This window comes from Nonomuraea sp. NPDC049158, from assembly GCF_040648335.1.
Classification (GTDB): domain Bacteria; phylum Actinomycetota; class Actinomycetes; order Streptosporangiales; family Streptosporangiaceae; genus Nonomuraea.
Map to the genome: position 1 here is coordinate 1 of NZ_JBEZDM010000060.1, position 46,041 is coordinate 46,041.

Annotated in this window: 43 protein-coding genes; 23 read left to right on the forward strand and 20 right to left on the reverse strand. The window is 69.8% G+C overall.

Features of this window, described 5'->3' with window-relative positions; translation table 11 throughout:
• Positions 1 to 377: 377 nt before the first annotated feature.
• The 3 genes from AB0B61_RS54550 to AB0B61_RS54560 form a co-directional block, all read right to left on the reverse strand.
• Complete coding sequence (locus tag AB0B61_RS54550) at positions 378 to 1,067, reverse strand: hypothetical protein (protein WP_358449726.1); 690 nt, start codon at positions 1,065 to 1,067, stop codon at positions 378 to 380.
• Between the two features lie 544 nt (positions 1,068 to 1,611).
• Positions 1,612 to 2,148: a hypothetical protein gene (locus tag AB0B61_RS54555; protein ID WP_358449728.1), complete on the reverse strand. Its 537-nt coding sequence runs from the start codon at positions 2,146 to 2,148 to the stop codon at positions 1,612 to 1,614.
• Positions 2,149 to 2,222: 74 nt separating this feature from the next.
• The gene (locus tag AB0B61_RS54560; protein ID WP_358449730.1) at positions 2,223 to 3,470 is read right to left on the reverse strand and encodes a hypothetical protein; all 1,248 of its coding nucleotides are present in this window, start codon (positions 3,468 to 3,470) and stop codon (positions 2,223 to 2,225) included.
• Positions 3,471 to 3,918: 448 nt separating this feature from the next.
• Between AB0B61_RS54560 and AB0B61_RS54565 the strand changes: the two genes are divergently transcribed.
• The 13 genes from AB0B61_RS54565 (at position 3,919) to AB0B61_RS54625 (ending at position 13,531) form a co-directional block, all read left to right on the forward strand.
• On the forward strand, positions 3,919 to 4,086 hold the full coding sequence (locus AB0B61_RS54565) for a hypothetical protein (RefSeq protein WP_358339796.1): 168 nt from the start codon (positions 3,919 to 3,921) through the stop codon (positions 4,084 to 4,086).
• Between the two features lie 22 nt (positions 4,087 to 4,108).
• Positions 4,109 to 4,438 carry a WhiB family transcriptional regulator gene (locus tag AB0B61_RS54570; RefSeq protein WP_358449732.1) on the forward strand — a complete coding sequence of 110 codons (330 nt, stop codon included), beginning with the start codon at positions 4,109 to 4,111 and terminating at the stop codon, positions 4,436 to 4,438.
• A complete protein-coding gene (locus AB0B61_RS54575; RefSeq protein WP_358449734.1) occupies positions 4,438 to 4,821 on the forward strand; it encodes an RRQRL motif-containing zinc-binding protein in 384 nt (127 codons plus the stop codon). Before AB0B61_RS54570 ends, AB0B61_RS54575 begins: the two co-directional genes overlap by 1 nt.
• The gene (locus AB0B61_RS54580; protein ID WP_358449736.1) at positions 4,818 to 5,825 is read left to right on the forward strand and encodes a DUF2637 domain-containing protein; all 1,008 of its coding nucleotides are present in this window, start codon (positions 4,818 to 4,820) and stop codon (positions 5,823 to 5,825) included. Before AB0B61_RS54575 ends, AB0B61_RS54580 begins: the two co-directional genes overlap by 4 nt.
• Positions 5,825 to 6,229 (forward strand): hypothetical protein, encoded by a 405-nt coding sequence (locus AB0B61_RS54585; RefSeq protein ID WP_358449738.1) that lies wholly within the window; start codon positions 5,825 to 5,827, stop codon positions 6,227 to 6,229. The genes AB0B61_RS54580 and AB0B61_RS54585 overlap by 1 nt, the downstream gene beginning before the upstream one ends.
• The gene (locus tag AB0B61_RS54590; RefSeq protein ID WP_358449740.1) at positions 6,226 to 8,490 is read left to right on the forward strand and encodes a cell division protein FtsK; all 2,265 of its coding nucleotides are present in this window, start codon (positions 6,226 to 6,228) and stop codon (positions 8,488 to 8,490) included. Before AB0B61_RS54585 ends, AB0B61_RS54590 begins: the two co-directional genes overlap by 4 nt.
• A 140-nt stretch (positions 8,491 to 8,630) precedes the next feature.
• Complete coding sequence (locus AB0B61_RS54595; protein ID WP_358449742.1) at positions 8,631 to 8,849, forward strand: hypothetical protein; 219 nt, start codon at positions 8,631 to 8,633, stop codon at positions 8,847 to 8,849.
• A gap of 26 nt (positions 8,850 to 8,875) precedes the next feature.
• The gene (locus AB0B61_RS54600; RefSeq protein WP_358449744.1) at positions 8,876 to 9,322 is read left to right on the forward strand and encodes a single-stranded DNA-binding protein; all 447 of its coding nucleotides are present in this window, start codon (positions 8,876 to 8,878) and stop codon (positions 9,320 to 9,322) included.
• 98 nt (positions 9,323 to 9,420) lie between these two features.
• Complete coding sequence (locus tag AB0B61_RS54605; protein WP_358449746.1) at positions 9,421 to 9,627, forward strand: hypothetical protein; 207 nt, start codon at positions 9,421 to 9,423, stop codon at positions 9,625 to 9,627.
• Positions 9,614 to 10,540 (forward strand): bifunctional DNA primase/polymerase, encoded by a 927-nt coding sequence (locus AB0B61_RS54610; protein WP_358449748.1) that lies wholly within the window; start codon positions 9,614 to 9,616, stop codon positions 10,538 to 10,540. Before AB0B61_RS54605 ends, AB0B61_RS54610 begins: the two co-directional genes overlap by 14 nt.
• A gap of 23 nt (positions 10,541 to 10,563) precedes the next feature.
• Entirely contained in the window at positions 10,564 to 11,742 is a 1,179-nt protein-coding gene (locus tag AB0B61_RS54615) for a DUF3631 domain-containing protein (protein WP_358449750.1), read from the forward strand.
• A gap of 173 nt (positions 11,743 to 11,915) precedes the next feature.
• Entirely contained in the window at positions 11,916 to 12,113 is a 198-nt protein-coding gene (locus AB0B61_RS54620) for a helix-turn-helix domain-containing protein (protein ID WP_358449752.1), read from the forward strand.
• A complete protein-coding gene (locus tag AB0B61_RS54625; RefSeq protein WP_358449754.1) occupies positions 12,113 to 13,531 on the forward strand; it encodes an integrase in 1,419 nt (472 codons plus the stop codon). The genes AB0B61_RS54620 and AB0B61_RS54625 overlap by 1 nt, the downstream gene beginning before the upstream one ends.
• Before the next feature lie 854 nt (positions 13,532 to 14,385).
• Here AB0B61_RS54625 and AB0B61_RS54630 read toward each other — a convergent pair.
• A complete protein-coding gene (locus tag AB0B61_RS54630) occupies positions 14,386 to 16,083 on the reverse strand; it encodes a hypothetical protein (protein ID WP_358449756.1) in 1,698 nt (565 codons plus the stop codon).
• Between the two features lie 588 nt (positions 16,084 to 16,671).
• Here AB0B61_RS54630 and AB0B61_RS54635 point away from each other — a divergent pair.
• Positions 16,672 to 17,454, forward strand: a complete 783-nt coding sequence (locus tag AB0B61_RS54635) for a transposase family protein (RefSeq protein WP_358449806.1) — start codon at positions 16,672 to 16,674, stop codon at positions 17,452 to 17,454.
• A gap of 283 nt (positions 17,455 to 17,737) precedes the next feature.
• Here AB0B61_RS54635 and AB0B61_RS54640 read toward each other — a convergent pair whose 3' ends face one another.
• Genes AB0B61_RS54640 through AB0B61_RS54650 form a run of 3 tightly spaced genes read right to left on the reverse strand, consistent with a single transcriptional unit; the run spans position 17,738 to position 20,987 of the window.
• On the reverse strand, positions 17,738 to 18,433 hold the full coding sequence (locus AB0B61_RS54640) for a GntR family transcriptional regulator (protein WP_358449758.1): 696 nt from the start codon (positions 18,431 to 18,433) through the stop codon (positions 17,738 to 17,740).
• Positions 18,430 to 19,545 carry a CoA transferase gene (locus AB0B61_RS54645; protein ID WP_358449760.1) on the reverse strand — a complete coding sequence of 372 codons (1,116 nt, stop codon included), beginning with the start codon at positions 19,543 to 19,545 and terminating at the stop codon, positions 18,430 to 18,432. The genes AB0B61_RS54640 and AB0B61_RS54645 overlap by 4 nt, the downstream gene beginning before the upstream one ends.
• Positions 19,542 to 20,987 (reverse strand): aldehyde dehydrogenase family protein, encoded by a 1,446-nt coding sequence (locus AB0B61_RS54650; RefSeq protein ID WP_358449762.1) that lies wholly within the window; start codon positions 20,985 to 20,987, stop codon positions 19,542 to 19,544. Before AB0B61_RS54650 ends, AB0B61_RS54645 begins: the two co-directional genes overlap by 4 nt.
• Before the next feature lie 66 nt (positions 20,988 to 21,053).
• On the opposite strand from AB0B61_RS54650, the gene AB0B61_RS54655 reads away from it, so the two are divergent.
• Positions 21,054 to 22,214: an acyl-CoA dehydrogenase family protein gene (locus AB0B61_RS54655; protein WP_358449764.1), complete on the forward strand. Its 1,161-nt coding sequence runs from the start codon at positions 21,054 to 21,056 to the stop codon at positions 22,212 to 22,214.
• Between the two features lie 16 nt (positions 22,215 to 22,230).
• Here the strand turns inward: AB0B61_RS54655 and AB0B61_RS54660 are convergent, their stop codons facing one another.
• From AB0B61_RS54660 to AB0B61_RS54700, 9 genes are read right to left on the reverse strand one after another with little or no spacing between them, the layout of a single operon-like run.
• Entirely contained in the window at positions 22,231 to 23,295 is a 1,065-nt protein-coding gene (locus tag AB0B61_RS54660) for a C45 family peptidase (RefSeq protein ID WP_358449766.1), read from the reverse strand.
• Positions 23,292 to 23,909 (reverse strand): FMN-binding negative transcriptional regulator, encoded by a 618-nt coding sequence (locus AB0B61_RS54665; RefSeq protein ID WP_358449768.1) that lies wholly within the window; start codon positions 23,907 to 23,909, stop codon positions 23,292 to 23,294. The genes AB0B61_RS54660 and AB0B61_RS54665 overlap by 4 nt, the downstream gene beginning before the upstream one ends.
• A 5-nt stretch (positions 23,910 to 23,914) precedes the next feature.
• A complete protein-coding gene (locus AB0B61_RS54670; protein ID WP_358449770.1) occupies positions 23,915 to 24,883 on the reverse strand; it encodes a P1 family peptidase in 969 nt (322 codons plus the stop codon).
• The gene (locus AB0B61_RS54675) at positions 24,880 to 25,617 is read right to left on the reverse strand and encodes an ATP-binding cassette domain-containing protein (protein ID WP_358449772.1); all 738 of its coding nucleotides are present in this window, start codon (positions 25,615 to 25,617) and stop codon (positions 24,880 to 24,882) included. Before AB0B61_RS54675 ends, AB0B61_RS54670 begins: the two co-directional genes overlap by 4 nt.
• Entirely contained in the window at positions 25,614 to 26,591 is a 978-nt protein-coding gene (locus AB0B61_RS54680; protein WP_358449774.1) for an ABC transporter ATP-binding protein, read from the reverse strand. Before AB0B61_RS54680 ends, AB0B61_RS54675 begins: the two co-directional genes overlap by 4 nt.
• Positions 26,588 to 27,469, reverse strand: a complete 882-nt coding sequence (locus AB0B61_RS54685; RefSeq protein WP_358449776.1) for an ABC transporter permease — start codon at positions 27,467 to 27,469, stop codon at positions 26,588 to 26,590. Before AB0B61_RS54685 ends, AB0B61_RS54680 begins: the two co-directional genes overlap by 4 nt.
• A gap of 16 nt (positions 27,470 to 27,485) precedes the next feature.
• Positions 27,486 to 28,394: an ABC transporter permease gene (locus AB0B61_RS54690; RefSeq protein WP_358449778.1), complete on the reverse strand. Its 909-nt coding sequence runs from the start codon at positions 28,392 to 28,394 to the stop codon at positions 27,486 to 27,488.
• Between the two features lie 2 nt (positions 28,395 to 28,396).
• Positions 28,397 to 30,016, reverse strand: a complete 1,620-nt coding sequence (locus AB0B61_RS54695) for an ABC transporter substrate-binding protein (protein ID WP_358449780.1) — start codon at positions 30,014 to 30,016, stop codon at positions 28,397 to 28,399.
• 12 nt (positions 30,017 to 30,028) lie between these two features.
• A complete protein-coding gene (locus AB0B61_RS54700; protein ID WP_358449782.1) occupies positions 30,029 to 31,972 on the reverse strand; it encodes a primary-amine oxidase in 1,944 nt (647 codons plus the stop codon).
• A gap of 96 nt (positions 31,973 to 32,068) precedes the next feature.
• Between AB0B61_RS54700 and AB0B61_RS54705 the strand changes: the two genes are divergently transcribed.
• On the forward strand, positions 32,069 to 33,091 hold the full coding sequence (locus AB0B61_RS54705; protein ID WP_358449784.1) for a LacI family DNA-binding transcriptional regulator: 1,023 nt from the start codon (positions 32,069 to 32,071) through the stop codon (positions 33,089 to 33,091).
• On the opposite strand, the gene AB0B61_RS54710 is transcribed toward AB0B61_RS54705, so the two are convergent.
• The gene (locus AB0B61_RS54710) at positions 33,086 to 33,730 is read right to left on the reverse strand and encodes a response regulator transcription factor (protein WP_358449786.1); all 645 of its coding nucleotides are present in this window, start codon (positions 33,728 to 33,730) and stop codon (positions 33,086 to 33,088) included. The genes AB0B61_RS54705 and AB0B61_RS54710 overlap by 6 nt on opposite strands.
• Before the next feature lie 158 nt (positions 33,731 to 33,888).
• Positions 33,889 to 35,091 carry a histidine kinase gene (locus AB0B61_RS54715; protein WP_358449788.1) on the reverse strand — a complete coding sequence of 401 codons (1,203 nt, stop codon included), beginning with the start codon at positions 35,089 to 35,091 and terminating at the stop codon, positions 33,889 to 33,891.
• A 131-nt stretch (positions 35,092 to 35,222) separates the two neighbouring features.
• Here AB0B61_RS54715 and AB0B61_RS54720 point away from each other — a divergent pair, with 131 nt between their 5' ends.
• The gene (locus AB0B61_RS54720; RefSeq protein ID WP_358449790.1) at positions 35,223 to 36,281 is read left to right on the forward strand and encodes a hypothetical protein; all 1,059 of its coding nucleotides are present in this window, start codon (positions 35,223 to 35,225) and stop codon (positions 36,279 to 36,281) included.
• A gap of 43 nt (positions 36,282 to 36,324) precedes the next feature.
• Here AB0B61_RS54720 and AB0B61_RS54725 read toward each other — a convergent pair whose 3' ends face one another.
• A complete protein-coding gene (locus AB0B61_RS54725) occupies positions 36,325 to 37,107 on the reverse strand; it encodes a FadR/GntR family transcriptional regulator (RefSeq protein WP_358449792.1) in 783 nt (260 codons plus the stop codon).
• A gap of 95 nt (positions 37,108 to 37,202) precedes the next feature.
• Here AB0B61_RS54725 and AB0B61_RS54730 point away from each other — a divergent pair, with 95 nt between their 5' ends.
• From AB0B61_RS54730 to pucD, 6 genes are read left to right on the forward strand one after another with little or no spacing between them, the layout of a single operon-like run.
• A complete protein-coding gene (locus AB0B61_RS54730) occupies positions 37,203 to 38,228 on the forward strand; it encodes an LLM class flavin-dependent oxidoreductase (RefSeq protein ID WP_358449794.1) in 1,026 nt (341 codons plus the stop codon).
• The gene (locus AB0B61_RS54735; protein WP_358449796.1) at positions 38,225 to 39,388 is read left to right on the forward strand and encodes a peptidase dimerization domain-containing protein; all 1,164 of its coding nucleotides are present in this window, start codon (positions 38,225 to 38,227) and stop codon (positions 39,386 to 39,388) included. The genes AB0B61_RS54730 and AB0B61_RS54735 overlap by 4 nt, the downstream gene beginning before the upstream one ends.
• A 3-nt stretch (positions 39,389 to 39,391) precedes the next feature.
• Positions 39,392 to 40,684: an MFS transporter gene (locus AB0B61_RS54740; RefSeq protein WP_358449798.1), complete on the forward strand. Its 1,293-nt coding sequence runs from the start codon at positions 39,392 to 39,394 to the stop codon at positions 40,682 to 40,684.
• Positions 40,681 to 41,538 (forward strand): FAD binding domain-containing protein, encoded by an 858-nt coding sequence (locus AB0B61_RS54745; protein WP_358449800.1) that lies wholly within the window; start codon positions 40,681 to 40,683, stop codon positions 41,536 to 41,538. Before AB0B61_RS54740 ends, AB0B61_RS54745 begins: the two co-directional genes overlap by 4 nt.
• 3 nt (positions 41,539 to 41,541) lie before the next feature.
• Positions 41,542 to 42,006 (forward strand): (2Fe-2S)-binding protein, encoded by a 465-nt coding sequence (locus AB0B61_RS54750; protein ID WP_357952680.1) that lies wholly within the window; start codon positions 41,542 to 41,544, stop codon positions 42,004 to 42,006.
• A complete protein-coding gene (gene pucD, locus AB0B61_RS54755; protein WP_358449802.1) occupies positions 42,003 to 44,288 on the forward strand; it encodes a xanthine dehydrogenase subunit D in 2,286 nt (761 codons plus the stop codon). The genes AB0B61_RS54750 and pucD overlap by 4 nt, the downstream gene beginning before the upstream one ends.
• Positions 44,289 to 44,403: 115 nt before the next feature.
• Here the strand turns inward: pucD and AB0B61_RS54760 are convergent.
• A partial coding sequence (locus tag AB0B61_RS54760) for a glycoside hydrolase family 3 C-terminal domain-containing protein (protein ID WP_358449804.1) occupies positions 44,404 to 46,041 on the reverse strand: 1,638 nt, incomplete at its 5' end.

A 46,041-nucleotide genomic window follows, 5' to 3' on the forward strand; every position in this document is an offset into this window, starting at 1 on the left:
GACCAACATCGCCTCCGCCGCCGACTACTACCGCAGCCACCCAGCCGATGGCATGCACCTACTCGGTCTCACGACCTGAGAACGCTTCGGCCCTGCCCCTTTGGGGACTCGGCTAATCACGGCCCTGGCACAGGACTAACCCGCCCACGTGACGAGTCGACCTGTAGGCCGGGTCTTGTGCCTGCCCCGCTTTGAACTGGGCTGATGTACTGGACATACCGCTTGACCTGCTGCTGAGATCTCGCCAGTTCTCAGCGCTTCTGAGCAGCTCTCGCGCTGATGTGCCCCCGATGTGCCCTGATAGTTCCGCCATCGACAATTAGGCGTCAGAGGCCCTGCTCTTCAGTCTGACGATTAAGTGTCAATCTCGACCACATCTAGCCGTCCGCAAGCCATCGGCGGCGGCGTAGCGAAGTCTCTCTGGATACAAGTACAGGATCAGACACTTCTATGGCGTCCCGGATTCTCGCCAGCGATGACTTGTTGGACAGGCCGACCTTTTTGAAGGAGATGCGTATCTCCCATTCAGAAGCATCTAAATTTTCGCCTGCGACAGTTAGCTTGATCCGAAACGCCCCCTCCCCCAAATAATCGCGCCCATCATAACGCTGAGGCCACCCAGCCAAACCCATGCCAAGATCCGGCCAAGGAGTGACCAAATTCCTCTTTGCCGCTCGCTTCTTTTCAACATGAGCGACGTCTATTCGACGTTGCATCCCAGCCGGAAGATCAAGTTCTCCCGTCCTGACCTCCGACCATGAGAGTTCCCGAAGGGCAAGTGTGTTCTCAGGCAATACGGATCCCTCCTCAGGCTCCACTTTGGAGACAATCACCCGAACTTTTCTTGCCGTCTCTCGCCCTGGCCTGTTAGTAGCTCGGAGTCTTATCCAGACGCTACCCCAAGGGGGGCTCTCGTGAACGGCGATGTCCTCAGACGTTCGATCGAATTCAAGAGTCACTATCGGACGTAGCTTTGCCCGCTGCCATCCGGGGAGGAAAAGTGCTACTACCACCGCCGCGACAGTACCGACAGCACTGAGCAGGGCCGAAATTGTGTCAATGCTCATTTTTCCTCCCGGTTGATCACACATCGTAGTCGTTGGACTACTGTACACACGCTCAAACGAAGACACATAGGCATAATTAATCTCAGACGTCATCCCGTCTGCCGTCGACCCGTCGCGAGATAGAGCGGGCCGGTGACGGAGGTGCAAGCCCGGCTTGACGCGTGCCGAGCGTGTGCACAGACCTGCACGGCTGGGCTTGCGGCGGAGGAGGCGGTCTGCTGGGCTCGCCTGGGTCGACGGCAGACGGGATGGACAAGCCCAGCCACCCCACCGCCCGCGCGTTTCGCCAGCGTCCATCCCGGAGCCGGAGTGCCCCCGCCGGAGGCGTTCACCACGTGTGGCCGCGCGGCGGCTGGCCCAGATCAGCCCGACATTTTCCTCCGTGTGCTGTCGCCTGGCGGCCCCTATTCGCTGTCCGCGCCAGACGACCGGGCTACCCAGCCCGTCCCGGAGCGGGAGCGCCAGCGGGAGTGAAGGGCGGGCGCCCGAGTCGTCGGCGCGTGCGGCCCGCGTGCGGGCCGCCTTGAGTATGAGAAGAAAGTTCTCACAGGGAATTGGATCGCCGGATGCGACAGCCGGAGCGGAGGGATCGCAGCAGTTCGCAAAACTCTTCGGTCTCAGGTTCGTCCGGGAAGCGCTGCTCAAGTACAGCATCTAGCTCCCCGGCGACCATGAGAAGAGAAGGAATGGATTTCCTGCCGGACTCCGTTGCTTCCCGCCCCAGCGAGATGGCTTCTTCGAGGTTCCCGTCTCGCGCAGCCGCTACACCTAGAGTGAGTTTGGCTTCAGCCATACGCATTGGAGCGCGGATGGTTCCGTCTGGTGCTACTGAGCTTGCCAGTACTTCATTCGCATGCATGACGGCAAGAGAGTCTTCGCCTGCGAGCCGATAAGCATCCATGGCGTAGAAGTCCCACTTGGCGGGATCTACAATGAAATGATTGTCGGTGCGCCCGGGGACGGGGAATCCATCGAGCACGGGTTGTTGGGAGCCGGCGAAGGAGCCGGAGGGAATGACGGGCGGCGTCGACAGAGCGCGAGTCATGCACCATGATCGCCCGACGGCGACCACGAACGTCAAGGTCGCAGACGCAACTCGTCACGAGTGACTGGTCCGTCGAACCGGCAGAAGTGATCGGTCGGACACAGCCTCAATTAGGCGCCGAGTGACGGGTACTTCTCGGCAACCAGGGTGTTGAACGCCTGAACCGAGGCTTCGCACTCGTAGCCCACGAGATCGGTTCTGAGGTCTCGGATGTATCGCAGGTAGCGCTCGGACTTGAGTGGCCCGGCCAGATTGATGGCTTCAAGCGCGACCATGGCGGCCCTCGCCGGCTGTCCCATGTGGCCGTAGCTCGCCGCCTGCACCAGGCGGTCGAAGGCGAGCGTCCGCACGTACATCGGGTCGCAGAGATCGACGGCCTGGCCTACGAACTCCATGGCCTGTGACGGGATCCTGAGGTCGCGGTAACAGTGCGCTCCCTCGCTGGCGAGTTCCGCCGCGTCGAAGTATCGAGACCACGGCGGGTCGTCGTCCACGCTGCGCTTGCTGAAGAACTTCTCTGCCTGGAGCAGGGCGCGGGCGCACTGAGCCTCGTCGCCGTTGCCTGCGTGGGCTCGCGCTTCCATCGCGTAGAACAACGCCATGGGTGTGGCGGTGGCTATGTCCTTGCAGCCTTCCTGGGCGGCGCGGGCGAGTTGGATGGCCTGGTTGTACCGGCCGAGGTAGTTCGCTTGATGGCTCATGTCGGCGAGCAGCAGGCCGCCCATCATGCGGTCGCCCGAAGCCTGTGCGAGGCGCAATCCCTGGAGGAAGTACCGCTGCGCGAGGCCGTGCCGTCCGAGGTCATATGCCGTCCAGGCGACCAACTCGGTGATCTCCGCAGCCGCCTCGTACAGCGAGCGTCCTACGGGTTCGCTGAACTTGCCATCGAGCATTGGTACGACTTCGCGGTTGTAGTACTGGATAAGAGCAGTTCGGGCGTGCCCTCCGCCGAACTGGAAACCCATGTTGGCGAAAATTTCGGTGGTCGCACGGATTGCGTGCACGTCCCACTCGCCAACGGATGGCCGAGCATTCTCTCTTTCCTGGAGAGGCTCAGGACGCGACAACAACCACGCGATAAGGGACTCTCCCCAAGCGTCCGGTACGACGACGGATTGCAGGGCAACAGGATCGTCGGCTAGGTCTCGTCGAGTAAGGCCCAGCAGCAGACTTCCGACCTCAGAGATGCCACCACCATGGGCGAGTGTGGCCTCAAGCGTCTCCGGGGTGACGACGCCGGCCAGGCCGACATCGTCCAGCGAGAACGTCACGCCAGCCTTCCGGCTGAGGGCCTCGGCGATGAACCGTGCAGTGGCCGGCCGAGGCTTCACGCCATCGAGCCAGCGTTTGACGTCCACATGTGTACAACTCACGCTTATGCCGTCTTCGTCGGCAATTTGTCGTACTCGTGAGGCAAGTCCCGAATTTGAGCAATCTGCGCGCCGCATAGCTTGTGCCAGCGCCACATTGGGCATTCGGGACACTTTCACCTCCGCATTTCCGAGCCTTTGTAATCATGGCGTGGACGGGGCCTCCGTGGCTCGAATTCCATAAATCTGCGTTGCGCGTTTCTCCAGGTCGGGGGCCAGATCACCCCCGTAAAGCACCCCCTGCGCTTTCAGTCCCGGGGGCGATCACGGTGTTGCCGGAGCGCGCCGCGAGGAAGGCTTGAGTCAGCAGGAACGAGCGAGGCGAGGCCCGCAGGAACCCAAGACAGTCGGTGCCTAGGACTTGACTCTCCGTAACTGTACATGTTCTATGTCTCCTAGAACCTGCTCGCATGTTCTCGAACCGAGAGGGCTCAACATGCTTGTCCGTCCGCGAAAGGTGCTCCCCACCGTCCTCACGATCTGCGCCGCCCTCTACGCCCTGAAGGACCCCGAGGGCGCGGCGACCGTGGTCAAGGCGGCGGCGCACCTGGTCATGAGCGCTTCCGAGTCGTTCGCACGGTTCGTCCAGACCGTCAGCAACTAACCGCAGGAAGAGAGACCCACCAGTGGCACACAACACCAACCGCCCGATCCACCCGGCGCGCATGTCGCTCGCCGAAGTCGAAGCCACCTGGCGAGTGGACGGCGAAACGCCGCTTCCCGAATGCACTTACGACCCCGAACTGCACACCGGCCTGCGGCTCACGATCGAGAGCACCGAGGAGCGCGCCGCCCGCGAGGCCGTCGCCCGCGAGGTCTGCGGTACCTGCCCGGCCCTGCTGTTCTGCGCGCTCTACGCACTGGAGACGCGCCCGGCCACGGGCATCTGGGCGGGTCAGACGCCTGCAGAGATAGCCGCGCACGCCGCCGAGGTGGAAGACCTGGAGGTGGCCTGATGACGAGCCGTATCCGCTCCCGCTTCTGGGATCCGACCGGCGACCGGTACAGCATCCCCACCTACCCGTGGAAGATGGCCCCGCCGCACCTGCGCACCCTTCGTCAGCTCACCGCCGAAGGGCTGCGCCCTGGCGGCCAGGGAGTTCAGGCCCAAGTGCTGTGGTGCTCCCGCCGCTACGGTGCACCCGGCGTCCGCGCCGCCTACCTGTACGACGTGCGGTTGGCCCTGCCCAAGCGCACCGCGACCCTCCGCCAGCGTGTCGCCCTGTCGAAGGCGAACGCCACCCGCCGTACCTGCCCGGAGTGCCTGACGGACGTCGGATACGTGCTGCCGCGCCACCTCGGCACCTGCCTCGACTGTGCGGAGGAGGTAGCCGCATGAGCGCCTGCACCACCGCACCGCGCCCCCTCACCGAGGGCGAGCGGACAGCCGTATCCGTCACCGCCGCCGTTACCGGCGCGCTCGGCCTGCTCGGGTTCATCAACAGCTTCGAGCGCGTCGCTCGCGCCGCCGGCCCCTCATTCGGCTGGTTCGCCTGGACGGTCCCGCTCGGCATCGACCTAGGCATCGCCGTGTTCTCGGCACTCGATATCGTGCTGGCCCGTCTCGGCATGCGGGTGAGTTGGCTGCGGTTCATCCCGTGGGCGCTGACCGGCGCGACGGTCTACCTCAACGTGGCCGCCTACCTCAGCGCCCCGGGTTCTACCGACTGGTTCGCGGTAGTCGCCCACGCGCTTCTCCCGCTGCTGTGGGTCATCGCCATAGAGGTCGGTGCCCACGTCATCCGCAAGCGCGCCGACCTGGCCAAGCCCGACCACATGGACGGAATCCGGCGCTCACGCTGGCTGCTGGCCCCGATGGCGACCGTCGCGCTCTGGCGCCGCATGGTGCTGTGGGAGATCTGCAGCTACCCCGAGGCCCTCGGCCGCGAGCGTGAACACATCCTGGCCAAGACAGAGCTACAGGACCGGTACGGCCTGCTCTGGCGCTGGAAGGCCACCCGCCGCGAGCGAGCCCTGTACTACCTCGGCGAACTCACGCCCAAGAACATCCCGGTGAAGGCGGAAGCCGTACGTATCGATCAGGCGAACGTCCCCCCGGCCTTGCCGCCCGCGCCGCGCAAGCGCCCCACCTCCAACCGCCCCCGCGCCAAGAAGACCCCGCCGCCGACGCCGAACGTGGGCGACCTCGTCCCCCTCGGACGACGCGTCGCCGCTGATCTCAAGGCACAAGGCGAGCCCCTGACCCGTGACCGCCTTCGAGACGCCATCCGCCGCCAAGGACAAAGCATCTCGACCGACCGTGCCGGAGCGCTCCTGTCCCACCTGAAGACGGAAGGCCCCGCGGACCAGACGCCGTCCGTACGCGAAGACGAGGCCGCCTGATGACCCTGAGCATCACTGACACACACATGACCTCGGACGACTGCCCGAACGTGGCCGAACTTAGCGGCCGCCGCTGGAGCGTCACCGGCTACCCCGGACGCACCTTCGACCGCAACCAAGCCATCACCGCCATGCTGCTGGCCGAACTACTGACTCAGCGCCCGTTCCCGGAGGACCGTACCGAGCTGCTCGCCGCCAGTTGGCGGGCCGAACTCGGCATCACCGAAGCGGACGGACCGCACACCCCGACCGCCATCGAAAAGCCCGCAGACCGACCGGACGACCAGCGGTCCGACCGCGCATCGTCCCTGACCGCCACATGGGGCGCGGCCTCATCCGCCAAGACAACGACCGCGCCCCAGGACCCCGCGACCAGCAAGTCAAACGAGGTGCACACATCATGACCCACCAGCAGGACAACCCCAACCACGAGGACGACAAGGACCCGGACCGGTCCGCCGCCCCGGACCACGAGAACGGCAAGGACGCCGACATCGTCCACCTGGACGCCGCCCGCGCGGGACGTCAGCCACACAGTCCCGCCGACCGGTCCGAGCAGGACACCGAGGACGGCCCCGCGAACGCGGCCGGACCGGTCCTGGAAGGCGCGGTCGTCCGCGTCGACCAATCCGGTCCGACCGCAGCGGACTGGCGGACCGCGCTGGAGGCCAAGGCGCGCACCCGACAGCCGATCGTCCCGCTGTGGCTACGCTCTCGCACCGAGGCCGTCGAGACCGTCAAATGGATCGGCCTCCACTACCTGCACGTGGCCGGGTACCAGGCCTGCCGCGTGCCGCTGTACGGCGGACGTTTGACCGCACGCGCCCCGCGCGGGTTCCTGCGCCTGGTGGGCGGCGTCATCAAATGGACCTTCGACCTGGAAGGCGAGCCGGTACGACTGGCCGCCGTCCAGAAGGCCGACCCCGAGGCGTACCTGAAGCTCAGCAGACAACGTGACTCCCGCGTACGACTACGCACCCTGATCTCCATCACCGCCCTCGTCACGCTGCTAATCGCAGGCCTCATCGTGACCGATCAGACGAACCCCGTGCAGTGGATGGCGCTCGCAGTCGCCATCGCCACACTCGGCATCCTCGGCAAACCCGCCGACCGCCCGCTGATCAACCGCGCAGTCGTGTCATCCACGGTGGAGAAGCTGACCAGCGACATCGTCATCCGCTCCCTGACCGTGCTCGGCATCGCCGGCATCAACCAGGCCATCGCCAAGAACCCCAAGGACGCCATCCGGTTCGTCGCCCCGATCACCCGCGACGGCCCCGGCTGGCGAGCGGACATCGACCTGCCGTACGGCGTGACCGTGGCCGACGTAATGGACAAGCGCGACCGCATGGCCTCGGCGCTACGCCGCCCGCTGGGCTGCATCTGGCCCGAGGGCGACTCGACCATCCACGAGGGACGGCTGATCCTGTGGGTGGGAGACAAGGACCTGTCCAAGACCGTCATCAAGTCCCCGCTGCTCAAGGCCAGCTCGCATGACGTCTTCAAGGGCATCCCGTTCGGCTGCGACCCGCGAGGCCGCGCCATCGTCGTACCACTCGTTGAGCAGAACATCCTGATCGGCTCGCAGCCTGGCCAGGGCAAGACCGCCTCGGTACGGGTGCTGGCTTCCGGCGCGGCCCTCGACCCGACCGCCGAACTGTGGATCCACGAGCTCAAGGGCACCGGCGACCTCGACCCGCACGAGCAGAACTGCCACCGCTATGTCTCCGGCATCGAGGACGAGGCCATCGGCTACGCCGCCAACTCTCTGGCGCTGCTCCGCAAGGAGGTGATGCGCCGCGCCGCCGCCCTCAAGGCCCTGCCGCCCGATCTGTGCCCGGACAAGAAGGTCACCCGACAGATCGCCGACAAACGCTCACTGGGCTTGCATCCACTGGTTGCCATCTTCGACGAATGCCAGAATCTGTTCGCCCACGCCGAGTACGGCGACAAGGCGGGCGAGGACGCCGAGTTCATCATCAAGCTCGGCCGCGCCCTCGGCGTGATCCTCGTGCTGGCCACCCAGCGCCCGGACAAGGACAGCCTGCCCACCGGCATCAGCGCCAACGTCACCATCCGCTTCTGCCTGCGAGTCGCCGGCCAGCTCGAAAACGACATGATCCTTGGCACCTCCGCCTACAAGAACGGCATCCGCGCCACGGTGTTCCAGCCCAAGGTGGACGCCGGTATCGGCTACCTGCTCGGCGCAACCCCAATGCCCAAGGTGGTACGCACCGCCTACCTGGACACGCCCGCCACGCAACGCATCGCCGACCGCGCCCACGCGCTACGGGCCAGCACGGGAGCACTGAGCGGGCACGCCCTCGGCGAGACGCCCGAGCAGCACGCGCCCACCTTCGACCTGCTCGCCGACATCCTCGCCGTGGTCCCGCCGTCCGAGACCAAGGTATGGAACGAGGCAATCGTGGATCGCCTCGCCGAACTGCGGCCCGACATCTACGGCCCGTGGGCGCGCCTGGAGGGCGGCGCGAAGACGGCCCAGCTCACCACCGCGCTCAAGCCGTACGCCATCAAGACCATGCAGGTCTGGGGCACGCCCGAGAGCGGCGGCAAGGGCGCGAACCGCATCGGCGTAGCCAGAGACGACATTACCACCGCTATTACACACCGTGATCGCGGTAGAGGGTCCAGCGCCGCTTCCTAAGGCCCTGATCGCCTCTAGACCTAGAGGCAGACCCCTCTAGGTCTAGAGGCCCGCCTAGAGCCCAAACCGGCACCCGACCTGCGATCTAGCGCCTAGACCCTGACATGCGAAAACTCTGGAAAACGGCCCTGGAGACCCACATGGCCACTGCCATCACTCTTCTAGCAGTCTGCCTACCGTCAATCACTCTCAGTTACATCATCATCTGCCTGGCGTGGCCCTGGGGCCGCTGCATCCGATGCCGCCCCGGCGGCAAGAACCGCACCTGCCGCGCCTGTAACGGCACCGGCATGCGGCCCCGCCTCGGCTGGCAGCTCTACGTCTACCTCCGCCGCCTGTACCGCGACGGCACCCACTGACCCAGTCCCAAGGAAGGAAACCCGCCATGTCCGGCGAGACCACCATCACCATCATCGGCAACCTGACCAACGACCCCGAACTCCACTTCACCCAGACTGGTACGGCCGTCGCCACCTTCACCATCGCCTCAAGCCCGCGCACCTACAACAAGCAGCTTGAGCAGTGGGAAGACAGCGAGGCCCTGTTCATGCGCTGCTCGGCCTGGCGCGACCTCGGCAAGCACGTCTGCGAATCCCTCACCCGAGGTATCCGCGTCATCGCCTCTGGACAGCTCCGGATGCGCACCTACGAAGCCCACGAGGGCGAACACCGCACCGTCTTCGAGATGACCGTGGACGAGATCGGCCCGTCCCTGCGCTTTGCCACCGCCAAACCCGCCAGAGCGGCCCGCAAAGCCCCTACCAGCCACCACGGCACCGCGCCAGACGCATGGGCCACCACCGCAGCAACGGGCGACAAGCCGCCGTTCTAGCCACGCCCACGCATCACCGAGATACGGCCTCGGCGACCAGCCGCCAAGCACAACCGCCGAGGCCACCCACCCCGAGCACGAGGAAAGGCACTGCCAGCATGGCATCGACCAGCACCCGTTCCCACCGCTATACCCGAACGACCGCACCGCGCCCGCACCTGGAAGACCTCAACCACCTCGGCCGGGGTCGGCTCACGCTCGACAAGCACGCCGCCACCCCATTGGACGCACTCATGCACGTCCCTGCCGAGGGCTACCGCCTCCAGTTCCTTGCGGCCAAGGAGGCGTCCAATGGGGTGGCCTGACCTAACCCGCGCCGCCCTGCAGGCCGCCGCCCGTGGCTGGTGCGTCTTCCCGCTCACCCCGCGCGGCAAGAAGCCGTTGCGTGGCTTCACCGACTGGGAGCGACACGCCACCACAGACACCGACCGCATCGCCGCTTTCTGGCCGCGCCGACCGTACAACATCGGCATCGCCTGCGGCCCGTCCCGGCTGGTCGTGATCGACCTCGACCAGCCCAAGCCCTGCGACCGCCCGCCCGCCGGCCTCGCCCAGTATCACCCGCAGAACGGAGAGCACGTCTTCCGCCTGCTGTGCGCTGAGCACGGCCAGCCATACCCCGACGACACCTTTGCCGTCCGCACTCGGCGCGGCGGCACGCATCTCTACTTCACCCCGCCTGATGGTCTATGGCTGCGCAACAGCGCAGGTCACAAGGGCGGACTCGGCTGGCTGATCGACACTCGAGCCTGCGGTGGCTACGTCGTCGGCCCTGGGAGCCACGTCACTCAGCCGGACGGCACCGGCCCTTACGAGATCATTCACGACCTACCGCCCGCACCGCTCCCGGCTTGGCTCGCCAAGGCGCTCGCACCCGCCGCGCCGCCCTCGCTCAGCGCTGCTGATCTGCTGGCCAGCCTGCCCAGCCACCGCCTGAATCGGTACGGCGACGCCGCGCTATGCAGCGAGATCGAACGCGTGGCCACCGCCCGACGCGGCACCCGCAACCGCGCGCTCAACACCGCCGCTTTCAACCTCGGCCAGCTCGTCACACGCGGCGTGCTGCCCGCCGAGGTGGTCATCACCGCCCTCCAGTCCGCCGCCGAGTCCGCGAACGCCGAAGGCGACCCGAACTCACCACGCGAGATCGCCGCCGTCATCGCCTCGGGCCTGTCCGCAGGCATGAAAGCCCAACCACGCCGTTGCAGGGCCGCATGAACACCACGCAAGGAGCACCAGCCATGAACGACCGCACACCTGACGGCGCCGCTCTGCTCGACCGACTACGCGCCGCGCTCACTCGCTACGTCATTCTGCCGAGTCCCGAGACCGCTGACGCCGTAACCCTCTGGATCGCCGCCACCCACGCCCAGCCCGCCTGGGCGCACGCGCCCCGCCTGGTCATCCGAGGTCCGGAGAAGCGCTGCGGCAAGTCCCGGCTCCTGGACGTGGTGGAGGCCACCTGCCACGAGCCGTTCATCACCGTCAACTCCTCCAGCGCCGCCGTCTACCGCTCCATCACCGAGGACCCCCCGACCATGCTCGTGGACGAGGCCGACACCATCTTCGGCCCCAAGGCCGACGGCAACGAAGACCTCCGCGGCCTGCTCAACGCCGGACACCAGCGCAACCGCCCAGCCAAGCGCTACGACGCCGCCACCAACCGCGTCGAAAGCATCCCGACCTTCGCCATGGCCGCACTCGCCGGCATCGGCGCCATGCCCGACACCATCGAAGACCGCGCCGTCGTCATCCGCATGCGCCGCCGCGCGCCCGGCGAGAACGCGGCCCCCTACAGGCACCGCCGTGACCGGCCCGCGCTGCGTGATCTGGCCGCCGATTTGAACCTGTGGCTCCGCGCTGACCTGTCCGTCTTGGAAGCGGCAGAACCCAGCATGCCGGTAGAAGACCGCGCCGCCGACACCTGGGAACCCCTCGTCATCGTTGCTGACCACGCGGGGGAGAACTGGCCGGATCGCGCCCGCACCGCCACGTTGACGCTCACCGCCGAAGCTGACGACAACGGGCAGACCTCGGCCCGCGTGCGACTGCTCGCTGCCTGCCGCACCGCGTTCGGCCCCGACACCGCCCTACCCACCGCCGTCCTGCTGGAGCGACTCAAAAGCGACCCCGAAAGCGAATGGGCCGACCACGGCCCAGCCGGACTGACCGCAATGAAGCTCGGCACGATGCTGCGCGAGTACGACATCCGCTCAGCCAACATCCGCTTCCCCATCGGCATGCAGGCCAAGGGCTACCAACGGGCCGACTTCGCCGACTCCTGGGCACGCTACTGCCCCACCCTCGGCCCCATCCCAGAGGCCGATGTCGTGCCGATCGACAGGGAGGGCCGTCCCAGCCGTCCCAGCCTCGTCACCGCAGGTCAGAGCGGGACGGCTCCCATCGCCGGGACGGCATGACCCGTCCCACCAAAACAAGCCGTCCCAGGCTTGACCTGCGGAAATGACCCTGGGACGGCTGGGACGGCTCACCCCTCCACAACCACCTATGAGCACCCTCGGCGACCAGCCGCCAAGCACAACCGCCGTGGCATCGACCCGCACCGATCACATGCCCGGAAGGAACGCGCCCCATGGCCACCGTCACCCGCCTCCGCGCGATGCTCACCGTCCCGGAGGTCTGCGCCGAACTCCAGATTTCCCGGTCCACCTTCTATGACTGGCGGCAGAAGGGCCGTGCCCCGCGCTGCGTCACCCTCCCCAACGGCTCACTCCGCATCCGCCTCGCCGACCTTGACAACTGGCTCAACGCCCGAGAGGACGCCGCCTGATGAAGAACACCACCTACGACGTGCGCTTCTATAAGACCGAGGTCCGCAAGAACACGTCGGGCAAGGTCACGTCCTACCGCGTCCGTTGGTCCACCGCCGGAAAGGAATGGAAGAAGACCTTCCAGAAGAGCGCCCAGGCAGACGCCTACCGCAGCAGCCTCGTCACCGCCGCCCGCGAGGGAGAAGCGTTCGACCTGGTCACAGGCGAACCCGCGAAGTGGGGGCGCACTCAGCAACCGGAAATGACCTGGTACGAGTTCGCCTGTAAGTTCGCCGATTTCAAGTGGAAGGCGGCCTCGGCGAAGTACCGCCAAGACATAGCCCGCGCGCTCACCGCCGCCACACCAGCCATGCTCGCCAGCAACAAAGGCAAGCCCAGCGACCTCGCGCTCCGCACCGCCACGCGCCGATGGGCGTTCAACACCAAACAGCGTGCCGAGGCTTCCGAGGAGACCGCTCAGGTACTTGCCTGGCTTGCCAAGAACACCTTGCCCGTTTCCGCACTCACAGAGCCCGCCACGCTGCGCGCCGTTCTCGATGTCGCCAACACCCGGTTGGATGGCAAGCCCGCCGCCACAAGCACGATCCGCAGGAACAAGACCATCCTGCAGAACGCCCTGGACTACGCCATAGAGCTGGAGCTGCTGACCACCAACCCGATCAAGTCGCTGAAATGGAAGCCGCCCAAGGTCACGTACGAGGTGGACAAGCGCAGCGTGATCAACCACGCACAGGCGCGCCACCTGCTCGCCGAGGTCGGAAAGCAGCAGCCGAGCGGGCAGCGACTGGTGGCGTTCTTCGCGGTGATGTACTACACCGCTCTACGCCCCGAGGAAGCCGTCAACCTCAGAGGGGACAACGTGCTCATCCCCGATCTCATCAGAAACGAGGAGACCGGCGAGATGGAAGAACCCGCCGACGATTGGGGAGAACTACATCTTGCCAACGCCGCGCCGTTCGCCGGCCGGGAATGGACCGACGACGGCAGTCTGCGCGAGGAACGCGCGCTCAAGCACCGCGCCAAAGGCCAGACTCGGACGATCCCGTGTCCGCCCGCCCTTACCAAGCTCCTCCGCGCCCATCTCGCCGAGTTCGACACCGGCCCCGAAGGACGGCTCTTCACCGGCGTGCGAGGAGGAGAACTGCCGAGCATCACCTACTGCCGAGCCTGGCGTAGAGCTCGCGAGAACGCCCTGACGCCGCGAGAGGCACGCTCACCGCTGGCCAAGCGCGTCTACGATCTCCGCCACGCCTGCGTCTCCACCTGGCTCAACGCAGGTGTCCCTGCCACCCAAGTAGCCGAGTGGGCAGGCCACAGCGTCGAAGTCCTGCTCAGGATCTACGCCAAGTGCATCGTCGGCCAGGAAGAGGCCGCCAAGCGGCGCATTGCCGAGGCCCTCAAAGACGACGAGCCATAACCGGCCCACACGCGGAAGTGTGGGCAAGCGTTGAAGGTGGACTCCCGCGACCGATCAGCGAGAGCCGCAACCAACCGGACACATGAAGAGAGTCTCTGGCCTGTGTCTGCGCATTTCAGAGGCTCTTAAGGGAATCGTTCCGTATATGTTCGGGATCATGGAACGCGCAGCCCGTCTGCGCACACCTCGACGCGAATGCCCAAACCGCATTGGCAGCTCGGATCTTGGCCGTTCAATGCGGTTCAACCTGGACCAACGCGGCCCGACGGTCTACCTGGAATGGCATGGTACGGCGGTGAACTGCAACCCAAACTGCAACCCGAACTGGCTCGTCAGCTGCGCGGACGCGCACAGTTCGCCGGCCTGCTCATCCCGTCTGTCGTCGACCGCTCGTAGGGGAAGCGGGGCAGGGCCAGGGGGTCAAGGTGGAGCGCCCTGCTGGACGAACGACCTTGACCCCCTGGCCCTGCCCCGCTCGGCTTGTCCCGGGTCGATGGCGGACGGGATGAGCGCCCCTACCTCAGCCACTTGCAGACCGACGGCAATGAGCATGTCCTTGGCGATCATCCCGGAGCCGGAGTGCCCCCGGGTGGAGGCTGGCTATTGCCTCGATCAGCGGGATGCCTCGCTGGGAGATTGGCGGCATGGCTAGTTCGTTGTCGATGGTGCGCCGGGTACGGCTAGATGAAGAGCTTGGGAGGGAGGCGCATGGTTGGCGCCGGTCCTTGATGACGATGACGACGTATGTCGGCTGCTGGCATATTGACGGCCTTCAAAGTCGCATGCGCTATTGAGGATAGCCAAAACTTGATCCAAGTGGCTTATTGCACTCCTGCAGATAGCCTGAGTGCAGCTTATCCGCGTTTGAACACGCCCGTAAGCCCGGCGACCACCACGGCTGCTAGTAGCCAACCCGAAAGGCTGAGCCCGAAGGCCCACCAGGCGGCATAGCCACACGGGACGAATGCATCTCGTTCATGGAGGTTGGCGACCGGCAGAAGCAAGTCAAGACTGTAGCGACTAGGGCTGAATTGGCGCTGCCCAGCTGCGCTCTTGGCTAGATGCACATGAGAAGGGTAAGCGCGCGAGAAGATCCACCAGCCGAGGGCGAACAGCGTGGCGAGGTATGGGAGGACAAGGGTGGGCCGGTAGCCATAACCGATCGTGTAGCGCAGAAACCAACTCCACGCCTGGCTAGGCCATTGAAGCCACGAATTGGAAAATTGGGCGCGGCGACGGGCTCGTTGCTTTGCTATAGCGACCATGCGGGCGCCCTGCTCATCTCCAGCGCGGCGGTATACCGTAGCCAGTTGTTCATAAGGGTGAGGGAGGTAGCCATCTTGTTCACGGCTCAACCAATCCAATCGCTGTCGATAGGTAACTCCTGAGGCATCGATCGTTTCGTAAACAAAGCCATCCAAATGTACAGATGTTGGCCAGGTGTGCATGTCATCTTGCCATCCGCCTACGCGAGCATGGGACATATCGATGCCTCCAGCGATACTTGCTGGACGCATGTCCACATCTCCGATGATCGCCCTTGATGCGATTAGTGCATCGTCGCCGGAATTCTCCAAGATGGCACCCTCGAAGGTCAATTGACCGCCAATCTTGGCGCCAGGCAACTTCACTTTACCAGTTACATTCGCACCAATTAGGGACAAAGTTTCGACTGTTAGCCCATCGGCTGCTAGGGCGTCACCGCCTGGGTTCGTCAGCGTGGCATTCTTGAGACCTAGTTTTGTGCTGATGCGGGCATCAAGCAGCAGTATCCGACCAGTTACCTCCGTATCGTTGAGGTACATTCCTCCTTCGACAGTCACTCCTTGGGCGTTCAGTGCATCGCCACCTGGATTCTCCAGCACCGCATCATTGAATGCTAGTTGACCACTGATGTGGGCACCGAACAGCCATATCTGGCCTATCGCCCTCGTGCCGGCGAGGAACATACTTCCTTCGACAATCAGGCGATCGGCAGTCAACGCTTCACCGCCAGGGTTGATAAATTCTGCCCTTTCGCCTTCGAAACTGCCACCGATATAGACTCGACGGAGGTCCGCTTTGCCTTGACATGTGAAACCGCCGCTGAGGTTGAGATTATGCTTCAGGCGCAACTGTCGGGCGGACAACCCATGGCGTAGGACGCTGCCTCGTAGACTGATTTGAGGAGCGTCGGCCTTGGCCAGGTCTATTCCGCCACCAAGAAAGCAATCGCGTAGATCCAGTGGGCAACGCAGGGTGAGGCCGCCAAGGTTTAGTGCGCCGATCACGCTAGCTCCACGCAGTCGGATAGCTAGCGGCTCACCAAAGCTTTGATCCAGGTCTCCTTGGCCTGTCAATAGCTGTCGCAACAGTTGCGCTCTTATCCGCCGATTCTCGCCCCATATCCGTCCTTGCTTCGGGTCGTCTTCATCGCGCTTTCGAGTACGCAGGTCGAGCAGGCGACCGAGCGCTGCTGCTCGACATAGCTGCTTCTCAATGGGAGTGAGATCAGGTTCTGTGATCATTGGCATCCATGTAGTATTTAAAGGACCATCGCCTAAAATACCCACAGGCCTCTCATCGAAATCTCTTCAACAAGTAAGGTGCATGTATGGAAGTAAGCGGACGTCCAAGGCTTACACAGGGGACTTCAGCGTGCACATGCACTATTTTGTATCTCACTCGGAACGTCGCCTTCGACTACTTTCCCGCGGGCTGGAGGGCGGTCTGGACTTGGGCTTGGTAGCTCAGGGCAGTTGAATGCCCTGAGCGCAGCCCGAGCACGGCGCACGCGAGAACGGCCTCCAGGCCGCACGCGCAGCGTGCGGCCGAGCGCAGGGCCGCGCCGGCGGCGCGGAGCGCCGCCCTTGATCCTCACAAGAACAATTCAGCAGGTATCGCATACGCCTGCCATTGAGCAGGGAACTGGTTTGGGGCAGACGTTGGCCAGGGCCGACCCAGCTCCCGTCCATCAGTTCTAAGCCCCCACAGACTGCTTCGTGAGCACGAGGACCGAACGGCACACCAGAGTGACACTGAGCTCTTTCCATCCTGACGGCGCAGGTCGAGATGGGTTCGCGTGGAACGGTGGCGGATGAGAGGAGGCTCCCGATAAGACAGCAGTCGACCAAGATCCGATGCCCCAACCGGGAGCCTCGTTGCTGTCTTACCGTGCCTCGATTCCGCTGTCCAACCACACTCTGATCCGCCTGGCCGAACTCATCCGCACCCGGCGGGTCGAACGCCGCTCCCGGTGGCGGAAGTTAAACCCGGCCCGGCAAGCTCTGCTGGTCCTTGCCCACCTGCGCAACGGCGACACCTACGCCCGCTTGGCCGCCGGCTTCGCCATCGGCACCAGCACCGCCTGGCGCTACATCCGCGAAGCCGTGGACCTGCTGGCCGCCTTGGCCGACGACGTACACGCCGCCGTCGAGCGCGCATCCCTACTGGCCTACGCCATCCTCGATGGCACCCTCATCCCCATGGACCGTCTCGCCGACGAGCGCCCGTACTACAGCGGCAAACACAAGCAGCATGGGATGAACGTGCAACTGCTGGCCGACCCCATGGGGCGGCTGGTGTGGGCCTCGCCCGCACTGCCGGGCGCCACCCACGACGTGACAGCCGCTCGGACGGCCGGCCTGATCGACGCCTTGACCAGCGCCGGCGTGAAGACCTTCGCGGACAAGGGCTATCAAGGCGCGGGCGGCACGATCCGCACACCGTTCAAGCGGCATCGCCATCGTCCTTGGTTGTCACGCGGACAGCGGGACGTCAACCGCGCCCACGCCCGTATCCGAGCCATTGGCGAGCGTGCGGTCGCGACCTTGAAGTCCTGGAAGGTACTGACCAAGCTGCGCTGTTGCCCGCATCGCGCGACCGCACTCGTGCAGGCGATCCTCGTGCTGCAGTTGGTGGAAGAGGGCCGCTACTCAGGATGAAAAGGGCTCACTGATGCACCCCAGGGCGAGAGGTGAGGACATCGTCGGTCATGAGAGGCGGCCGAGCAACACGCCGCCGAGATTCTCAAGGACGGCCCTAGCCGAAACCGTGCATGGGGTCGTGGGCAAGCATTGGGCGTGGACGCCCGCAAACGATCAGTGAGAACCGTAGACAGCCGGACACGCGAAGAGAGCCTCTGACCCGCGTTACCGCAGGTCAGAGGCTCTCTTCTGCTGCTTGAGGTAAGCGCGCCCTGCAGGATTCGAACCTGCGACCGTCGGATTAGAAGTCCGCCGCGCCGAACCCGCCGGTCGTACCGGGAGCAAGCCGCTCCTCAATGGCGGTCACCGCGTGGGCACGGTGGGCGGCCAGCACGCGCACCACGGCCTCCGTGTCGCGGCGGCGCAGCAGGTCGAGCGTGGCGCGGTGCTCCTCGATGACCCGCTGCCGGTTGGGCTCCTCCCCGTAGTACAGCGACCGGTAGGCGTCCGTGGAGTCCCACAGCGTCCTGATCAGCCGGACCAGCCGCGGCAGCCCCGACCACTCGAAGATCGTCATGTGGAAGCGGCGGTTGGCCTCGGCCATCTCCAGCACGTCACCCGCCGCCGCGGCCCGCTCGACCTCGGCCTGCGCGCGCTCGGCCGCCGCCAGCCCGTCGTCGGTGAGGCGTTCGACCGCGCGGCGGACCGCCTCCGCCTCCAGCAGCTCGCGGATCAGGTAGACCTCGCGCAGGTCGTCGAGCGAGAGCCGCTGCACGCAGTAGCCGCGATGCGCCTTGTACGTGACCAGCCCCTCGCCCTCCAGGGTCTTGAGCGCCTCGCGCAGCGGGACCCGGCTGACGTCGAACTCCTCGGCCAGCGCCTCCTGCCTGATCGGGTCGCCTGGACGCAGCCGGCCGGTGGTGATCGCCCGCCTGAGCTCCTCCAGGACGAACTGCTGGGCCGTGGGCGGCCTGCGGTGCCCTTCTACCGAGGTCATTGCCCCAATATCTCACGGACCCAGTCCGCGTCCTGCCCGAGCGAGGGCGGCGGGAGGCGGTACTCCGGCGGCGTCGCGCCGAGCCCGATGGGGTTGGCCACCTGATCACCGGCCAGGGGCTCCAGCCCGAGCTCGGCGGCGAAGGCGAACGCCGCGTCCAGGGAGTTGATCGGCCCGCACGGCACCCCGGCCGGGGTGAGCGCGGCGAACCACTCGTCGGCCGTACGCGTCCCGAGGGTCCGGCCCAGCTCGGCCACGAGCACCTCCCGGCCGGCGACCCGGCCGGTGTTGGCGGCGAAGCGGGGGTCGTCGGCCAGGTCGGCCCGGCCCAGCACCTCGCACAGGGCGCGGAACTGCCGGTCGTTGCCCGCCGCGATGACGATCGGCCGGTCGGCGGCCTGGAACACCTCGTACGGCACGATGCTGGGATGCCGGTTCCCCATGGCCTTCGGCACCACCCCGGCGGCGGCGTAGGCGGAGGCGTGGTTGGTCAGGGCCGACAGCAGCGACGACAGGAGCGACACCGAGACGCGCTGCCCCTGCCCGGTGGCGTCGCGGTGGCGCAGCGCGGCCAGCACGCCGAGCCCCGCGTGCAGCCCGGTGATCACGTCGACCAGAGCCACACCCGCCTTCGTGCCGGGGCCGTCCGGCTCGCCCGTCACGCTCATCAGGCCGCCGACGGCCTGCGCGATCAGGTCGTAGCCGGGCAGTTCCGCGCCCTTGCCCGTGCCGAACCCGGTGATCGAGCAGTAGACCAGCCCGGGGTTGACCTCCCTGAGCGCGTCATAGCCGAGGCCCAGCCGGTCCATGGTGCCCGGCTTGAAGTTCTCGACGAGCACGTCGGCGCGGGCGGCCAGCGCGCGGGCCACCTCCAGGTCGGCGGGGTCACGGAGGTCGAGGGCGATCGAGCGCTTGTTCCGGTTGACGGACAGGTAATAAGTGGCCACTCCCCCGGCGTGCGGCGGCCCCCACGAGCGGGTGTCGTCGCCGGCGCCGGGGCGTTCCACCTTGACGACGTCGGCGCCGAGGTCGGCCAGGAGCATGGTCGCGTACGGCCCGGCCAGCACCCGGCTGAAGTCGGCCACCAGCAGCCCCGCGAGAGAGCCACTCATGCGGGGGCGCCGAGGTAGACGGTCACGGTCTGGGTAAAGAACTCGCGGGCCGCGCGCCCCTGCTCCCTGGGCCCGAAGCCGCTGAGCTTGCGCCCGCCGAACGGCACCCAGGGGAAGGTGCCCGCCGACTCGGAGTTGATGTGCAGCACGCCGACCTCGAGGTGCTCGACGGCCTGGAGGGCGGCGCCGAGGTCCCTGGTGAAGATCGCCGCCGACAGGCCGTGCTCGCTCCGGTTGGCCAGCCGCAGCGCCTCCTCGGGGCCCGACGCCCGCACAGCGCCCACGACGGGCCCGAACAGCTCCCTGCTCCACACGTCCACGTCCGTGCCCGGCAGCGCGAGCACGGTCGGCGGCGTGAACCAGCCGGCCGCGAGGTCGCCGTCGGTGTACGGCCGGGCGCCGGCCAGCACCGTGGCCCCCTGCCCGAGCGCGTCGCGTACGCCCGCCGCCACCCGGTCCCTGGCGGCGGCGCTGACCAGCGGGCCCATGTCCACCCCGGCGCCGAGCGGGTCGCCGACGACCAGTTCCGCCGCCTTGGCGGCCACCTTGCGCAGCAGCTCGTCGGCGACGGACTCCTCGACGACCAGCCGGGAGGTCGCCGTGCACTTCTGCCCGGTGGACCGGAACGCGCCCATGCACACCTGCTCGGCGGCGTGGTCGAGGTCGGCGTCGGCCAGGACGACGGCGGCGTTCTTGCCGCCCATCTCGGTCTGCACCGGTTTGGCCAGCTCGCCGCAGCGCGCGATGACGGCCCGGCCCACCTCGGTGGATCCGGTGAAGGAGACCACGTCCACGCCGGGGTGATCGATGACGGCCGCGCCTGCCTCCGCCTCGCCGTACACGAGGTTGAGCACGCCCGCGGGCAGGCCAGCCTCGACCAGCGCGCCTGCCAGGCGGGCGGCGAGCAGCGGGACGAGCGAGGACGGCTTCCAGACGACCGTGTTGCCGTAGGTGAGCGCGGGCGCCAGCTTCCAGGCGGGGATCGCGATCGGAAAGTTGAACGGGGTGATCACTCCGGCGACGCCGACCGGTTTGCGCATGACGAGGAGGTTCTCGCCCCGACGCGGGGAGGCGTAGATCTCGCCACTCTCCCGGTCGGCCTCGGCGGCGTAGTACCGCAGGATCCTGGCCGCGCCGCGTACCTCCGCCACGCCCTCGGGCAGGGTCTTGCCCTCTTCGCGGCTCAGCTCCCGCCCCCACTCCTCGGCGGACTCCTCGACCAGGGCGGCCGCCGCGGTGAGCACGGCCGCGCGTTCGTGGTGCGGGGTGGCCCGCCAGCCGGGCGCGGCGTCGCGGGCCGCGCGGATCGCCTGCTCCACCTGCTCGGGCCCGGCGGCCCGGCCGCGGGCGACGATCTCATCCGGCCGGGCGGGGTTGGTGTCGGCGAACTCCGCGCCGGATCCCTCGATCCAGCGACCGTCTACGAGGTTCAGGATGTCCATGGTCAACGCACCCTAACTGTGTCATATTGGATAATCAATATTGGATCCAAAATACGGAGCTGGGACATGCATCCTTCCGCCCTCTTCGCCATCGACGGCCTGCTCACCGACGAGGAGCGCGACATCCGCCAGGCCGTCCGGCAGGTGTGCGACCGGGAGATCCGGCCGTACGTCGCCGACTGGTTCGAGGCGGGCGCGCTGCCCGCCCGCGAGCTGGCCCGCTCGCTCGGCTCCGTCGGCGTCCTCGGCATGCACCTGGACGGGTACGGCTGCGCGGGCCTCGGCGCCGTCGCCTACGGCCTGGCCTGCCTGGAGCTGGAGGCGGCCGACTCCGGGCTGCGCAGCCTGGTGTCGGTGCAGGGCTCGCTGGCCATGTACGCGATCTGGAAGTACGGCAGCGAGGAGCAGAAGCGGGAGTGGCTGCCCGCGATGGCGGCCGGCGAGCGCATCGGCTGCTTCGGCCTGACCGAGCCCGACTTCGGCTCCGACCCGGCGGGCATGCGGACGACGGCCAAGCGGGACGGCTCCGACTGGGTGCTGAACGGCACCAAGATGTGGATCACCAACGGCTCGGTGTCCGACGTGGCCGTGGTCTGGGCGCGGGCCGAGGAGGGCATCCGCGGTTTCCTGGTGCCGGCGGGCACGCCGGGCTTCGCCGTACACGATCTCAAGCGGAAGGTCTCCCTGCGCGCGAGCGTGACGAGCGAGTTGGTGCTGGACGGCGTGCGGCTTCCGGAAGAGGCGATGCTGCCCGGCGCCCGTGGCCTGTCCGGGCCCCTCGGCTGCCTGAACGAGGCCCGGTTCGGCATCGTGTTCGGCGCGATGGGCGCGGCGCTCGACTGCCTGGAGACCGCGCTCGCCTACGCGGCCGAGCGGGAGATCTTCGCCCGGCCGCTCGCCTCCTTCCAGCTCACCCAGGAGAAGCTCGCCGACATGGCGCTGGAGCTGGGCAAGGGTCTGCTGCTGGCGGTGCATCTCGGGCGGCTGAAGGAGCGCGGCGAGCTCACCCCCGAGCAGGTGAGCGCCGGCAAGCTGAACAACGTGCGTGAGGCCCTCGACATCGCCCGGACGTGCCGCACGCTGCTGGGCGCGAGCGGCATCACCCTGGAGTACCCGGTGATCAGGCACGCGGTCAACCTGGAGTCCGTGCTGACCTACGAGGGCACCTCGGAGATCCACACGCTGGTCCTGGGCAAGGCGCTGACCGGCGTGCCCGCCTTCCACTGACAGTCTCAGAAGGGGCTCAGAAGGTCTGCCAGGTCGAGGCGGTGACCTGGCAGAGCCGCCCCTTGTGCACCCGCATCTCGGCCGCGGCCACGTCCAGGCTGATCACCGCGAGCGTCTCCCAGCGCTGGTCGAGCGGGAGCGCCGGGTCGGCGTGCGCGCACACGGGCGCCACCGGCGCGTGGCAGGTCATCGCCCGCGCCCTGGCCGTGGCGTCCGGGTCGCTCAGCTCGCCGGTCCGCTCCTCCAGGTGTTCGAGCCTGGCGTACGTGGCCGGCCGCTCGGTGCCCAGCCGCTCCCCCGCGCTCAACGCGCCATCCAGGAAGTGGTTGGCGTGCAGCAGTACGCCGGCGGCGTCCGCCTCGACGACCGCGACGCCGTCCGGGCAGATCTCCAGCGACCTGGCCCCCTCCATCGTGACCACGGTGATGACCGTGGACGCGGACGTCTTCGCCGATCGGGCGATCTCGGTGGCCTGCTCCAGGGTGGTGGCCTCGTCCAGGATCCGGCGCGCGACCACGTGCACGGGCACGCCGACGTTCGCGTGGTCGGACTCGTGGCGCAGGATGTTGAAGTGCGCGCCCAGGCCCGCGCTGTTCACGCCGATCTTGGCCAGCACCCCGAACTCGGTGAAGGTGCGTACCTTGTGCCCTTCGCGCGGCTCGTACGCCCACAGCACCGGCGCGTCGCGCAGGTGGTCGTGCCAGTCCCAGGTCTGCGTCGTGCGCGGCGGCAGCCCGCCGCCGAGCACGACGGCGGTGGAGCACTCGCCCTCGCCGTCGTGCCGCAGCGCGGCCAGGATCTCGGTCCGCGCGTTGACGACGGCGACCTGCCAGGTCGCAAGGCCGCAGCCCGCCGCGATGCCGGCGATCTCCTCGGCCAGCTCCGGCGCCCACGCGGCCGTGCTGTCGAGCGCCTGTTCGCCCAGCTCTCTGACCCGCCCGTGGCTCGCGCCGCTCACCTCGAACAGCCGCAGATATCCGTCGAGATTGGCGTGTACGGCCTCGCGCCAGCGGGCGCCGAACTGCCGTCCCCGTCCCGCCGCGTCGAGGCAGGTGGAGGTGTAGGAGGGAAACGTCGTCATCTGGGGGCTACCTCGTCCATCAGTGCCGCGACGGCGGCGTCCGCGTCGCGGTGGACGCGGTGTCGCTGCTCGTCGTCCTTGTCCTGGCTCAGCTTGAACACGCTCTGCTCGGCCGTGACCCGCACCCGGAAGGCCGCCACGCCGGGCACGATCCTGGCGAAGACCTCCTGGGAGGCCGCGCTGGGCCGCCAACTGGGCGTCCGCGACGACTCCAGCTCCGCCACCGTGCGCCGTACCACGTCGAGGGGGTCGGGGTGCGGCTCGATCAGACCGGTCAGGTGGACGGCCGCGTAGTCCCACGTCGGTACGGCGGGATCGACCGCGTAGCTGGTCGGCGAGACGTAGCCGTGCGCGGCGGAGAAGACCACGAGCACCTCGGGCGCTTCAGAGGAGGGCGGGTCCCAGGCGTGCCACTGCGGATTGATCCTGGCCATGTGACCGAGCAGTGTCGCGCCCACGAACGTGGACTCGCCGCCGCTCTCCACGATGACGGGCACGTGACTGGCCACGGGCACGCCGCCGGTCGCGGTGATCACGAGCGCGAACGGGTTCGTCCGCACCAGTCGCGCCACGTGCGCGTGGTCTGGCGCCGCGAAACGGGGGAAGCTGTACATTCCTCCTACTCCACGCTGCTCAGGATGGCGTCCCAGGCGACCTCCGACGCCAGCGCGCCCAGCCCAGGCGGTTTGAGACCGCCCAGGTCCACCTCGTCGGTGGTCAGCGCGAACAACACGTCGCCGTCGTTCTGCGTGTGGAACGGCTGGATGCCCCGGTGCATCGAGCCGTGCACCTGGCGGCTCAGCTGGGTGAGCTCGACGTCGGCCAGCCGTACGTTCGTCACCAGGACCGTCAGCGTGGTGTTGCCCATGACGGCCGGAGTGTCCGACGCGATCGCGTAGTCCACGCTCGGGTGGCGCCTGGTGTCCTCGTCGGCGTGGTAGTTGCCGCGCAGGATCGTCCCGTCGCGGCCGACGACCACGCCCACGGAGTTGACCACCGTCGCCACCAGGACCTTGACCGCCCCGAAGGTGCCGAAGGCGGCGCCCTGCCCGGCGAACTCGGCCCTGGCGAAGTCGACCTTGCCCGCGCTGGCGCTGCGTCCGGCGCCGCACCTGCCCACGGGGAACTCGCCCTCGACGGCGGCACGCAGCGCGGCGCGGCCCAGCGGCCCGTCGGGGTGCACGGCGTTGTCCCGAGTGGAGAAGTCGTAGATCACCGCGCCCGAGACGAGCTGCAGCTCGTCCCACTTGGTCTGGTTGCTCCGGCGGGCCAGCAGTTCCTCGCTCACCCCGGCCACCGCCGACATCCCGTACACCGACCCGCCGGTCAGGCAGATGGCGTGGTTGTAGTCGTAGCCGCCGCTCAGGCCCACCGCGCCGCCGCGGGCGTCCACTGCGGTCCGCGCGCCCGCCGGGACGTGCACGACGGTGCAGCCGGTGGGGCCCTCGCCGTACTCCGCCGTGCCGACGAACACGCCGGGCAGGTCGAACGCGACCGAGCCGCGCCCCGGGCTGGGCTGCGGGGTCAGCGGGAGGTCGGAGTTACCGGGCACGCCGGCGGCGAAGGCCGACACGGGAGCGAGGGTCACAGGGACTCCAGGAGTTGTCGCGAGTACGGATGTTCGGGGGCTGCGTAGAAGGTGGCGGCGTCGGCGGTCTCGACGACCTCGCCGCCGCGCATGACGGCGATCCGGTCGGCCACGTAGCGGACGGCGCCGAGGTCGTGGGAGATGAACAGCGCGGCGAAGCCGTACTCCGCCTGCAGGTCCTTGAGCAGGTTGAGGATCTGCACCTGTACGGAGACGTCCAGGGCGCTGACGGCCTCGTCGAAGACGATGAAGCTCGGCCGGGTGATCAGCGCGCGGGCGATGGACACCCGCTGCCGCTGACCGCCGGACAGCTCGTGCGGGTAGCGCTCGGCGAAGCCGGCCTCCAGGCCGACCTGTTCGAGCGCCTCGGGCACCAGCTCACCGGCGGCCTTCCCCAGTACGGCGAGTGGCTCGGCGACGCTCTGCCCGATGCGCATCCTGGGGTTCAGCGACCAGTGCGGGTGCTGGAGCACGGCCTGCATCCGCCCGGCCAGGTCCTTGCGCCGCCGGGGGAAGGGGCGGCCGTCGAACCTGACCGTGCCGGACGTGGGCCGTTGCAAGCCGAGCGCGACCCGGCTGGTGGTCGTCTTGCCCGACCCGGACTCGCCCACCAGGCCGAGCGTCTCGCCCTCGGCGACGGAGAGCGAGACGCCGCGCATGGCGTCCAGCCGGGTACGGCGCAGCGGCGGGCCCGTGGTGAAGGAGACCGTGACGTCGGTGAGATCGAGGATCACGCGATCACCTCCAGCTCGGCGGCCCGGTGGCAGAGCACGTCCTTGGCCCCGACGCGGACCGGCTCGGGGCGCTCGGTGGCGCAGCGGTCCTCGGCGAAGGGGCAGCGGGGCGCGAACGCGCACCCTGGCGAGGGACCGGTCAGGACCGGCGGGCGGCCCGGCACCGGCTCCAGCCGTACGCCGGGAACGGCCACGGCGGGGGCCGACCTGGCCAGGGCCGCGGTGTAGGGGTGTACGGGATCGCCGAGCACGTCGGCCGCCGGGCCGCTCTCCACGACGCGCCCGGCGTACATGACCGCCACGCGGTCGCATCTGCGGGCCACGGCCGGCAGATCGTGGCTGAGCCAGACGATGCTCGTGCCCGCCTGCCGGGCCAGTGCGAACACCACGTTCAGCACCTCTTCGCGCACCTGGCTGTCGAGCGAGGCGGTCGGCTCGTCGGCGACCAGCAACTCGGGCGAGGCGGCCATGGCCAGCGCGATCGCCACCCGCTGGGCCATGCCGCCGGACAGCTGGTGGGGGTAGGCGGCGGCCACGCGGGGGTCATCGAGCCTGACCCGCTCCAGGTGAAACGCCACATCCCCGCCGCCCCGACCGCCGTCGCGCCCACCCGGACTCTCGCGGCCGTGTGCTCGGAGGACCAACCGGAGTTGGGCGCCGACCTTCATGGTCGGGTCGAGCGAGGCGATCGGGTCCTGGAAGACGAAGCCGAGCCGCTGCCTGCGCAGCCGCCGCAACGCGGCGGGCGGCAGGTCCAGCACCGGCTCGCCGGCCACGCGTACCGTACCGGCGGCCACCACCGCCTGGCGGGGCAGCAGGCGGCCGATCGCAGCGCCGAGGGTGGACTTGCCCGACCCGCTCTCGCCCACCACCCCGACGGCCTCGCCCGCTGCCACGCGCAGGTCGGCGCCGTCGAGGGCGCGGGCCGTCCCGTAGTCGACCTCCAGGCCGTCCACTTCGAGCAGCGCGCTCATATCAGTGACCTCGTCTCCCTCGGTTCGAACCGGTCGCGCAGCCCGTCGCCCAGCACGTTGATGGACAGGATGGCGAGCACCAGCACGACGCCCGGCCCGATGATCAGCCAGGGGGCGGCCATCATGTACGTGCCGCCCTGGCGGATCAGCACCCCGAGGGACGCCTGCGGCGGCTGCACGCCGAAGCCGAGGAAGCTCAGACCGCCCTCGACCGAGATGCCGACCGACAGCGCGTAGGTGCCCTGGACCGCGATGGTGCCGGCCACGTTCGGGAGTACGTGGCGGCCGAGGATGCGGGGCAGTCCCGCGCCGCTGATGGCCGCCGCGGTCACGTAGTCGCGTTCGGCCACGGCGACGGCGGCAGCGCGTACGAGCCGGGTCATCAGCGGGATCGTGACCAGCACGATGCTGGCCACCGCCGCGAGCTGGCCGGGCCCGGCGACGGCCGCCACCAGGATCGCCAGGACGATGGCGGGGAAGGAGTACAGCAGCTCCACCACCCGCATGATCAGCTCGTTCAGGTAGCCGCCCCGGTATCCGGCCAGGATGCCGAAGCCCGCGCTGAGCGCGGCGGTCACCAGGACGGCGGCCGAGGAGAGCAGCAGCGTGGTGCCGACGCCCTCCATGACGCGCGGCAGCATCGAGCGGCCCAGGTTGTCGGTGCCCAGCCACCAGCCGGGCCCCGGCGGCCGCAGCCGCGGGCCCACGATCGCGTCGGGGTCCCCGCCGGCGTGCACGAGCGAGCCGAGCGCGACCAGGACGAGCAGCAGCAGGCAGCCCAGACCGGTCAGCGACAACGGATCGAGCCGCTGCCTCGGCCGCCTCCCCTTCACACCCTTCACGCCAGCCGTCTCCTTCTCGCCAGCCGTCTCCTTCATGCGCGTCTCCCGAGGTTCATGCGCGTCTCCCGAGCCTCGGGTCGACCAGCCCGACGAGCAGGTCTATCAGGACGTTCATCACGATGAACACGGTGGCCGCCAGCAGCACGCCCGCCTGCACGACCGCGTAGTCCCTGCGCCCCACCGCCTGGACGACGTACGAGCCGATCCCCGGCAGGTTGAACAGGTACTCCACGATCAGCGCGCCACCGAGGAGGTAGGCGGTGATCGTCGCGGTGAGCGTCAGCACGGGCCCCGCCGCGTTGCGCAGGATGTGGTGCCGGACGATGAACCACGGCGTCTCGCCCCGGGCGACGGCGGCCGTGACGTGCGGCTCGACCAGCACGTTCAGCACGGCGTCGCGGGTGGTCCTGGCCGTCGCCGAGATGGCGAAGATCGACAGCACCGCGGCGGGCAGCAGGTAGCCGCTGGTCTGCAGGCCGTACCGGGAGACCACGAACACCACCAGGCTGCCCAGCGCGAACTCGGGGACGCTCACGCCCAGCCCGCTCAGCAGCCGCCCCGCCGCGCCGCCGCCTCCGGGGCGGGCGCGCAGCGCGGTCAGCACGCCGAGCGGCACCCCCGCCAGTACGGCGGCGGCGACGGCGAACAGCGTGAGCCGGCCCGTCACCGGCAGCCGGGCCCACAGCTCGGCGGCGACCGGCTGCCTGCTGATCATCGAGGTGCCGAAGTCCCCGGTGCCGACCGCCGCCAGCCAGTGCCCGTACTGCGCGAACACCGACTGGTCGAGCCCGTACCTGGCGGCCAGTTCGGCCTTCTGCGCGGGCGTGGCGAACGGGCCCAGGATCGTCTCGGCGAACCCGCCCGGCATCAGCCGCAGCGCCGCGAAGATCAGGACGGAGATGCCGAGGAGGGTGACGGCCGAGCTCAGCGCCCGGCCCGCCCACCACAGCAGGAGCCGCATCGTCAGCCCTTCTTGACCCGGGCGTCGGCGACCAGCCGGAGCAGGTTGCCGTAGCCCTCGGTGGCGTACAGGCTCGGGCTGACCCCGTCGGCGCGATAGGCGATCGTGGCCGGGCGGGTGACCAGCGGGATCATCTGCGCGTCGGTGTCCACCTTGGCGCACACCGCGGCCAGCGCCTTGTCGCGCTCGGCGCCCGACGGGGTCTCCGTCGCGGCGGTGATCAGCGTGTTGAGGTCCTTGTCGGCCTGCATGAAGCCCGCGTTGAAGCCGGCGACGTCGGGGTTCCACCAGGTGGTGACCATGCCGGGGTCGGCGTATCCGGCGAACCACGACAGCGCGGCGTCGAACGTGGCGGGCACCTTGCCGTACACCTTGCCCGCCCAGCTCGCCTCGTCCATCTGCTCGATCTTGACGGTGACGCCGGCCTGCTGGAGGTTCTGCTGGATCACCTGGGCGACGGCGGGGGCCGGCTCGGTGGAGTAGATGCTGAGCGTGAACGACAGGTTCGCGATGCCCGCCTGGGCGAGCAGTTCCTTGGCCTTCGCGGCGCCGCCCGCCGTGGCCGAGGGCAGCGTGGCGGGGTCGCAGGCGCCGGGCAGGCCGGCCGGGGTGACGCCGGTGGGCTTGCCCTGGCCGCCGAGCGCCACTTCGGCCATCTGCTTGCGGTCCAGCGCCATGTTCAGCGCCTGGCGGACCCGGGGGTCGGCGAACTTGGGGTTCTTGGAGTTGAGCATCAGGTAGTAGAAGTCGGTGGTGGCCTGGGTGGCGACCTTGACGTTCGCGGCGCCGGCCAGCATCGCGGCGGAGTCGACGTTGCCCAGGGCGGCCAGGGCGGAGCTGCCGTTCTGCACGGCGGCGACGCGGGCGGCCTCCTCGGGCGCGATCGTGACGGTCAGGCTGTCGGCGGCCGGCTTCCCCTTGTCCCAGTAATGCTCATTGCGGGCGAAATTCCAGGACACGTCCTGGCGGTGTGCCTGCACCTTGAACGGCCCGGTGCCCAGCATCTCCTTGGCCGGGTCGAGCGTCTTCGCCTCGATCTCCTTCATCGGCAGGATCGCGGCGGGCACGTTGGCGAGCGCGGCCAGGAACGGCGTGTACGGCTTGGCCAGCGTGACCTTGACCGTGGCCGCGTCGACCTTGGCCACCTTCTCGACCGGGCCGAGCTGCCCCCGCCACACCGACTTGGCGGCCAGCAGCCGCTTCAGGCTGCCCACCACGTCGTCGGCGGTCATCTGCCTGCCGTTGGAGAAGGCGACGCCCTTGCGCAGGTGGAACACGTACGTGGTCGGATCGGGGTTGTCCCAGCTCTCGGCGAGCCGCGGCTGCGGGCTGAAGTCGGGTCCCACGGTGACCAGCGTCTCGTAGACCAGCGACATCAGCTGCCAGGAGGTGGCCACGTCGGCGAGCTGCGGGTCGAGCCCGGTCGCCGCGCCGCTGTCGATGTGCACCGCGACGTTGAGCGCGCCGCCCGAGGGCAGCTTGCCGTCTGCCACGGCCAGGTAGCCGGGGGCGGCGGCCGAGCCGGTCGCCGCGGTGCCCGGCGGGGCCGCTTCCGTGCCGCCGCCGCAGGCGGAGGTGGCCAACACGACCGCCGCGACGCTACCGGCCAGTCTGTATCGCATGACGCCTCATCTCTAGTGGCAGGAGCCCTGGCTGCTCGGCGGGACGTCGAGCGTGGGGTTGCGATCGAAGAACCCGACGGGCTTCAGGGTGAATCCGCACGTGTCGACGGGCATGATCGGCCAGTCCTCGGTACGGGGGAAATGGGTCAGCCCGAACGTGTGCCACAGCACGATGTCCTGGCCGTCGATGTCGCGGTCCGCGGCCGTGTACGCGGGCAGCCCGGCGCCACCCGGATGCTGATTGACCAGGTCACCAGCCGGATAGCGCTCCCGGGGATGGTACCTGGTGACCCAGAGGTGGCTGGTGGCGAACTCCGCCCTGGCGCGGATGGAGGAGTTCTCGTGGGCGAGCAGGGTGGGCAGGCCCTCGGGGTACAGCGCGTAGCCGACGGGGTCGCCCAGGCGGTTGGTCACCTCCGGGTTGACCACGTGCCAGGTCCTGCCCGTGGCCAGGTCCGCGTCGCGCCTGCCCTCCGCTTCGGTGCGCAGCCTGGTGGCCTTGCGGCCGAAGGCGTTGCCGTACGGATTGCGCTCGTCCATGGGCAGGCGTACGACCTCCACCTCGTCCACCGCGTTGGCCGGGCCGTCGACCATCATGTCCAGCCGCGCGGAGAACAGGTGCTGGTGGTAGGGCGCCGCCAGCCCCGGCGCCACCTGCGAGCCGTACGGCGCGGCCCGCTCGTCGTAGGCGCCGGTGAACACGATGCCGGTGGCCTTGACCTCCAGCTCGATGGTGCCGTCCAGGTAGAGGTACCAGTAGAAGCCGTAGTCGTAGTTGCCGACGGTGACGAAGAAGGAGATCACCAGCCGCCGCTGCCTGCGCGTCTCGCGGGAGTCGTTGGCCGGGTCGGTGTGCTTCCACAGCACGCCGTAGTCCTCTTCGTGCATGCAGATCGCGTTCGGCAGCACCTTGGGCGAGCCGTCGCCGCCGGTGACGGTGACGTCGAAGTAGGTGATCTCGCCGAGGCAGTCGCAGCCCAGTTCCAGCGCGTTGGCCAGCTTGCCGAGCTGGTATTCGCCGGTGTCGAAGTAGTTCTGCCAGAAGCGGACCGGGCTCGGGTCCCCGTAGGGCACCAGCATCTCGGCCACCGACGCCCGGTAGACGATGGGCCGGCCGTCGAAGCCGATCTGGTGCAGGACCAGGCCCTCGCGCATGTCGTAGCCGAGGCGGACGTTCCACTTCTCCCAGGTGACGAGGTTGCCGTCGATGCCGAAGCTGGGGCCCTCCGGCTGGGTGATGTGGATCGGGCGCTGGCTGGTGCGGTGCTCGCGTTCCAGGTGGTAGTCGCCCGCCTCGGCGGGGATCGGCAGCACGCCGGTGTCGACGATCTCGATCACCACGCCCTTGAGCAGGTCGACGAAGGCCACCAGGCCGTCGATCGGGTGCGCCCAGGGCAGGCTCTCCTCGGTCGGGCGCAGGTGGGCCAGCACGCGGGCGATCCGCCTGCCCTCCTCGCCCGGCAGGCCGTAGCTGCCCGCCGACAGGGCGGCGAGCCACACCAGGGCCGTGTCGTCCAGGCCGCGCCGGGCCAGCGCCGCGGCCCAGCCGGCGTCGGCGCCGAGCACCCGCCTGACCAGTTCGTGCTCCTCGTCGAGCATGGGGACCTGGCCGTCGGTGATCGGGTCGATCGGCCGGCGCTCCACCACGTGTCCCTCGGTGAGCGAGACGACGACGTCCTGCGCCTGCTCGCTCGCCAGGTCGAGCACGAGGGCGCGGGCCCGCCGGGCGGCGGGCGCGTCGCCGAGCACGTCCTCCTTAGGTGGCTCCTCGATCCCGAGGTAGGCCACCCGGCCGGTGGCGGCCAGCACGCCGTCGTCCGCCATGATCCGCCTGGCGTCCTCGATCTCCTTCGCACTGAGCGGGTCGAGCGGATGCGACCGCTCCCCGACCCCGAGAACCCGCCGTCCAGCTGCCATCCGGCTTTCCGCCCCTTCCTTGCCGGAACGTTCCGGCATGCGGGCCAACATACTTCCGCCTCAGGACGAGGACAAGACCTTTCGCCAGGTCGATACATGGCGGAAACAGATCAACGGTGGCGCTAGCATCAGGGCGTGCACGCAGACGAGCCGGCCACTATCCTCACGGTCGCCAAGACGGCAGGGGTCTCCAAGACGACCGCGTCCGACGCGCTCCGGGGTTCTGGCCGGGTGTCGGAGGAGACCAGGGCCCGGGTGATGGAGGCCGCCGACGCGCTCGGCTACGTACCCAACGGGTCGGCCAGGCACCTGCGCCGGGCGAGCACCGGCACCATCGGTCTGCACGTGCCGGAGGTGCTCACCCGCTCGTCCTACTACATGTCGTTCGTGTTCGGGGTCGTGCGGGGGGCGGCCGACAACGACTACGACGTCACGCTGATCACCTCGGGCCGCCGCACCCCGCGCGTCGACGGCCTCGTGCTCGGCGACCCCCTGGGGGACGACCCGATCGTGGCCAAGCTCATGGACACCGGCCTGCCCACGGTCACCTGCGAACGCTTCACCGGCACCGGCCAGGCCGACGGCGTGGTCCGCTCCGAACACGCCGAGATGCTGGGCCGCCTGATGGACCACCTGCGCGCCTCCGGCGCGACCCGGCCGGCGCTCATCGTGGCCGGCGACGTGAGCGACTGGGCCGCCTCCGTACACCGGGGCTTCCGCGACTGGTGCGTCCGGCACGACGTGGACCCGCTGGTCCGTACGGTCCCCTTCGACTGCCCGGCGGGCGAGGTCCACCGGGCCGCCCGCGAGCTGCTGGCGCTGGAGCCGCGCATCGACGCGCTGGTGTGCGGGCCCGCCGGATCGGCCACGGACCTGCTGCCGCTCCTGCGCGAGGAGGGCCGCGACCTGCTCCGCCGCGAGGAGGGAAACGACCTGCGTCGCGAGGGTGGTCGCCACCTGCTGCTCGCGTCGTGCGTCGACAGCCCCGCCATGCAGCTGGCCGACCCGCCCATCACCGCCATCGACCTGCGGCCCAGGGAGGCTGGGGTACGGTGCGCGGAGCTGCTGTTCGACCTGCTGTCGGGCACGGCCTCGGCGGGGACGGAGCGAATCCACCCCATCGACCTCACCCTGCGCGCCTCCACGCGGGGTTCATGACGCGCTCTCGGCGTCGTGAACGACCAGGGCGAGCTGGACCCGGTTGTCCAGAGCCGCCTTGGTGAGGATGCGCGAGATGTAGCCCTTGACGGTGCCGACGCTCATGTGCAGCTCAGCGGCGATGACCGCGTTCGGCTTGCCCTGCCCCACCGCCAGCGCCACCTCGCGTTCGCGCTCGCTGAGCCGCGCCAGCACCGTCCGGGCGTCGGCCCGGCGACGGGTCTCCTCCTCGGGCACCAGGTGGGCGATCAGCCGCCGGGTGACGCTCGGGGACAGGATCGGCTCGCCGTCCACGACCCGGCGGATGGCGTCGACGATCCCCTCCGGCGGGGTGTCCTTGAGCAGGAACCCGCCGGCCCCCGCCCGCAACGCCTTGAACACGTGCTCATCGGCGTCGAACGTGGTGAGCACGACCACCTCGGGCGCTTGGGGCCGGCCGCGCAGCCGCCGGGTCGCCTCGATGCCGTCGAGCCCAGGCATCCGGATGTCCATCAGCACCACGTCGGGAGCGTGCGCGTCGACCGCGGCGGCCACCTCCCCGCCATCGGCCACCGCCCCCACCACGTGGAGATCGGCCGCGCCTTTGAGCATCAACGTCAGACCGGCGCGGACCAGCGCGTCGTCGTCAACGATCAGCACGCGAATCGACGACCGGGACGGCTGCGGTGGCACCGCCTGCGGTTCTTGCGCGGGTTGCTGCCGCGGCGGCGATTGCTGCGCGGGTTGCTGCTGCGGCGGCGATTGCTGCGCTGGTGGCTGCTGCGCTGGTGGCTGCTGCGGCGATGGCGGCGGCTCGTTCACACGGGCCATGGTAGCCACGCCACCAGCTGGAAGCCCCCGCCCGTCACTGGCCCGCACGCCAACCGCCCACCCGCCAGCGCCGCGCGCTCCGCCAACCCGGCCAGCCCCGCCCCCGCCCCGGTCGTCCCGAGGCCGGCGTTCCCCACACCCGGGCCCGACGAAGCCGTTCCGCCGGGCGGCGCATTGTGTACCTCGACCCGCAGCTCGTCGCCCGCCGTACCGGAGAGGATGACTGTGACCGGCTGGCCGGGCGCGTGCTTGCGCGCGTTCGTGAGCCCTTCCTGGACGATGCGATAAGCGGCGCGCCCGGTGACCTCCGGCAGGTCGGCCAGCCGGAGCCCGTGATCGCGCAGCTCGACCCGCATCCCGGCGCTCCGGGACTCCGCCACGAGCGACGCGAGATCCGGGCGGCCGGGAGACAGCGAGCCGTCATCGGACGGGGGCGCCTCGCGAAGCACCGAGATCACCGCCCGCAACTCCTCCAGCGCCAGCCGCGCGCTCGACCGGATCACCCCCGCCGCGTCGGCCACCTCACCCGGCGTGGCGTCCGCGTTGAACTCCAGCGCCCCCGCGTGCACCGCCAGCAACGACAGCCGGTGGGCGAGCACGTCGTGCATCTCCCGCGCGATGCCGATCCGCTCGGCCCGGCGCGCCTCTTCGGCCCGCAGCCGCTGGTCGGCCTCGGCCCGGCGGGCTCGCTCGGCCAGCGACAGCACCAGCTCCCGCCGGGTGCGCGCCAGCATCCCCCAGCCGGTCAGCGCCCCGCCGAACAGCACCCCCACCAACGCCCACACCGGATAGGGCGCCAGCCCCGGCGGCCGCCAGGCGAACCTGCCCAGCGTCGCGACCACCCCCGCCACCCCCACCGCGATCGCGGCGGGCGGCTTCCGGTAGAGGGCCACGATCAGCGTGGCGATCCCGGCCGCCACCGAGGCGGCCGCGGCGGGCACCGACAACGCGATGACGGCCAGCCCCACGGTCACCGGCCACCTGCGGCACAACCACAGCCCCGCGCAGGCCAGAGCGCCGCCCGCCACATCGGCCACCAGATACCAGCCCGGTGTGCCGCCCGTCAGATCACCCCAGACGACCCCGACCGCGCCGGCGAGCGCGAGCATGAACCCACCCGCCCCGACCACCCAGTCGCGCCGCGACCGAATCCAGCCGGGCCGTACGTCTTCCACACCGGCCACGAACATGACCGCTGATGCTAGCCCGCCCCCGACCCGTGCGTAAGCAACCAAAGTCACTGCCGGAAGACGACCAAGGCTGCCATGGAGCGGCCTTGCGGCAGCAGTGGTGATCACCCGTCGCGCGGCACCGTGGCCGCATGACCACAACAGACTCCAGCGGACGCCGCCGGTGGGCCGCGCTGCTGCTCGCGGTGATCACCCCGCTCGTCGCCGAGCTCACCCTGGGCAATCCGCCCCTGAGCCAGATCTGGCTGATGCTCCTGTGGGTGCCGATCTACGGCGCGGGCACCGTGCTGATCCGCGAGCTGGTACGCCGGCGCGGCGCGGGCTGGCTCTCGACCCTGCTGCTCGGGCTCGCGTACGGCATCGTCGAGGAGGGCCTGGCGTTGCAGGCGCTCAGCAGCCCCACCCTGTACGGCGTCGCCGGGTGGGCGCCCAGGATCCTCGGGCTGAACAGCGCGTACACCGAGCTCAACCTCCCCTACCACGCCGTGTTCAGCGTGGCGCTGCCGATCCTGCTGGTCGACCTGGTGTTCCCGGGTATGCGCGACAGGCCGTACCTGAAGCGGACGGGGCTGGCGGTGACCGGGGTGGTGTTCGTGCTGGGCGCGGCGCTGCTGCGGTTGAGCGTGACGGGCTTCATCGACCCCGGATACCAGGCGCCGCTCCCGGTGGTGGCGGGCTGCCTGGCGGCCGTGGCCCTGCTCGCGGTGCTGGCACTGCGCGTCGTCCCCCGCACCTCGCACCCGATCCCCGGCACATCGCCAACCGTCCCACAGACCGCGCGGCACTCATCGGCTCCGGCCGCCGGTATGGGCGCGGTGCCCGGTTCGTGGGCGGTGGCGGCTTTCGGCGGCCTCGTCGCGTTCGGCTATCTGGCGCTCCTGTTCCCCTTCGGCGGCGCCACGCAGCCCGCCTTCACCCGGGGCAACTGGGTGTGGGTGCCGATGCTGGCCGCCGCGGCCCTCGCGGTGCTCGCGTGGTGGCTGGTCCGCCGCTGGACGACGAGCGGCGGGTGGACGGACCGGCACAACCTCGCGCTGGCCGGCGGGGCGCTGGTCGCGCACACCGCCTTCGGAGTGCTGGCCAACGCCGCGACCCTCACCGAGCGGGCCGAACTGACGGCGCTCGGGCTGGTCATGATCGGCCTGCTGGCACTGCTCGGCCGCGGGGGGCGACGATGCGCGACGACATGATCGCGTGATGCGTGGCGGACATGGCCCTCTTCGGCGGGCCGCGTCAGGTGAAGCTGCCGAGAATGGTGCCGAAATCCAGCATCTCCGGCACCGGCTCTTGCCCGGTGGCGGCCCGTACCTCGCCGTAGAGCGCGCCGATGTGGTGAACGACCGCCCGTCGCACCCCCGCCGGATCCCGGTTGGCCAGCGCGGCCAGCATCGCCCGGTGGTGCGGGTCGAACCGCTCGTCCGCCCGGCCCAGGGCGAGCGTGTGCGCGCGGAACTCGGCCATCTGCGGCACCAGCGCCAGGTACATCTGCAGCAGCAGGTCGTTGTGCGCGGCCCGGATCAGGCTCTCGTGCACCAGCTCGTCGGTGCCCACCAGCACGTCGAGGTCGCCCTTGCGGCGGGCCGCCTCGTGCTCGCGGCAGCGGGCGGCCATGGCGTCGATGTCGGCCTGGGTGGCGCGGACACAGGCCAGGCCCGCCGCGGCCAGCTCCAGCCCGATCCGCACCTCCAGCACCTCGGCGATGGCCGGCCCCTCGGTGGCGCTCCAGCGCGCGAACTGCGGGGTCGGCTCCGGCTCGGTGCGATGCCGGACGAAGGTGCCCCGGCCGCGCACGACCTCGACCACGCCGAGCGTGTGGAGCTTGCGGATGGCCTCGCGCAGCGAGCTGCGCCCGACCTGGAACTGGCGGGCCAGCTCCGGCTCCGAGGGCAGTTGGTCGCCCGGCCGCAGAGCACCGGAGTCGATCTCCGCCAGGAGCTGCTCGGCGATCACGTCGGGCAGCGGCGTGCGAGCCAGCGGCTCGTAGCGGGCACTCTCACGGGTCTGCTCGGCGCTCACGCCGAGCATTCTGCCATAAACGTTGACTGATGTCAGACAACAGACTAGCTTGCCGAACTATCCCGAGGAGGAACCACCAGAGCAGAGGTGATCGCATGATCAAGGTGGGTGTGCGCTTCCCGCCGTGCGGACGAGCGGACCAGGTCGCCGAGGAGGTGCGGCGCGCCGAGCGCAACGGTTTCGACGTCGCCTGGATCGCCGACTCGCAGCTCCTCTGGCGCGACGTGTACACGGTGATGGCCGTGGCCGCGACCCGCACCGACCGCATCGGCCTGGCCACCGCCGTGACGAACGTCGTCACCCGCCACCCGACCGTGGTGGCCTCCGGCATCAACACGGTCGCGGAGCTGGCGCCCGGCCGCGTCGTGCTGGGGCTGGGCACGGGTGACAGCTCAGTGAAGCCGCTGGGTATCCGCCCCACCACGCGGGCCGAGCTCCGCTCGGCGATCGGCGAGATCCGCACGCTGCTGAGCGGGCAGGAGCAGGTGTACGGCGAGCGGCGGCTACGGCTGCGTGACGCCGGGGGCGCGGTGCCCGTGCACATCGCGGCGAGCGGGCCGCGCACGCTGGAGTTGGCCGGACAGATCGCCGACGGCGTGGTCACGCTGGCCGGCATCTCGCCGGAGACCCTCGGCCAGACGATGAAGGCGGCGCGGGCCGGCCTCGCCGGGTCCGGCAGGGCCTTCGAGTTCACCGCCGGCGCCTTCTGCAAGGTCACCGACGACCTCGAACGCGACGCGGCCGTGCTGAAGCCGATCTGCCTGCACATGGCGACCATCGGCGGTCAGGACTTCCTGCGCGTCGCGGGCATCGAGCTGGCGCCGCCGCCGCACGTGCCCGAGGTCTATCCGGACATGGTGCACGCCGAGGACTGGAAGCTGGCGATCGAGCACGCCTCGAAGTGGGTGACCGACGAGATGGCGGTTCGCTTCGCGCGGACGTTCTGCCTGTTCGGCACCGTGGACGACATCGTGGAGCGGGCCAGGCGCGCGGTCGAGCTGGGCGTGACGGGCTTCTACCTGCGGCACGTCGGCAATTACTCACTGCCGAGCGAGCTGATCGAGAGTTTCGGCGGCGACGTGCTCCCCCGCCTGCGCGCTCTCGAAGGGACAGCTCGGTGACCGGCGAATACGTCGTGGACGCCCTGGCGGCGCTGGCCCGCGTGCCCTCCGCCGTGCCCCTGGGCGCCGAGACGCTCATCGCCCCCGACCACCCGACGCTCGTGCGTTACGTTCAGGACCACCTGCGGCCGGCGTTCCTGGAGGTGGGCGCCGACGACATCATCGACCTGCCGCTCAACCAGTTCGCCGTACGGCTGGGCGACAGCCGGGGTCCGACACTGGCCCTCATGGCGTACACGCCGACCCAGCACCACAACCTGATGGCCGACCCGTGGTCGGGCGACATCCGCACCCTCGACGGCGAGCCGTGCCTGTTCGGCCAGGGGGTCACGCAGAACAAGGCGCATCAGGCGTGCCTGCTGGACCTGGCCCGCTGGATCGTGGCCGAGAACGTACCGCTCCACGGCACCCTGCTGCTCTGCGTCAACAACGAGGGACGCAGCAGCCACGACTGCTCGCGAGCCATCCTGGACGCGCTGCCGAAGACCCCTGACCTGGTCATCCAGCTCTTCTGCACCGGGTTCGAGGTGTCGATCGGCAATCGGGGCCGGGTCGACGTGCTCGTCGAGATCGAGGGCAGGACGGCGCACTCCTCGGCTCCGCCGGGCAGCGGCAGAGTGATCGACACGGCCGCCGACGTCGTCGTCAAGCTCCGCGAACTCGACGCGAAAGCCCAGAGCGAGAAACACCCCGAACTGGGGCACGAGCAGGTCGTGCCGTACCTGGTGAGCTACGAGCCGCTGGCCCCGCACACCCTGCCCGGCTCGGCGCGGATCATCGTGGACCGGCGGCTGCTGCCCGGCACCGATCCCGAAGACGCCGCCCTGGAGATCGCCCAGGCGTTGAAGGGGGTGGCGGGTGGCTGCGACATCGCCGTCCGGCCCGGTGTCACGATGCTACCCGCCTACCTTCCGCCTGAGAGGCGAGCCGTGCTCGACGCGCTCGACGGCGCGATCCGTGCCCGCCTGGGCGAGCCCCGGCACACCGTCTACGGCGGCTCGTTCGACGCGGGCGGGCCAGCCGAGCGCGGCATCCCCACCGTCATGTTCGGCGTGCCCGAGGAGGGCGACCTGCTCGGCGACGACTACGTGCGACTGTCGGCCGTACGCGACGAAGCCGCCATCCTGCGTGACACCGTCACTCGCTTCCTGGAGGCGTGAACCATGGCAACAAGCTCCACCAGGGTCGTCCTGGCCAGCCTCGCCGGGACGACGATCGAGTGGTACGAGTTCTTCATCTACGGCACCGCCGCCGTCCTGGTCTTCGACAAGCTGTTCTTCCCCAGCTACGACGACCTGGTCGGGACGCTGCTGTCGTTGTCGACGTTCGCGCTGGCGTTCGTGGCAAGGCCGATCGGCGGCGCCCTGTTCGGGCACTTCGGCGACCGGCTCGGCCGCAAGTCCATGCTGGTCGTCACCCTCTGCCTGATGGGCGGCGCGACGCTCTGCATCGGCCTGCTGCCCACCTACGGCTCCATCGGCGTGGCCGCCCCGATCCTGCTCGTGCTGCTGCGCGTGGTGCAGGGCCTGTCGCTGGGCGGCGAGTACGGCGGGGCCGTGCTGATGAGCGTCGAGCACGCGGCTCGCTCCCGGCGCGGCTTCTTCGGCGCCCTGGTGAACACCGGCGCGGCCTGGGGACTGCTGCTGGCCAACCTGGTCTTCCTTCTCACCTCGCGGCTGTCCGACGACGCCTTCCTCACCTGGGGCTGGCGGGTGCCGTTCCTGCTCAGCGCGGTCCTGGTCGGCTTCGGCCTGCTCATCCGGCTCAAACTGGCGGAGAGCCCGGACTTCCAGGAGGTCAAGCAGCGCGGCGAGGTCAGGAAGGCGCCGCTGGCCGAGGTGCTGTCGCAGCACTGGCGCCGGGTGATCCTGATGTGCCTGGCCTACATCCCGGCCGGCGCCACGTTCTACATCGCCACCGTCTACTCGCTCGGCTACGGCGAGAAGAAGCTCGGCCTGGACCGGGACATGATCCTTCAGCTGGTGCTGCTGGTCAACGTGTTCACCATCGCCGCCATTCCGTTCTTCGGCTGGCTGTCGGACCGGGTGGACCGCAAGAAGATCTTCTGGGTGAGCATCATCGGGATGGCTGCGCTGCCGTACGTGTGGTTCTCCGCCTTCCAGAGCGGGTCCTTCGGGGTGATGCTGCTCGGCTTCCTCGCGCTGTTCATCCCATACGCCGCCAACTACGGCACGATGCCGACGTTCTTCGCGCACGTCTTCCCGCCCGAGGTGCGCTACACCGGCATGTCGGTCGGCTACACGCTGGGCACCGTGTTCGGCAGCGGCCTCGCCCCGATCATCGCCACCTGGCTGTACGACTCGACCGGCACCTCGACGTCGATCGCGCTCTACATGACCGCGGCCGGGCTGGTCGGGGCGGTGGCCACGCTGTTCCTGTCCGAGCGGGCCGCCGATCCCGAGCGGGCGGGCGAAGCGGGACGGGTGACGGCGTGACGGCGTTCCTCACGGCCGGCGACCTGCGGCACGCCTGCGAGCTGAAGGCCGCCCATCCGGACGCCACGCTGATCGCGGGCGGCACGGACGTCATGGTCGGGCTCAACTTCGGGCATACGGCTCCGTCCAAGCTGCTCGACGTCAGCCGCGTGCCCGAGCTTCAGGAGTGGTCCCGCGACGGCGACACGGTGCGGCTCGGCGCGGGTGTGCCGTACACGCGGATCGTCGGCGAGCTGGGCGGCCCGCTGCCGGGACTGGCGCGGGCGGCGCGCACGATCGGCTCCGCGCAGATCCGCAACCGGGCCACCGTCGGCGGGAACCTCGGCACGGCCTCGCCCGCCGGTGACGCGCTGCCGCCGCTGCTGGCGGCGCGCGCCTCCATCGAACTCGCCTCTCCGCGCGGTGTCCGTCATGTTCCGGCCCGCGACTTCTTTCTCGGCCCCGGGCGTTCGGTGCTGGCCGAGGAAGAGATCGTGGCGGCGGTGCGGGTGCCGGCGGCGACGGGGCCCGAGCAGTTCGCCAAGCTCGGGCCGCGCAACGCCATGGTGATCGCGGTCGCGTCCGTGGCGCTCACGCTGGATCCGGTACGGCGCCGCGTCGGCTGCGCCGTCGGGTCGGCGGCTCCGACTCCGGTCGCCGCCTCGGCCGCCGAGGAGTTCGCCGCCGCCGAGCTCGACTGGGACGGCGGCCGCGAACCGCCTGCCCCGGTCGCCGCCCGGTTCGCCGCACTCGTGGCGGACGCGACCGCACCCATCGACGATGTCCGGGCCAGTGCCGGTTACCGCCGGCACGCGGTCGCCGTACTCGCCCGCCGTACCCTCGCGTGGGCCTGGCAGGAATACCGGAGGAGCTGACCGATGCGGGTCGACCTGGAGGTGAACGGGGTTCACCAGAGCCTCGACGGAGTGACGCCGGGCGAGAGCCTGCTTTACCTGCTACGCGAACGGGTGGGGCTGCCCGGCTCCAAGAACGCCTGCGAGCAGGGGGAATGTGGCTCCTGCACGGTCTACCTCGACGGGACGGCCGTGTGCGCCTGCCTGGTGGCCGCCGGGCAGGCGCGCGGCTCGGCGGTGGTGACCGTCGAAGGGCTGGCCGACGGCGAGGAGCTGCACCCGGTGCAGCGGGCGTTCGTGGACGCGGGCGCCGTGCAGTGCGGGTTCTGCACGCCGGGGCTGGTGGTCGCCGTGCACGACCTGCTGGCCCGCTCCGCCGACCCCGGCGAGCCGGAGATCCGCGAGGCCCTCGCGGGCAACCTCTGCCGCTGCACGGGGTACGAGAAGATCTTCGACGCCGTACGGCTGGCGGCGGGGCGAGCGCGATGACCACGACACTGCACGCGACCGAGCGTCAGGGCGTGGGCGAGTCCGCACGCCGGCCCGACGCCGTCTCCAAGGTGCGCGGCGACTTCGCCTTCTCCTCCGACCTGTGGCACGACCGGATGGTGTGGGGCGCGACCGTCCGCAGCCCGCACCCGCACGCGCGCCTGCTGTCCATCGACCCGGCCGGAGCGCTCGAACTGCCCGGCGTGCACGCGGTGCTCACCGCCGCCGACGTGCCCGGCCACAACCGCTACGGGCTCGAACGCCGCGACCAGCCCGTACTCGCCGAGGACCGGGTCCGCTACATCGGCGAGCCCGTCGCCGTCGTCGCCGCCGACACCCCCGAGCTGGCCCGCCGCGCCGCCGCCCTCGTCCGGGTCTCCTACGCGGAGCTGCCCGCGCTGACCGACCCCGAGACGGCGCTGACGGGCCCGGTCCTGCACGAGGGTGGGAACCTGGTCAAACACCTGCGCATCCGGCGCGGCACGGTGGCCGAGGCCGACGTGGTCGTGACGGGCGAGTATGAGGTGGGAATGCAGGACCAGGCATTCCTCGGGCCCGAGTCGTGCCTGGCCGTGCCCGGCGAGGACGCCGGGGTGGACTTGTACTGCTCGACGCAGTGGCTGCACGTCGACCAGGACCAGCTCGCGGAGTGCCTGGCCCTGCCGAAGGACCGCGTGCGGCTGACGCTGGCCGGGGTCGGCGGGGCGTTCGGCGGGCGCGAGGACCTCAGCGTGCAGGCCCACGCCTGCCTGCTGGCGCTGCGGCTCGGGCGGCCGGTGAAGATGAGCTACGGCCGCGAGGAGTCCTTCGCCGGCCACGTGCACCGCCACCCCGCCCGGATGCGCTACGAGCACGGCGCCACCCGCGACGGGAAGCTGCTCTACGTCAAGGCCGACATCCTGCTCGACGGCGGCGCCTACGCCTCCACCTCGGCCGCCGTGACCGGGAACGCGGGCTGCTTCGCCACCGGCCCCTACGAGGTCCCGGCCGTCGAGGTCGACTGCCGATCGGTCTACACGAACAACCCGCCCGCCGGGGCGATGCGCGGCTTCGGCGCCGTGCAGGTGTGCTTCGGCCACGAGTCGCAGATGGACCGGCTGGCGGCGGCGCTCGGCATGGACCCGGTGGAGCTGCGCCTGCGCAACGCGGTCGGCACCGGGTCCGTGATGGCGACCGGGCAGCGGGTCGAGGGGCCCGCGCCGGTGGCCGAGCTGCTGCGCCGAGTCGCCGCCAAGCCCCTCCCACCGCCTCCCGGCGAGCTGCTCCCCGGCGGGACCTCGAACTCCACGCGCGCCGAAGGGCTGCGGCGCGGCGTGGGGTACGGCGTGTCGGTGAAGAACATCTGCAAGTCCGCCGGGTACGACGACTTCGGCACGGCCAGGGTCCGGGTGTTCGCGCACGACGGGGAGGTGTTCGCCGAGGTGCACACGGCCGCGGCCGAGGTCGGCCAGGGGCTGGTGACGGTGCAGGCGCAGATCGCGCGGACCGAGCTGGCGCTCGAGCGGGTCACGGTCCTGCCCGCCGACACGGCCGTCGGCGACGCCGGGACCTCCTCGGCCTCGCGGCAGACATGGATGTCGGGCGGTGCCGTGCGGGCGGCCTGCGCGGCCGTACGGGCCAGGCTGCTGGAACGCGCGGCGGCGCTGCTCGGCGAGCCCGTCGAGGCGCTCGCGTACGGCGGCGAGGCGTCGGCGGCGGCCGCGGTGTCGACGGCGTCAGGTCGTGCCGTCACCCTCGCGGACCTGCTGGCCGCGGCGGACGTCGACGAGACCGCCGTCTTCCGCCACCGCCGCACGCGAGCGCTGGACCCGGAGACCGGTCAGGGCGATGCCCACGTCGCGTACGCCTTCGCCGCGCACCGGGCCGTCGTCGACGTGGATCCCGAGCTCGGCTCCGTGCGCGTCGTGGAGATCGCCTGCGCCCAGGACGTCGGCAAGGCGATCAACCCGGCCGCCGTCGAAGGGCAGATGCACGGAGGCATCGCGCAGGGGCTCGGGCTGGCCCTGATGGAGGAGGTTTTGGTGCGTGACGGGCGGATTCTCAACCCGTCGTTCACCGACTACCTGATCCCGACCACGATGGACATGCCGCCCACCGTGCTCGACATCCTCGAACTCCCGCGCCCCGACTCGCCGTACGGGCTCACCGGAGTGGGCGAGCCGCCGCTGCTGTCGGCGCCGGCGGCCGTCGCGGCGGCGATCAGGGACGCGATCGGCGGCGCGCTCGACCGGATCCCGGCCACGCCGGAGGCCGTCGCGCGCGCGGCGAACCGGTTCCCCTGACCGCGCGACGCGGCGAGCGGCTGATCGGCCACCTCGAGGTTATACCGACGGTCGCGCGGGCGCTGGACGGCCACGGCCTGCGCCTGCGCGACCGACCACGATGACGGCACCACGGTCAGCGGGGCCGGCTCACCGAGATGGCGGGCGACGGCCGGCGCGGTCGTGAAGTCGTCGAGGAGGAGCCGATCTCCAGCTGGAAGGTGCCCGGCTCGACGGCCCAGCGGCCCGCCGCGATGTCCCAGTGCTCGAAGGCGCGCCGCCGGACGGTCACCGTCACCGCGACCTCCTCACCGGGGGCCGCGTCGACCGTGGCGAACCCGGCCAGCCAGCGCCGGGGACGCTCGACGGCGCTGTCGGGGCGGCTCGCGTACACCTGCACGACCTCACGCCCGGGCCTGTCGCCGGCGTTGCGCACGCGAACGGTGACCTCGCCCGCCACACCGTCATCGACGTGGCGGACCTCTGCGGCGCCGTACTCCCAGGTCGTGTAGCCGAGGCCGTGGCCGAAGGGGTACAGGGCCTCGATCTGGCCGCGGTAGCCGATCGCCGGTCCCTCGTCGTAGGTGAGCACGCCGTCGACCGGCTGCGTGGCGGCGCGGTCGCCCTCGTGGAGCGGCCATGAGGTGGGCAGCCGCCCGCCGGGCTCCGCGTGGCCGAGCAGCACGTCGGCCAGCGCGTTGCCGTACTCCTGCCCGGGGAACCACGTGAGCAGGACCGCGGCGACCTCCTCGTGCCAGGGCAGCAGGACGGGGGCGCCGGAGTTGACCACGACGATCGTGCGCGGGTTCGCGGCGGCGACGCGGCGGACGAGGTCGTCCTGCCGCCCCGGCAGCGCGAGGCTCGTCCGATCGAACCCCTCGCTCTCGACCTCCTCGTTGGTGCCCACGACCACCACGGCGACGTCGGCGGCGCGGGCCAGCGCGACGGCCCGCTCGATCTCCTCCTCGTCCGTGCCGTGCGGCGTCTGCAGGTTGAGCTGGAGCGCGGGGCCGGGCAGCCCGCCTTCCGTACGCTCGCGATCATGTACGAGCGTGACCTCGACGCTCTCACCCGCCGCGAGCCGGACGGGGTGGGTCCACTGCGGCGGCGTCAGCATGGCCTCGACCATGTCCGCGCCCGGCGGCAGCGTGAGCACGACGTCGTAAGCCTCCTCCCCCGCGACGAGGAGCCGGTGCCGGCCGAGCCCGGAGGAGCCGATCAGGTACGTACCCTCTTCCGTGGCCCTGATCTGGGCACGGACCTCGATCACGGCGAGCCGCTCCGGCACGACCCCCTCGGGGTAGGAGCCCATCACCCAGTTGAACGCGCCCCCGTCGCGCCGCTCCACCGCGAGCACGGAGCCGTCCCCGTCGAGATATCTCACCTCAGCGCCATGACCCGTACCGTCGGCGGCGTCGGGCAGGCAGAGCCAGGGGGCCCGCGCGATCGGCGTGCGGGTGTGCGCGACGACGCCGATGGCGTGCGTCACCTCGACACCGTCGCCGAGCGCCGCTCGCAGGCCGTCCAGCGGGGAGACCGTGTACGGCGGGAACACCGTGGCGCTCCCGCCTCCCAGGGTCCTGGCGACCTCCGCGTTGGGGCCCAAAACGGCGATACCGCGCAGCTCGGCGGGGGCGAGCGGCAGCGCCCCGCCCTCGTTACGAACCAGCACGAACCCGGCGGCGGCCGCGGCACGCACCTCCGCCGCGACCCGCTCCTCCGTGTACGCCGCGCCGGCGGCCGCGAGGTCCGGGGCGACGTCGGCGGCGGTGCC

Bases quoted from the DNA above. Each gene is read 5' to 3' on its own strand.
- AB0B61_RS54550 (WP_358449726.1), bottom strand. From the start codon at position 1,067: ATGAGCATTGACACAATTTCGGCCCTGCTCAGTGCTGTCGGTACTGTC.
- AB0B61_RS54565 (WP_358339796.1), top strand. From the start codon at position 3,919: ATGCTTGTCCGTCCGCGAAAGGTGCTCCCCACCGTCCTCACGATCTGC.
- AB0B61_RS54575 (WP_358449734.1), top strand. From the start codon at position 4,438: ATGACGAGCCGTATCCGCTCCCGCTTCTGGGATCCGACCGGCGACCGG.
- AB0B61_RS54580 (WP_358449736.1), top strand. From the start codon at position 4,818: ATGAGCGCCTGCACCACCGCACCGCGCCCCCTCACCGAGGGCGAGCGG.
- AB0B61_RS54585 (WP_358449738.1), top strand. From the start codon at position 5,825: ATGACCCTGAGCATCACTGACACACACATGACCTCGGACGACTGCCCG.
- AB0B61_RS54590 (WP_358449740.1), top strand. From the start codon at position 6,226: ATGACCCACCAGCAGGACAACCCCAACCACGAGGACGACAAGGACCCG.
- AB0B61_RS54595 (WP_358449742.1), top strand. From the start codon at position 8,631: ATGGCCACTGCCATCACTCTTCTAGCAGTCTGCCTACCGTCAATCACT.
- AB0B61_RS54600 (WP_358449744.1), top strand. From the start codon at position 8,876: ATGTCCGGCGAGACCACCATCACCATCATCGGCAACCTGACCAACGAC.
- AB0B61_RS54605 (WP_358449746.1), top strand. From the start codon at position 9,421: ATGGCATCGACCAGCACCCGTTCCCACCGCTATACCCGAACGACCGCA.
- AB0B61_RS54610 (WP_358449748.1), top strand. From the start codon at position 9,614: ATGGGGTGGCCTGACCTAACCCGCGCCGCCCTGCAGGCCGCCGCCCGT.
- AB0B61_RS54615 (WP_358449750.1), top strand. From the start codon at position 10,564: ATGAACGACCGCACACCTGACGGCGCCGCTCTGCTCGACCGACTACGC.
- AB0B61_RS54620 (WP_358449752.1), top strand. From the start codon at position 11,916: ATGGCCACCGTCACCCGCCTCCGCGCGATGCTCACCGTCCCGGAGGTC.
- AB0B61_RS54625 (WP_358449754.1), top strand. From the start codon at position 12,113: ATGAAGAACACCACCTACGACGTGCGCTTCTATAAGACCGAGGTCCGC.
- AB0B61_RS54640 (WP_358449758.1), bottom strand. From the start codon at position 18,433: ATGACCTCGGTAGAAGGGCACCGCAGGCCGCCCACGGCCCAGCAGTTC.
- AB0B61_RS54645 (WP_358449760.1), bottom strand. From the start codon at position 19,545: ATGAGTGGCTCTCTCGCGGGGCTGCTGGTGGCCGACTTCAGCCGGGTG.
- AB0B61_RS54650 (WP_358449762.1), bottom strand. From the start codon at position 20,987: ATGGACATCCTGAACCTCGTAGACGGTCGCTGGATCGAGGGATCCGGC.
- AB0B61_RS54655 (WP_358449764.1), top strand. From the start codon at position 21,054: ATGCATCCTTCCGCCCTCTTCGCCATCGACGGCCTGCTCACCGACGAG.
- AB0B61_RS54660 (WP_358449766.1), bottom strand. From the start codon at position 23,295: ATGACGACGTTTCCCTCCTACACCTCCACCTGCCTCGACGCGGCGGGA.
- AB0B61_RS54665 (WP_358449768.1), bottom strand. From the start codon at position 23,909: ATGTACAGCTTCCCCCGTTTCGCGGCGCCAGACCACGCGCACGTGGCG.
- AB0B61_RS54680 (WP_358449774.1), bottom strand. From the start codon at position 26,591: ATGAGCGCGCTGCTCGAAGTGGACGGCCTGGAGGTCGACTACGGGACG.
- AB0B61_RS54685 (WP_358449776.1), bottom strand. From the start codon at position 27,469: ATGAAGGAGACGGCTGGCGAGAAGGAGACGGCTGGCGTGAAGGGTGTG.
- AB0B61_RS54690 (WP_358449778.1), bottom strand. From the start codon at position 28,394: ATGCGGCTCCTGCTGTGGTGGGCGGGCCGGGCGCTGAGCTCGGCCGTC.
- AB0B61_RS54695 (WP_358449780.1), bottom strand. From the start codon at position 30,016: ATGCGATACAGACTGGCCGGTAGCGTCGCGGCGGTCGTGTTGGCCACC.
- AB0B61_RS54700 (WP_358449782.1), bottom strand. From the start codon at position 31,972: ATGCCGGAACGTTCCGGCAAGGAAGGGGCGGAAAGCCGGATGGCAGCT.
- AB0B61_RS54715 (WP_358449788.1), bottom strand. From the start codon at position 35,091: ATGTTCGTGGCCGGTGTGGAAGACGTACGGCCCGGCTGGATTCGGTCG.
- AB0B61_RS54720 (WP_358449790.1), top strand. From the start codon at position 35,223: ATGACCACAACAGACTCCAGCGGACGCCGCCGGTGGGCCGCGCTGCTG.
- AB0B61_RS54730 (WP_358449794.1), top strand. From the start codon at position 37,203: ATGATCAAGGTGGGTGTGCGCTTCCCGCCGTGCGGACGAGCGGACCAG.
- AB0B61_RS54740 (WP_358449798.1), top strand. From the start codon at position 39,392: ATGGCAACAAGCTCCACCAGGGTCGTCCTGGCCAGCCTCGCCGGGACG.
- AB0B61_RS54750 (WP_357952680.1), top strand. From the start codon at position 41,542: ATGCGGGTCGACCTGGAGGTGAACGGGGTTCACCAGAGCCTCGACGGA.
- pucD (WP_358449802.1), top strand. From the start codon at position 42,003: ATGACCACGACACTGCACGCGACCGAGCGTCAGGGCGTGGGCGAGTCC.